Source organism: Pseudomonas sp. RGB (assembly GCF_007713445.1).
Lineage (GTDB): Bacteria > Pseudomonadota > Gammaproteobacteria > Pseudomonadales > Pseudomonadaceae > Aquipseudomonas.
The window spans coordinates 1-57,671 of record NZ_VMSH01000004.1 but is presented as its reverse complement, the minus strand read 5'-3'; the positions used below and the strand labels follow the sequence as shown (position 1 = coordinate 57,671).

The 57,671-nt window shown below is 61.5% G+C and carries 46 protein-coding genes (1 of these 46 running past the window's edge); 27 read left to right on the top strand and 19 right to left on the bottom strand.

Annotation, left to right across the window (positions count from 1 at the left end; all coding sequences use genetic code 11):
- The 6 genes from FPT15_RS10055 to FPT15_RS10030 form a co-directional block, all read left to right on the top strand.
- Positions 1 to 526, top strand: partial view of an HlyD family secretion protein gene (locus FPT15_RS10055; protein WP_145160489.1) — the final stretch only. Its footprint begins 542 nt before the window's first position; the window shows 526 of its 1,068 coding nt (coding positions 543-1,068); its start codon lies off the left edge, out of view; it ends in the stop codon at positions 524 to 526.
- Positions 523 to 2,040: a DHA2 family efflux MFS transporter permease subunit gene (locus FPT15_RS10050; protein WP_145160487.1), complete on the top strand. Its 1,518-nt coding sequence runs from the start codon at positions 523 to 525 to the stop codon at positions 2,038 to 2,040. The genes FPT15_RS10055 and FPT15_RS10050 overlap by 4 nt, the downstream gene beginning before the upstream one ends.
- Before the next feature lie 22 nt (positions 2,041 to 2,062).
- Positions 2,063 to 3,406, top strand: a complete 1,344-nt coding sequence (locus FPT15_RS10045; protein WP_145160485.1) for a TolC family outer membrane protein — start codon at positions 2,063 to 2,065, stop codon at positions 3,404 to 3,406.
- A 208-nt stretch (positions 3,407 to 3,614) separates the two neighbouring features.
- On the top strand, positions 3,615 to 4,856 hold the full coding sequence (gene mexE, locus FPT15_RS10040; RefSeq protein ID WP_145160484.1) for a multidrug efflux RND transporter periplasmic adaptor subunit MexE: 1,242 nt from the start codon (positions 3,615 to 3,617) through the stop codon (positions 4,854 to 4,856).
- Positions 4,857 to 4,871: 15 nt separating this feature from the next.
- Positions 4,872 to 8,051 (top strand): efflux RND transporter permease subunit, encoded by a 3,180-nt coding sequence (locus FPT15_RS10035; RefSeq protein WP_145160482.1) that lies wholly within the window; start codon positions 4,872 to 4,874, stop codon positions 8,049 to 8,051.
- Positions 8,048 to 9,463, top strand: coding sequence for an efflux transporter outer membrane subunit (locus tag FPT15_RS10030; protein WP_145160480.1), 1,416 nt, complete (start codon positions 8,048 to 8,050; stop codon positions 9,461 to 9,463). Before FPT15_RS10035 ends, FPT15_RS10030 begins: the two co-directional genes overlap by 4 nt.
- Positions 9,464 to 9,754: 291 nt before the next feature.
- On the opposite strand, the gene FPT15_RS10025 is transcribed toward FPT15_RS10030, so the two are convergent.
- The 3 genes from FPT15_RS10025 to FPT15_RS10015 all read right to left on the bottom strand — a co-directional run bounded on the left by FPT15_RS10025 (position 9,755) and on the right by FPT15_RS10015 (position 14,160).
- Positions 9,755 to 11,455, bottom strand: a complete 1,701-nt coding sequence (locus FPT15_RS10025; protein ID WP_145160478.1) for an aspartate:alanine exchanger family transporter — start codon at positions 11,453 to 11,455, stop codon at positions 9,755 to 9,757.
- A 69-nt stretch (positions 11,456 to 11,524) separates the two neighbouring features.
- Positions 11,525 to 12,955: a glutamate decarboxylase gene (locus tag FPT15_RS10020; RefSeq protein WP_145160476.1), complete on the bottom strand. Its 1,431-nt coding sequence runs from the start codon at positions 12,953 to 12,955 to the stop codon at positions 11,525 to 11,527.
- 188 nt (positions 12,956 to 13,143) lie between these two features.
- The gene (locus FPT15_RS10015) at positions 13,144 to 14,160 is read right to left on the bottom strand and encodes an AraC family transcriptional regulator (RefSeq protein WP_145160473.1); all 1,017 of its coding nucleotides are present in this window, start codon (positions 14,158 to 14,160) and stop codon (positions 13,144 to 13,146) included.
- A gap of 167 nt (positions 14,161 to 14,327) precedes the next feature.
- Here FPT15_RS10015 and efeU point away from each other — a divergent pair, with 167 nt between their 5' ends.
- From efeU to efeO (FPT15_RS09995), 4 genes are read left to right on the top strand one after another with little or no spacing between them, the layout of a single operon-like run.
- Positions 14,328 to 15,173: an iron uptake transporter permease EfeU gene (efeU, locus tag FPT15_RS10010; RefSeq protein WP_145160471.1), complete on the top strand. Its 846-nt coding sequence runs from the start codon at positions 14,328 to 14,330 to the stop codon at positions 15,171 to 15,173.
- Positions 15,174 to 15,183: 10 nt separating this feature from the next.
- Positions 15,184 to 16,386: an iron uptake system protein EfeO gene (efeO, locus tag FPT15_RS10005; protein ID WP_145160469.1), complete on the top strand. Its 1,203-nt coding sequence runs from the start codon at positions 15,184 to 15,186 to the stop codon at positions 16,384 to 16,386.
- A 14-nt stretch (positions 16,387 to 16,400) separates the two neighbouring features.
- Positions 16,401 to 17,708, top strand: a complete 1,308-nt coding sequence (gene efeB / locus FPT15_RS10000) for an iron uptake transporter deferrochelatase/peroxidase subunit (RefSeq protein ID WP_145160467.1) — start codon at positions 16,401 to 16,403, stop codon at positions 17,706 to 17,708.
- 26 nt (positions 17,709 to 17,734) lie between these two features.
- On the top strand, positions 17,735 to 18,553 hold the full coding sequence (gene efeO, locus FPT15_RS09995; protein ID WP_145160465.1) for an iron uptake system protein EfeO: 819 nt from the start codon (positions 17,735 to 17,737) through the stop codon (positions 18,551 to 18,553).
- Between the two features lie 765 nt (positions 18,554 to 19,318).
- Here efeO (FPT15_RS09995) and pssA read toward each other — a convergent pair.
- The gene (gene pssA, locus FPT15_RS09990; protein ID WP_145160463.1) at positions 19,319 to 20,662 is read right to left on the bottom strand and encodes a CDP-diacylglycerol--serine O-phosphatidyltransferase; all 1,344 of its coding nucleotides are present in this window, start codon (positions 20,660 to 20,662) and stop codon (positions 19,319 to 19,321) included.
- 125 nt (positions 20,663 to 20,787) lie between these two features.
- Between pssA and FPT15_RS09985 the strand changes: the two genes are divergently transcribed.
- Entirely contained in the window at positions 20,788 to 21,351 is a 564-nt protein-coding gene (locus tag FPT15_RS09985) for a TetR/AcrR family transcriptional regulator (protein ID WP_145160461.1), read from the top strand.
- A gap of 53 nt (positions 21,352 to 21,404) precedes the next feature.
- Positions 21,405 to 21,899, top strand: a complete 495-nt coding sequence (locus tag FPT15_RS09980; protein WP_145160459.1) for a nuclear transport factor 2 family protein — start codon at positions 21,405 to 21,407, stop codon at positions 21,897 to 21,899.
- 47 nt (positions 21,900 to 21,946) lie between these two features.
- Here FPT15_RS09980 and FPT15_RS09975 read toward each other — a convergent pair whose 3' ends face one another.
- On the bottom strand, positions 21,947 to 23,104 hold the full coding sequence (locus FPT15_RS09975; protein ID WP_145160457.1) for a PQQ-dependent sugar dehydrogenase: 1,158 nt from the start codon (positions 23,102 to 23,104) through the stop codon (positions 21,947 to 21,949).
- Between the two features lie 12 nt (positions 23,105 to 23,116).
- Positions 23,117 to 23,431 (bottom strand): hypothetical protein, encoded by a 315-nt coding sequence (locus FPT15_RS09970; protein ID WP_145160455.1) that lies wholly within the window; start codon positions 23,429 to 23,431, stop codon positions 23,117 to 23,119.
- Positions 23,432 to 23,614: 183 nt separating this feature from the next.
- Here FPT15_RS09970 and FPT15_RS09965 point away from each other — a divergent pair, with 183 nt between their 5' ends.
- Complete coding sequence (locus FPT15_RS09965; RefSeq protein WP_145160452.1) at positions 23,615 to 24,466, top strand: Ku protein; 852 nt, start codon at positions 23,615 to 23,617, stop codon at positions 24,464 to 24,466.
- 24 nt (positions 24,467 to 24,490) lie between these two features.
- On the top strand, positions 24,491 to 27,001 hold the full coding sequence (ligD, locus tag FPT15_RS09960) for a DNA ligase D (RefSeq protein ID WP_145160450.1): 2,511 nt from the start codon (positions 24,491 to 24,493) through the stop codon (positions 26,999 to 27,001).
- Between the two features lie 18 nt (positions 27,002 to 27,019).
- Here ligD and lpxO read toward each other — a convergent pair whose 3' ends face one another.
- A complete protein-coding gene (gene lpxO, locus FPT15_RS09955) occupies positions 27,020 to 27,919 on the bottom strand; it encodes a lipid A hydroxylase LpxO (protein WP_145160448.1) in 900 nt (299 codons plus the stop codon).
- A 255-nt stretch (positions 27,920 to 28,174) separates the two neighbouring features.
- Positions 28,175 to 29,518, bottom strand: a complete 1,344-nt coding sequence (locus tag FPT15_RS09950) for a Wzz/FepE/Etk N-terminal domain-containing protein (protein WP_256676434.1) — start codon at positions 29,516 to 29,518, stop codon at positions 28,175 to 28,177.
- 371 nt (positions 29,519 to 29,889) lie between these two features.
- On the opposite strand from FPT15_RS09950, the gene FPT15_RS09945 reads away from it, so the two are divergent.
- On the top strand, positions 29,890 to 30,276 hold the full coding sequence (locus FPT15_RS09945) for a TIGR03067 domain-containing protein (RefSeq protein ID WP_145160446.1): 387 nt from the start codon (positions 29,890 to 29,892) through the stop codon (positions 30,274 to 30,276).
- A 137-nt stretch (positions 30,277 to 30,413) separates the two neighbouring features.
- On the opposite strand, the gene FPT15_RS09940 is transcribed toward FPT15_RS09945, so the two are convergent.
- A complete protein-coding gene (locus FPT15_RS09940) occupies positions 30,414 to 31,226 on the bottom strand; it encodes a bifunctional 2-polyprenyl-6-hydroxyphenol methylase/3-demethylubiquinol 3-O-methyltransferase UbiG (RefSeq protein WP_145160444.1) in 813 nt (270 codons plus the stop codon).
- Between the two features lie 155 nt (positions 31,227 to 31,381).
- Between FPT15_RS09940 and FPT15_RS09935 the strand changes: the two genes are divergently transcribed.
- The 3 genes from FPT15_RS09935 (at position 31,382) to FPT15_RS09925 (ending at position 35,818) form a co-directional block, all read left to right on the top strand.
- A complete protein-coding gene (locus FPT15_RS09935) occupies positions 31,382 to 32,620 on the top strand; it encodes an MFS transporter (RefSeq protein WP_145161202.1) in 1,239 nt (412 codons plus the stop codon).
- Between the two features lie 142 nt (positions 32,621 to 32,762).
- On the top strand, positions 32,763 to 34,349 hold the full coding sequence (locus tag FPT15_RS09930) for an ABC-F family ATPase (protein WP_106577981.1): 1,587 nt from the start codon (positions 32,763 to 32,765) through the stop codon (positions 34,347 to 34,349).
- Between the two features lie 293 nt (positions 34,350 to 34,642).
- Complete coding sequence (locus FPT15_RS09925; protein ID WP_145160442.1) at positions 34,643 to 35,818, top strand: MFS transporter; 1,176 nt, start codon at positions 34,643 to 34,645, stop codon at positions 35,816 to 35,818.
- Here FPT15_RS09925 and FPT15_RS09920 read toward each other — a convergent pair.
- Entirely contained in the window at positions 35,812 to 36,849 is a 1,038-nt protein-coding gene (locus tag FPT15_RS09920) for a dienelactone hydrolase (RefSeq protein WP_145160441.1), read from the bottom strand. The genes FPT15_RS09925 and FPT15_RS09920 overlap by 7 nt on opposite strands.
- 240 nt (positions 36,850 to 37,089) lie before the next feature.
- A complete protein-coding gene (locus FPT15_RS09915) occupies positions 37,090 to 37,701 on the bottom strand; it encodes an FMN-dependent NADH-azoreductase (RefSeq protein WP_145160439.1) in 612 nt (203 codons plus the stop codon).
- A 233-nt stretch (positions 37,702 to 37,934) separates the two neighbouring features.
- Here FPT15_RS09915 and FPT15_RS09910 point away from each other — a divergent pair, with 233 nt between their 5' ends.
- Positions 37,935 to 39,125 carry an MFS transporter gene (locus tag FPT15_RS09910; RefSeq protein WP_145160436.1) on the top strand — a complete coding sequence of 397 codons (1,191 nt, stop codon included), beginning with the start codon at positions 37,935 to 37,937 and terminating at the stop codon, positions 39,123 to 39,125.
- Here FPT15_RS09910 and FPT15_RS09905 read toward each other — a convergent pair.
- Positions 39,091 to 40,017: an AraC family transcriptional regulator gene (locus FPT15_RS09905; RefSeq protein ID WP_145160434.1), complete on the bottom strand. Its 927-nt coding sequence runs from the start codon at positions 40,015 to 40,017 to the stop codon at positions 39,091 to 39,093. The genes FPT15_RS09910 and FPT15_RS09905 overlap by 35 nt on opposite strands.
- 158 nt (positions 40,018 to 40,175) lie before the next feature.
- Here FPT15_RS09905 and FPT15_RS09900 point away from each other — a divergent pair, with 158 nt between their 5' ends.
- The 3 genes from FPT15_RS09900 (at position 40,176) to FPT15_RS09890 (ending at position 42,929) form a co-directional block, all read left to right on the top strand.
- On the top strand, positions 40,176 to 41,555 hold the full coding sequence (locus FPT15_RS09900; protein WP_145160432.1) for an NAD-dependent succinate-semialdehyde dehydrogenase: 1,380 nt from the start codon (positions 40,176 to 40,178) through the stop codon (positions 41,553 to 41,555).
- A gap of 112 nt (positions 41,556 to 41,667) precedes the next feature.
- Positions 41,668 to 42,576: a LysR substrate-binding domain-containing protein gene (locus FPT15_RS09895; protein WP_145160430.1), complete on the top strand. Its 909-nt coding sequence runs from the start codon at positions 41,668 to 41,670 to the stop codon at positions 42,574 to 42,576.
- Positions 42,573 to 42,929, top strand: a complete 357-nt coding sequence (locus FPT15_RS09890; protein ID WP_145160428.1) for an MmcQ/YjbR family DNA-binding protein — start codon at positions 42,573 to 42,575, stop codon at positions 42,927 to 42,929. Before FPT15_RS09895 ends, FPT15_RS09890 begins: the two co-directional genes overlap by 4 nt.
- Here the strand turns inward: FPT15_RS09890 and FPT15_RS09885 are convergent.
- Together FPT15_RS09885 and FPT15_RS09880 are read right to left on the bottom strand one after the other, a co-directional pair.
- Positions 42,918 to 43,301 (bottom strand): DUF1294 domain-containing protein, encoded by a 384-nt coding sequence (locus FPT15_RS09885; RefSeq protein WP_145160426.1) that lies wholly within the window; start codon positions 43,299 to 43,301, stop codon positions 42,918 to 42,920. The two genes, FPT15_RS09890 and FPT15_RS09885, sit on opposite strands and share 12 nt — an antisense overlap.
- Complete coding sequence (locus FPT15_RS09880) at positions 43,298 to 44,128, bottom strand: undecaprenyl-diphosphate phosphatase (RefSeq protein ID WP_145160424.1); 831 nt, start codon at positions 44,126 to 44,128, stop codon at positions 43,298 to 43,300. The genes FPT15_RS09885 and FPT15_RS09880 overlap by 4 nt, the downstream gene beginning before the upstream one ends.
- A gap of 229 nt (positions 44,129 to 44,357) precedes the next feature.
- Between FPT15_RS09880 and FPT15_RS09875 the strand changes: the two genes are divergently transcribed.
- The 4 genes from FPT15_RS09875 to FPT15_RS09860 all read left to right on the top strand — a co-directional run bounded on the left by FPT15_RS09875 (position 44,358) and on the right by FPT15_RS09860 (position 49,505).
- Positions 44,358 to 45,992, top strand: a complete 1,635-nt coding sequence (locus FPT15_RS09875; RefSeq protein WP_145160422.1) for a methyl-accepting chemotaxis protein — start codon at positions 44,358 to 44,360, stop codon at positions 45,990 to 45,992.
- Between the two features lie 840 nt (positions 45,993 to 46,832).
- Entirely contained in the window at positions 46,833 to 47,396 is a 564-nt protein-coding gene (gene pnuC / locus FPT15_RS09870; RefSeq protein ID WP_145160420.1) for a nicotinamide riboside transporter PnuC, read from the top strand.
- The gene (locus FPT15_RS09865) at positions 47,393 to 47,914 is read left to right on the top strand and encodes an AAA family ATPase (RefSeq protein WP_145161200.1); all 522 of its coding nucleotides are present in this window, start codon (positions 47,393 to 47,395) and stop codon (positions 47,912 to 47,914) included. The genes pnuC and FPT15_RS09865 overlap by 4 nt, the downstream gene beginning before the upstream one ends.
- A gap of 82 nt (positions 47,915 to 47,996) precedes the next feature.
- Positions 47,997 to 49,505 (top strand): FAD-dependent oxidoreductase, encoded by a 1,509-nt coding sequence (locus FPT15_RS09860; protein ID WP_145160418.1) that lies wholly within the window; start codon positions 47,997 to 47,999, stop codon positions 49,503 to 49,505.
- On the opposite strand, the gene FPT15_RS09855 is transcribed toward FPT15_RS09860, so the two are convergent.
- From FPT15_RS09855 to ggt, 3 genes are all read right to left on the bottom strand, one after another.
- A complete protein-coding gene (locus FPT15_RS09855; RefSeq protein WP_145160416.1) occupies positions 49,502 to 50,296 on the bottom strand; it encodes an exodeoxyribonuclease III in 795 nt (264 codons plus the stop codon). The genes FPT15_RS09860 and FPT15_RS09855 overlap by 4 nt on opposite strands.
- Positions 50,297 to 50,349: 53 nt before the next feature.
- Positions 50,350 to 50,517 (bottom strand): hypothetical protein, encoded by a 168-nt coding sequence (locus FPT15_RS09850; RefSeq protein WP_178119678.1) that lies wholly within the window; start codon positions 50,515 to 50,517, stop codon positions 50,350 to 50,352.
- Between the two features lie 158 nt (positions 50,518 to 50,675).
- The gene (gene ggt / locus FPT15_RS09840) at positions 50,676 to 52,400 is read right to left on the bottom strand and encodes a gamma-glutamyltransferase (RefSeq protein ID WP_145160414.1); all 1,725 of its coding nucleotides are present in this window, start codon (positions 52,398 to 52,400) and stop codon (positions 50,676 to 50,678) included.
- A gap of 159 nt (positions 52,401 to 52,559) precedes the next feature.
- Between ggt and FPT15_RS09835 the strand changes: the two genes are divergently transcribed.
- The gene (locus tag FPT15_RS09835; protein ID WP_145160412.1) at positions 52,560 to 53,207 is read left to right on the top strand and encodes a TetR/AcrR family transcriptional regulator; all 648 of its coding nucleotides are present in this window, start codon (positions 52,560 to 52,562) and stop codon (positions 53,205 to 53,207) included.
- Between the two features lie 131 nt (positions 53,208 to 53,338).
- On the opposite strand, the gene FPT15_RS09830 is transcribed toward FPT15_RS09835, so the two are convergent.
- Together FPT15_RS09830 and FPT15_RS09825 are read right to left on the bottom strand one after the other, a co-directional pair.
- The gene (locus FPT15_RS09830) at positions 53,339 to 56,866 is read right to left on the bottom strand and encodes a molybdopterin cofactor-binding domain-containing protein (RefSeq protein WP_145160410.1); all 3,528 of its coding nucleotides are present in this window, start codon (positions 56,864 to 56,866) and stop codon (positions 53,339 to 53,341) included.
- Entirely contained in the window at positions 56,863 to 57,354 is a 492-nt protein-coding gene (locus tag FPT15_RS09825) for a (2Fe-2S)-binding protein (RefSeq protein ID WP_145160408.1), read from the bottom strand. Before FPT15_RS09825 ends, FPT15_RS09830 begins: the two co-directional genes overlap by 4 nt.
- Between the last annotated feature and the right edge of the window lie 317 nt (positions 57,355 to 57,671).

Genomic DNA, 57,671 nt, shown 5'->3' with positions numbered 1-57,671 from the left:
CGCGCAAAGCACGCTGGCCAACAAGGCCGAGCTCAAGGTGCAGGACTATCGGATCGCGGCGGCGCAAGCCGAACTCGAGCAAGCCCGCATCAAGTTGCATGACGCCCGCCAGACTGCGCCGGTGCGCAGTATTGTCTCGAAAAAAGAGGTCGAACCCGGCCAGTTCGTGGTCGCCGGCCAGAAGCTCTTGAGCCTGATTGCCACCGACCCGCTGTGGATCACCGCCAACTTCAAGGAAACCCAAGTTGGCCGCGTACGTGTCGGCCAACACGCCAAGGTCACGGTGGATGCGTTTCCCGGCCACGCCTTCGACGGCGTGGTCGAAAGCCTGGCACCGGCGACCGGGGCGAAGTTTTCCCTGCTGCCCCAGGAAAACGCCACGGGCAACTTCACCAAGGTGGTGCAGCGCGTCCAGGTGCGGATTGCGCTCAAAGACGTGCCGGATGACTACAAGGGCTTGTTGAGCCCCGGCATGAGCGCCTTCGTCGAAGTCGCCACGCCACACAACGCCAGCCAAACGCTATGAGGTCGCCGTACCTGATTGCGTTCACCGTGACGCTGGTGTCGATGATGGAGTTGCTGGACGTCACCATCGTCAACGTCGCGATTCCCAGCCTGATGGGCACCTATGGGGCGTCGGTCGATGAAATCTCGTGGGTCTCCACCGGCTACGTGGTGGCCAACGTGGTGATTCTGCCGGTCAGCGGCTGGTTGTCTGCCTGGTTCGGGCGGCGCCGGTATTACCTGGTCTCCACCGCCGTGTTTGTGCTGGCGTCGGTGGGCTGCGCGTTCTCCGCTGAGCTGTGGCAACTGGTGGCATTTCGCGTGCTGCAGGGGTTGGCGGGCGGCGGCTTGCTGGGAATTTCCCAGGCGATCATCTACGACGTGTTCCCCAAGGAAAAGGTCAGCAGCGGCATGGCGCTGTACGGCGTCGGCGTAATGATGGGGCCGACCCTTGGGCCGACGGTCGGTGGTTACCTGATCGACACCTTGTCATGGCACTGGATCTTCCTGATCAACGTGCCCATCGGCGCCGTGGCCCTGTTGCTGTGCTGGCTGTGTATCGGCGATTCGGCCAACGAGCAAAAACCCAGCAGTGTCGACTACAGCGGTTTCTGCCTGTTGGCGCTGGGGGTCGGCAGTTTGCAGATCCTGCTCGAGCGCGGCGAGCATTGGGACTGGCTGGAATCCAACTGGACGGTGGCCTGCCTGTTGCTCAGCAGCTTCAGCCTGGTGGGTTTTTTCTGGTGGGAACGGCGCGCGGTCAACCCGATCGTCAACGTCGCGCTGTTTCAGAACCGCGAGTTCCTGATGGGCTGCATCTGCGCATTTTGCGTGGGCTTCGGGCTGTACAGCACCTTGTTTATGGTGCCGCTGTTTCTGCAGACGTTGCTGGCGCAAAGCGCGTACCAGAGCGGGCTGGTGATTTTCCCCGGGGCGGTGGCCAGCGCCATCAGTACCTTGGTGATCGGCAAGCTGTCCCAGGAAAACAAGATCGACGAACGCGTGTTCGTGACCTTGGGCATCGTCATGTACTGCTACGCGATGTTCCTGCACACCCAGTTCACCCTCGACAGCAACCCGGACACGCTGTACTGGCCGCTGGTGATCCGCGGGCTGGGCCTGGGCATGATCTTCGTGCCGCTGACCAACCTGGCCATGCGACGCCTGCCGCTGACGTTGATCTCCGGCGCCTCGGGGGTATTGAACCTGATGCGCCAACTGGGCGGCAGCGTCGGCATCGCCATCGCTGCAACGCTGCTCACACGGTTTTCGTGGGAGCGCTATCGCCTGCTCTCCGAGCACGTGACCGAGTCCAGCCTGATCGCCAACGGCTGGGGCGGCGTGGAATCCAACCCGCTGTTCCTTTCGCTCAACCTTGCCAGCCATCAACAAGCCTTGGCCCTGATGCCTTACCTGCAAGCGCGTGAACAAGCGCAAATGCTGGCCTTCAGCATGCTGTTCGGCACCTTGGGCGCCGTTATGGCCATCGGCATTCCCATGGTGCTGATGATGCGCAGAAGCACCCTCAGCCGATAATTTTTTTGTGGAGCACCTACCCTTGCGTATTCCAGGGCTGCATCTAAAACACCTCACCCTGCTCACCTGCCTGGGCGGGCTTGCCCTCGCCTGCTGCCCGACCTCCGTGTCGGCAGAGGACTTGTACCAGCTGTATCAAAAAGCGCTGAGCCACGACATGAAGTTCGCCGCCGCGCAGGCCCAGCAACTGGCCACGGCGGAAAAAGAACCGCAAAGCCGCGCCAACCTGCTGCCGGACCTGTCCGTCACGGGCGGCGCCGCCTGGGTCGATGCCGAGGATTCCAACGATTACCACCGCAACCGCAACAACACCAATGCTTACGCCGTGGTGCTCACTCAGCCGCTGTTGCGCTGGCAGAACGTAATCGCCCACGACCAAAGCAAATTGCTGATCAGCGCCAGCGAAGTGCAGACCGAACAGGCGCGCCAGGACCTGATGCTGCGCGTGGCCCGCGCCTATTTTGATGTGTTGCTCAACCAGGAGCTGTTGAACACCCGCACACAACAACTGCAAACCTTGCAGGAGAGCCAGGACCGCACACGGCGCTTACTGGCCGACGGCGCCGCTACCGCCAATGCGCTCGAACAGGTGCAGGCCAAGTACGACCAGGCCTTCGCCGAGCAGATTGCCGCACGCGGCGCGCTGGACATCGCTACCGAAACGCTCACCCAGTTGACCGCCGCCCAGGCGCGACCGTGGTCGGGCAAGGAGCCGCCATTCAGCGCCCCGGTGCCTGCGGCCATCGGTGAATGGGCAACTACCGCGCAACAAGGCAACCTCGCCGTGCAGCGCGCGCAGATCACCCAGCGCCTGGCCGAAATGGACATCGACAAGGAACAGGCCGGCCACTTGCCGACCCTCGACCTGATCGCCGCCCACGGCCGCTTTGCCTCGGTGGGCGGCGATGTGTACGACGTCACGCTGCCGGAAAACCGCTATAACCAGACCGTGGTCGGGGTCAAGTTGAGCGTGCCGCTTTACGGCGGTGGCCGTACCAGCAGCCGCGTGCGCGAAGCCCATGCGCTGCAAAGCAAGGCTCTGGATGAGGTCGAAGACGCGCGCCGCAACGCCGGGTTGATGGCGCGCCAGGCATACCTGCAAGTTACCAGCGGCATGAGCCAATACCAGGCGCTCAAGCAGGCGCTCAAGTCCAGCCAGGTTAACCTGGCGTCGGTCACCCACGGTTTTGAAGCCGGCTCACGCATCAACACCGACGTGCTGGATGCGCAGCAGAAAGTCACCGACACCCAGCAGCGTCTGGCTCAGCAGCGCTACAGCATCTTGCTGGCCCAATTGAACCTGCTGGCCTCCACCGGCAACCTGAGCGAGGTGCGTTTGCGCGAAGTCAGCCGCCTGCTGGACTGAAAAACCGCGCGGGCGTTCCTTGCAGCCCGCGCAACAGTCTTTTGTCATCACTCCTATTGATAGCTTCCTAACGAAACCCGCATCCTAGAGGGCTAATCTCGCGCTTATATCATTCCGAATGATAGTTACCTTTGCTTCATTCGATTCGTGACATAGCACCTCGCCGCGCATGATCCGCCCATCTCAAATACATTGGCGGATGCACTTCATGGAACAGTCACTCAAACATTTGCGCTTCCCCTTGGCGATTTTGGCCGTGGTGGTGATGAGCGCGTGCGGCAAGACCCCAGAACAAGCGGCCGCCATGCCTCCTGCGAAAGTCAGTGTGGCCAAGGTGCTCGAACAACCGGTCAACGAGTGGGACGAATTCACCGGTCGCCTGGAAGCCCCGGAAACCGTGCAGATTCGTCCGCGCGTGTCCGGCCAGATCGACCAGGTGGCCTTCACCGAAGGCGCCCTGGTGAAAAAGGGCGACTTGCTGTTCCAGATCGACCCGCGTCCGTTCCAGGCTGAAGTGCGCCGCCTCGAAGCCCAGCTTGCCCAAACCAAAGCCGCCGCCACCCGTAGCGATAACGAAGCGCAACGTGGCGACCGCCTGCGTCAGAGCAATGCGATCTCCGCCGAACTGGCCGACTCGCGCACCACCGCCGCCCAGGAAGCCCGCGCCGCAGTGGCCGGGATTCAGGCGCAGCTGGACCTGGCCAAGTTGAACCTGAGCTTTACCCGCGTGACCGCACCGATCAGCGGGCGTGTCAGCCGTGCCGAAATCACCGCCGGCAACCTGGTGACCGCCGACGTCACCGCGCTGACCAGCGTGGTCTCCACCGACAAGGTCTACGCCTACTTCGACGCCGATGAGCGCGTGTACCTCAAGTACACCCAGCTGGCGCGCGAAGGCCGCCGTGGCGCCACCACTCCGGTGTACCTGGGCCTGTCCAACGAAACCGGCAACCCGCACCTGGGCCAGATGAACTTCGTCGACAACCAGGTCAACCCGGCCACCGGCACCATCCGTGGTCGCGCCGTGTTCGATAACAGCAAAGGCGAATACACCCCGGGCCTGTATGCACGCTTGAAGCTGGTCGGCAGCGGCACTTACTCCGCCGTGCTGATCAACGACGAAGCCGTCGGCACTGACCTTGGCAAGAAATTCGTGTTGGTGATGGACGGCGACAAGCCGGCGTATCGCTCGGTGGAACTGGGGCCGAAGATCGAAGGCCTGCGCATCGTGCGCAGCGGTTTGAACAAGGACGACACCATCGTCGTGAAGGGCCTGCAGCGCATTCGTCCGGGCTCACCTGTGCAACCTGAAACGATCCCGATGGCCAGCAAGGAAACCCTCGCCGCCTTGGCACAACAACGACAAGCGCTTGAAGCCAGCAACCTGGAACAAGTGGCGCCGGATAAAGCCGCGCCAAAAGTTGCCAGCGTCGCGACTCCACGCGGTTAAGGGATACAACTCAAGATGAATTTTTCCAAGTTCTTCATTTCGCGGCCGATCTTCGCAGCGGTGCTGTCGCTGTTGATCCTGATCGCCGGCGCGATCTCGCTGTTCCAGCTGCCGATCAGCGAATACCCGGAAGTGGTACCGCCGACCGTCGTGGTACGCGCCAACTTCCCGGGCGCCAACCCTAAAGTCATCGGTGAAACCGTGGCCGCTCCGCTGGAGCAAGCCATCACCGGCGTCGAGAACATGCTGTACATGTCCTCGCAGTCGACCGCCGACGGCAAACTGACCCTGACCATCACTTTCGCCCTGGGCACCGACCTGGACAACGCGCAGGTGCAGGTGCAGAACCGTGTGACACGCACTCAGCCAAAACTGCCTGAGGAAGTCACGCGCATCGGTATCACCGTAGACAAGGCGTCGCCCGACCTGACCATGGTGGTGCACATCACCTCCCCGGATCAGCGCTACAACATGCTCTACCTGTCCAACTACGCGATCCTGAACATCAAGGATGAGTTGGCGCGGCTGGGCGGCGTGGGCGATGTGCAGTTGTTCGGCATGGGCGACTACTCGCTGCGTGTATGGCTGGACCCGAACAAGACCGCCTCGCGCAACCTGACCGCCACCGATGTGGTCACGGCCATTCGCGAGCAGAACCGCCAGGTGGCGGCCGGTGCATTGGGCGCGCAACCCGCGCCCAATGACACCAGCTTCCAACTGTCGGTCAACACCCAGGGCCGCCTGGTCACTGAGGAAGAGTTCGAAAATATCGTGATTCGTGCCGGTGCCAACGGCGAAATCACGCGTTTGAAAGACATCGCGCGGGTTGAGCTGGGTTCCAGCCAGTACGCCCTGCGTTCGTTGATCGACAACCAACCGGCCGTGGCGATCCCGATCTTCCAGCGCCCGGGCTCCAACGCCATCGACATCTCCAATGAAGTGCGCGCCAAGATGGCGGAGCTCAAGCAGAGCTTCCCGGAAGGCATGGATTATCGCATCGCCTATGACCCGACGGTCTTCGTGCGCGGCTCTATCGAGGCGGTGGTTCATACCCTGTTTGAAGCACTGATCCTGGTGGTGCTGGTGGTGATCCTGTTCCTGCAAACCTGGCGCGCGTCGATCATTCCGTTGGTGGCAGTGCCGGTTTCGTTGATCGGTACCTTTGCGGTGATGCACCTGTTTGGCTTCTCGCTCAATGCGCTGTCGCTGTTCGGACTGGTGTTGGCGATTGGTATCGTGGTGGACGACGCCATCGTGGTGGTGGAAAACGTCGAGCGGAACATCGAGCTTGGACTGGAACCGTTCCCGGCCACTGAAAAAGCCATGAGCGAAGTGACCGGCCCGATCATCGCCACCGCGTTGGTGCTGTGTGCGGTGTTCATCCCGGCGGCGTTTATCAGCGGCTTGACCGGGCAGTTCTACAAGCAGTTCGCCTTGACCATTGCGATTTCGACGGTGATCTCGGCGTTCAACTCGCTGACCTTGTCCCCGGCCCTGGCTGCCGTCTTGCTCAAGGGTCATAACGCCCCCAAGGACCGTTTTTCCAAGGCGCTCGACAAGGTGTTCGGCGGCTGGTTGTTCCGTCCGTTCAACCGGTTCTTCGAGAAAGCCAGCCATGGCTACGTCGGCACCGTACGCCGGGTGATTCGCGGCAGCGGTATTGCACTGTTCCTGTACGCCGGGCTGATGGTGCTGACCTGGTTGGGTTTCGCCCATACGCCCACCGGTTTCGTACCGGCCCAGGACAAGCAGTACTTGGTGGCCTTCGCGCAATTGCCGGACGCCGCGAGCCTGGACCGCACCGAAGATGTGATCAAGCGCATGTCGGACATCGCCATGAAGCAGCCGGGCGTGGAAAGCGCCATCGCCTTCCCTGGCCTGTCGATCAACGGTTTTACCAACAGCCCGAACAACGGCATCGTGTTCGTGACCTTGAAGCCGTTCGATGAGCGTAAAGACCCGAGCCTGTCGGCCGGCGCGATTGCCGGTGCACTGAACGGCAAGTACAGCAGCATCGAAGAAGCCTACATGGCGATCTTCCCACCGCCGCCGGTACAGGGCTTGGGCACGATTGGCGGGTTCCGCCTGCAGATCGAGGACCGTGGCAACCTGGGTTACGACGAGCTGTACAAAGAAGTGCAGAACGTCATCACCAAAAGCCGTGGCGTGCCTGAGTTGTTCGGCCTGTTCACCAGCTACACGGTCAACGTGCCGCAGGTCGATGCCGCCATCGACCGCGAAAAGGCCAAGACCCACGGCGTGGCCGTCAGCGACATCTTCGACACCCTGCAGATCTACCTGGGTTCGCTGTATGCCAACGACTTCAACCGCTTCGGGCGTACGTACCAGGTCAACGTGCAGGCTGAGCAACAGTTCCGCCAGGATGAAGACCAGATCGGCCAGCTGAAAGTGCGTAACAACAAGGGCGAGATGATCCCGCTGGCGACCTTTATCAAGGTCAGCGACACCTCGGGCCCGGACCGCGTGATGCACTACAACGGCTTTATCACCGCGGAAATCAACGGCAACGCCGCACCTGGCTACAGCTCCGGCCAGGCCCAGGCCGCGATTGAAAAACTGTTGAAAGAGGAACTGCCCAACGGCATGACCTACGAGTGGACTGACCTGACGTATCAGCAAATCCTCTCGGGCAACACCGCGCTGTTCGTGTTCCCGCTCTGCGTACTGCTGGCGTTCCTGGTACTGGCCGCCCAATACGAAAGCTGGAGCCTGCCACTGGCGGTGATCCTGATCGTACCGATGACGCTGCTGTCGGCCATTACCGGGGTAATCATCTCGGGCGGCGACAACAACATCTTCACCCAGATTGGCTTGATCGTACTGGTGGGCCTGGCGTGTAAGAACGCGATTCTGATCGTCGAATTCGCCAAGGATAAACAGGCCGAGGGGCTCGACCCACTGGCTGCGGTACTGGAAGCCTGCCGCTTGCGTCTGCGGCCGATCCTGATGACCTCGTTCGCGTTCATCATGGGCGTGGTGCCCCTGGTGTTGTCCAGCGGTGCCGGTGCCGAGATGCGTCATGCCATGGGCGTGGCGGTGTTCTCCGGGATGATCGGCGTGACCTTCTTCGGTCTGTTGCTGACGCCAGTGTTCTACGTACTGATCCGTCGCTATGTGGAGCGCCAGGACGCGCGCAAAGCGGCCAAGGCCTTGAAGCTGGAGACACAGCAATGAGCGTGAAAGTCTTTCTACCGAGCTTGCTGGTGCTGGCGCTGAGCGCCTGTGCCGTGGGCCCGGACTACAAAACCGAGAAGCTGGAGGCGGCCAACATCACGGCCGCCGCCGACACCAAAAGTTATGACCACGCCAAGTACGAAGGTATCTGGTGGCAGCAGTTCGACGACCCGACCCTCGACCAACTGGTGACCCAGTCGTTGAGCGGTAACCGCGACTTGCGCGTAGCCTTTGCCCGTCTGCGCGCGGCCCGCGCCATTCGTGATGACGCGGCCAACGACATCATGCCGGTGGTCACCAGCCGTGCCAGCAGCGACGTGGGCAAAGGCCAGATCCCGGGCCAGACCACCAAGCGCGTCAACAGCGAGCGCTACGACCTGGGCCTGGACATGGCCTGGGAAGTGGATTTGTTCGGCCGCATCCGCCGTAACCTGGAAGCCAGCGATGCTGACCAGCAGGTTGCCGAAGCCGACCTGTACCAACTGCAAGTCACCATGATTGCCGAGCTGGTGGACGCCTACGGTCAACTGCGCGGTGCGCAATTGCGTGAACGCATCGCCCTGGACAACCTGAAGAACCAGCAGGAATCGCGCACCATTACCGTCAGCCTGCGCGATGCCGGCGTGGGTGATCAGCTCGACGTGGAGCGTGCCGACGCACGCCTGGCGGCCGTTGAAGCCAGCGTGCCGCAACTGCAGGCCGAGCAAGTGCGCGAGCGCAACCGCATCGCCACCCTCCTCGGCCAGCGCCCCGACAAGCTGAGCGTGGACCTGAGCCCCAAAGACCTGCCGGCGATTGCCAAGGCGCTGCCCATCGGCGACCCGGGGCAACTGCTGCAGCGTCGCCCGGACATCCTCAGTGCCGAACGCAAACTGGCGGCCGCCACCGCGCGTATCGGCGTGGCCAAGGCCGACCTGTTCCCACGGGTCAGCCTCAGCGGCTTCCTCGGCTTCACGGCCGGGCGCGGTTCGCAGATCGGGTCCGCCGCAGCGAATGCCTGGTCGCTTGGCCCAAGCATCACCTGGGCGGCGTTTGACCTGGGCAGCGTGCGAGCGCGGTTGCGCGGCGCGAACGCCGAGGCCGATGGCGCCCTGGCAACCTATGAGCAACAAGTGCTGCTGGCGTTGGAAGAATCGGAAAATGCTTTCAGTGATTACGGCAAACGCCAGCAGCGCCTGGTCTCGCTGATCCGTCAGAGTGAATCAAGTCGCGCGGCGGCCGACCTTGCGGCGATCCGCTACCGCGAAGGCACGGTGGATTTCCTGGTGCTGCTTGACGCGCAACGTGAGCGCCTGGCCGCTGAAGACTCCCAGGCCCAGGCCGAAGTGGACTTGTATCGCGGGATTGTCGCGATCTACAAGGCCCTCGGTGGTGGCTGGCAGCCGGACACGGTGGTCGCCAGCAGCAAATGATGTAAAGCGCTCCTTTGGTTGGTCGCATCCAGCCAATTTTTAGCCCCACGCCCCCTTCGGTCGTGGGGCTTTTTTTATGCCTGAGTCGCCAGGGTTAACGCCAAGGTTGTGCTTCAATTTTTCACAGTGATGACGTCACAAGGAAACAGAACCCTGCAGTTTCATGGCGTGTTTGCTACACGGCGCTGCTTGACCCTGTGGCCTGTAAGCAAGCAATGGCGGACAACGGCTGCACCGCCGACGATCAACGCTGCGCACAGTGTGTGGGGCCAGGCGCCTCTTGAGCCGGCGTCAGCGTGCGAGGACCATCGCGAAGTAGCCAAACACCGTCAGCAAAATGCCCGACACCGCATACGCCACAGGAAAACCGATCCAGGGCACGCTGCTGTCGATTTCCTTGGCGGCCTCACGCGCCGGTCCGGAGTGGCTACGCGCGCCCGCCACGCCGCCCATCAGGATCGCCGGGTTGATCTTGAACACATGAAACCCCACCGCCCAGACGATAAACGGCGGAACGGTGCAGGCGACAAAGCCGAGCACAACGACCTTCAACGCGATGATCGGGCTGATTTGTGAAACCAGGTTGGCGCCAGCGTTCACTCCCACGATCGCGACAAAGAAAATCAGCCCCATGTCTTCAAGAATGTTGCGGGCGGCGTTGGGTGTATTACCAAAAAAGCGCACGCGCGACACCAGTGACGAGACGATAATCCCCGACACCAGCAAGCCGCCCGCGTTGCCCAGGCCCACCGCTGCACCGAACGCCGGCACTTGGATCAGACCGATCAGCAACCCCAGCACCATGCCCAGTGACAGCATCAGCAGATCGGTCGCGGTACTCGGCCGCCCCGCCTTGCCGAGTAACGCCGTGGCTTTGTCGATGGCGGTACGCAAGCCGATCAGGTGCATCACATCCAGGCGTTGCAGGCGTGTTTCCAGCCCCAGAGGAATGGGCGCGCCGCCGCGTTCGATGCCCACCAGCTGCACCTGCCCGGCAATCGATGACTGGCTGAACTGCTTGAGCTGCTTGCCGATCGCATCACGGTGGGTCACCAGAATCACCGCCTCATCCAGCGGGATGTTGAGCGCCCGGGCGTCCGGCACTTCCGGCCCGATCAGGCCCATGTGATCGGTCAGCGCGTCGAGGCTGCCGCCCAGGGCAATGATATCGCCCAGTTGCAGCACCAGTGCGGGATCGGCGCCGAGCAACTGATCGCCGCGCTCGACATTCTCAATCTGGTACAGCGCAAATTGCTGGCGGAACTGCGCGATGGTCTGCCCCGCCCATTCACTGTTCACCAATCGGTACGCGCGCAAGTCGAAAGGCCGATAGCCACTGAGCCCGGCGTCATCGACATTGGGCACGCCGTGTTCGACTTCATACGCCTTGGCCGCTGCGCGTGCATCCACCCCCCACCAGCGCGGCAGGTATTTGCAGATCAGGATGATGCCGACCGTGCCCCAGATGTAGGTGATGCCATAGGACAACGCGATCATGGCCGTCGCCGCGGCGACCGTGGTGCCCGGCGGCAGCGGGACGACGCCGGAGGTAAGGGCTTGCTCCGCCGAGCCGATGGCCGCAGACATGGTTTGTGAACCGGCAAGAATACCGCCAGCGGCGCCCACCGGCAGCGACAAGAGCTTCACACCCAGCACCACGATGCCCAGGCCGAGGAACGACGACAGTATCGCCAGCAAGGTGAATTTCAGCCCATCGCCCTTGAGGCTATTGATAAACGAGGGCCCCACGCGCAGCCCGACGCCGTACATGAACAGGTAATAAAACAGGCTCTTGGTGAAGTTATCGAGCTCGAAATGCACACCGTAGTAAGACGCCCAGGTCGCAATGGCGCACCCAATGACGATGGCCCCGGCCACCGCCCCCAAGCCATACCCCTTGATGGTGCCGCGCCCGACCCAGACGGACAGGCCGACCACCAGAAACAGCAAAATATAGGGGTTGTCGTGCAAGAAACTGAAGATGGCAGTCACGATAATTCGCACCTGGCAAGGCAAACACTTAAGGCACCGAGCCTCAAGGCCCGGTGAGCGTGAGGTGTGTCAGGCCAGGTTGGGGGTGTCTGCCGGGATCACCGGATCGGCGATCGCGCCGTGGCTGAAACTCGGCCCGGCGTCGGAATTGGCCACCGGGTTTTTCTGCACATACTCGATAGCCTTGCGCAGGTCATCAAGCAACAGCGCCACCAGGTCGCGGCTCACGCCATGGCGGACCAGGATGCGTTGCACCACGATGTTCTGGCGGTCTGAAGGCAGTGGGTAGGACGCGATCTGCCACCCGCGCATGCGCACGCGCTCGGACAGGTCATACAGGCTGAAGCCATGGTCGATGCCGTCCTTGAGCTTGTAGCAGACCGCCGGCAGCCCGTCTTTGCCGTCATACACCAACTCCAGCGGGGCACACTTGGCGATTTGCGCGGCCAGCCACTGCGCCGTGTCGGAACAGGCTTGTTGAATACGCGTATAGCCATCGCGCCCCAGCCGCAGGAAGTTGTAGTACTGGGCAATGATCTCACCGCCTGGCCGGCTGAAATTCAGCGCGAAGGTCGCCATGTTGCCGCCCAGATAGTCGACGTAGAAGATCAATTCTTCCGGCAAATCTTCGGTAGAGCGCCAAATCACCCAGCCCACGCCAAGCGGCGCCAGCCCGTATTTGTGGCCCGAGGCGTTGATCGACTTGACCCGTTCGATCACAAAATCCCATTGCAGCGTTTGCTGGATGAACGGGGCGATAAACCCGCCACTCGCCGCATCAACATGTATCGGGATGTCCAGGCCGAGGTCGCGCTGCATCGCGTCCAGCTCGGCGGCCAGCGCGGCCACGGGTTCGTAGATACCGGTGAAGGTCACACCCAGGGTCGCGACCACGCCGATGGTGTTCTCGTCGCAATACTCCCGCAGGTCGGCCGGCAGCAGGCCCAAGGCGTCACCGCGCAAGGGCACTTCACGAATTTCCACGTCAAAATAGCGGGCGAATTTTTTCCAGCAGATCTGCACCGGCCCGCACACGAAGTTCGGTTTGTCAGTCGGCAGGCCCGCGGCTTCGCGACGTTTTTTCCAGCTCCACTTCAGGGCCAGGCCGCCAAGCATGGCCGCTTCGCTAGACCCTGTGGTCGAACAGCCCACGGTTTGCCAGGATTTGGGCGCGTGCCAGAGGTCGGCAATGATGTGCACGCAGCGATTTTCAATCTCGGCGGTTTGCGGGTACTCGTCCTTGTCGATCATGTTTTTGTCGAGGGCGTCGGCCATCAACTGCTTCACTTCGGGCTCGACCCACGTGGTGCAGAAGGTCGCCAGGTTCTGCCGCGAGTTACCGTCCAGCAGCAGTTCATCGCGCACCAGGTTGTAGGCCGCCGACGGCGTGGTCGAGTGATTCGGCAAACGGTACTTGGGCAAGGTGTGCTGGGACGAACCGCTCGAATACACGTCTTCGATGGCTTGGTCTTGGGTTTCTACGGTTTTGTGAAGTGCCATGAAATCCTGCTCTTGAATGAGGGAAATGGCGTAGACGTTGATCGCGACAAGTGCCGATCAGGCTGCGTCAGGAAACAAGCGATGGAACGATTGCGCCGACTATTACACGGACACGGGCGCCGGAGAGTGACCTGGATCATTGAAGCTGCGGGTAACTGCTCGCACAGGCCCGGCAGCGTTCCAATCACCTATTGGCTCAATGCTTCGTTCAATATCAAGCTGCGGTAATGCCCGGGGTTGGACCCGGACCACTTGCGAAACGCCTTGTAGAACGAACTGGTGTCGGCAAACCCCAGGCGCCCGGCGATTTCGGCGAAGCTGACCTGTGGCTCTGCCAGCCAGACGATCGCCAGTTCCTTGCGCACGCTATCCTTGAGCCCTTGATAAGTCTGGCCCTCATCTGCCAGACGGCGGCGCAGGGTCGAGGCGGAAATACACAGACTGGCCGCTAGGCCGTCGGTTTCCGGCCACAGATCGGGCGACATCTGGCGTAGATCGTGCTTGATGCGCGTGGCCAGGCTATCCGGGTCGCGGTACTTGACCAATATGTTGGCCGGCGCATGGGCAAGAAAGCGCTTGAGTTCTTCCGGGCTGCGCTTGATCGGCACGTCCAGGCAGTCTGCAGAAAAGATCATGCGCGTACGCGGCCGATCAAAACGCAGGTTCTCAGAAAACATCACCCGGTAATCGTCGTAAAAGTCCGGTTGTGGGCAGCGCAGCTCAATCGCAAGGATCGGGATGCGCCGGCCGGCCAGCCAACAGGCGACGCCGTGCACAATCATCCAATAGGTGAAGTAGGTAAACGCGCGTTTGGGCGCAGGCTCAGCCAACACGATTTCCGCCAGGCTTTGTTGGTGCACCAATTGCGCGGGCATCTGCTCAAGCATCAGCGACAGAAAGCCCAGCCCGGTTTGCAGGGCCGCGCCCAGATTGGGTTGCGCCATGGCGGCGCGGCACAGGAACGCCAGGCTGCCGGACTTGAGCTTGCGCGGGTCCATTCCAAAAAATTCATCATCCGTGCGCCGCGCCAGCAAGCGCCACAGGCGTGCATAGGCCGTGGCGGGCACGCGGGCGTCGGACTGGTCGAGCAACGCCGGGTCTATCCCAACCTTGCTCAACGCCTCCACCGTGGCCGCGCCGGGCGCGCAGCTTTGCAGCAAGGCTTCGCGCACAAGATGGATAGAGATGGTGTCTTTTTCCGCCATGGGAATCGGGCTATTCAATGCTGCAAAAGATGGGGTGCATCATAAGGGCGGTTGCGATTCGCCACCACCGTTCAGCCGCAGTTCAGCAAAGCGCAATATTCCCTGTTTAGTAATGAGTATCATTATGTTACAAATTAGCATCCTATCCAGTCATGATGCGGTGCCGAATGCTCGTTCCCTTTCTAATCATGCTGCGCGAAGGCATTGAAGCAGCATTGATCGTTGGCATCATCGCCAGTTACCTGCAACAGACCGGCCGCGGCCAGTGGATGCCCGCGGTATGGATCGGCGTGTTTCTCGCCGCTGCCCTGGCGCTGCTGGTCGGCGGCGGCCTGGAACTGGTCAGCGCCGAATTCCCGCAAAAACAACAGGAATTGTTCGAAGGTGTGGTCGGCCTGGTGGCCGTCGGCATTCTCAGCTCCATGGTGTTCTGGATGCGCAAAGTAGCGCGCTCCATCAAGCATTCCCTGCACGAATCCCTCGACCACGCCCTGGCCGGCTCCAAGCATCAGGTGATCGCGCTGATCGCCATGGTGTTTTTCGCCGTGGCCCGTGAAGGCCTGGAGACGGTGTTCTTCCTGCTCGCGGTGTTCCAGCAGAGCGAAGGCCCGGGCGCGCCGATTGGCGCCCTGCTCGGCCTGATCCTGGCGATCATCGTCGGTTTCCTGATCTACACCGGCAGCATGCGCTTGAACCTGGGTGCGTTCTTCCGCTGGACCGGCTTGTTCATCCTGGTGGTCGCCGCCGGCATTCTCGCCAACTCGGTACAAGCCCTGCACGAGGCCGGGGTGTGGAACCACTGGCAAACCGTCTTGTTCGATTTCAGCGCGACACTGCCGATGGATGGCCCATTGGGCTCGGTGCTGGCCGGGATGTTCGGCTATCAGGACGCACCGACCATCAGCACCCTGGGCGCGTATCTGATTTACCTGGTGGTGGCGCTGGTGATGTTCTTCCTGCCGTCCGCCCCACCCAGGCCTGTCGCTAACACCTCTTCCGTTTCCAGCCAGTAAGGACCGTCTCTTGTCCAACCCAACCCCTCAACCGGCTCTGCCTTCCCGCGCCCTGCGCTGGGCGGTGGCCGGCTCGGTGGTCGTGATGATCGGCGCTGGTGCGCTGTTCTATTACGCCTCGCAATTGGCCGCCGCCAAACGTCAGACCAACCACAATGAAATCGCGGTGACCATCCATGGCCACGCTTGCGAACCCAACGCGTTGACCGTGCCCGCCGGGCACGCGAGCTTTCGCATCATCAACCGCTCCGACCGTGCGGTGGAATGGGAAATCCTCGACGGCGTGCTGGTGATCGAGGAGCGCGAAAATATCGCCCCTGGCCTGAGCCAGGTGATCAACGCCAACCTGCTGCCCGGCGACTATGCAATCACCTGCGGGCTGTTGAGCAACCCGCGCGGCACGTTGCACGTGACGCCGACGGCTGAGTCCGACGCCCAGGCCAAGGCCAAGCCGTCGATGGTGGCGTTTATCGGCCCGCTGTCGGAGTTCCGCGTGTACCTGAGCGGCCAGGGCAGTGCGCTGGTCAAGGCCGTTACGGCGCTGCAACAGGCCATTGAAGCCGGTGACCTGGCTCAGGCGCAGGCCCTCTATGTGCCGGCCCGTGAGGCCTACCAGCGCCTGGCGCCGGCGTCGCAACGCCTGGCCGAGTTGGATAACGCCATCAACGCACGCGCCGACTACTTTGAAAAGCGCGAGCAAGACCCGGCGTTCAGCGGCTTCCATCGCCTCGAATACAGCCTGTTCCAGCAGCACAGCCTGGAGGGCCTGGCCCCGATTGCGCAACGCCTGGTCACCGACGTCACCACGCTCAAGCAACAACTGCTGGCCCAATCGCTGCCACCGGAACAACTGGTGAGCATTGTGGTGCGCAACCTCAACAGCCTGGCGGATGTACGCGCTGCCAGCGGTGAAGAGGAACGCTACAGCCATATCGACGTGAACGGATTTGCCGCCAACCTGGAAGCGGCCCACAAGGTGGTGGAGTTGATGCGCCCGTTGTTGACCAAATCCGCAGCGGACCTGCTGCCGAAAATCGACAGCGCCCTCGCCGCCTTCGATACCGAGCTCAATGGTTTGAAAGTCGACGGCCAGTACCGCCGCTACGACAGCGTCACCGCCGATCAGCGCAAGCAGATCGCCGACAAGGCCAAGGCTCTGGCCGCTGTACTCGATGGAATCGACCCCGCCCTTGGCCTTTCCGGCCTGCAGTGAAGACGAACTAACAGATGAGTGATTCAGAACAGTTTTGCCCGCAACGTCGCCGTGTCCTGCTGGGCATGGCGGCCACCGGCGCCGCGATTGCCGGCAGCAGCTTGAGCTGCCCGGCCATGGCGGCGGCTGCGGCCGAGCAAGTCACCACTGCACCGCGCAGTGACAAGACGCAGGACCACCACGATTTTTTCGGCAAGCACCAGAGCGGCATCGTCACCCCACGCCCGGCCTGCGGCATGCTGGTGGCGTTTGACGTACTGGCCAGTGACCGCGAAGACCTGGAGCGTCTGTTTCGCACATTGAACGAGCGCATCAGCTTCCTGATGACCGGCGGCACCGTGCCGCAAGTCGATCCGAAACTGCCACCTACCGATTCCGGCATTCTGGGCCCGGTGGTCACGCCGGATAACCTGACCATCACCGTGTCCGTCGGCGAGTCGCTGTTCGATGAGCGCTTCGGCCTCACCGCCGTCAAACCCAAGCGCCTGAGCCGCATGGTTGGTTTCCCCAACGACGCATTGGAGCCGGCGCAGTGCCACGGCGACCTGAGCCTGCAGTTCAGCTCAAACACCCCGGACACCAATATCCACGCCCTGCGCGACATCGTCAAAAACCTGCCGGACCTGCTGCTGGTGCGCTGGAAACAGGAAGGCAGCGTGCCGCCGCAAGCGCCGGCCAAACCCGGCGAGCCTGCGCAGAGCGCGCGTAATTTTCTCGGTTTCCGTGACGGTTCGGCCAACCCGAACTCCAACGACGACAAGGCCATGGACCAGATTGTCTGGGTGCAGCCCGGCAGCGACGAGCCCGCCTGGGCCGCCAACGGCAGCTACCAGGCCGTGCGCATCATCCGCAATTTCGTCGAGCGCTGGGACCGTACCCCGCTGCAAGAGCAGGAAAGCATTATCGGGCGCATCAAACCCACCGGCGCGCCCATGGATGGCGACAAGGAAAGCCAGGTTCCCGACTACAGCAAGGACCCGGAAGGCAAGCTGACCAAGCTCGATGCCCACATCCGCCTGGCCAACCCGCGCACCCCGCAGACTCAGGCCAACCTGATCCTGCGTCGGCCGTTCAACTACTCCAACGGCGTCAACAAAAACGGTCAGCTGGACATGGGGCTGTTGTTCATCTGCTACCAGGCTGACCTGGAGAAAGGCTTCATCAGCGTGCAAACCCGGCTCAACGGCGAGCCTCTGGAGGAATACCTCAAGCCGGTCGGCGGCGGGTACTTCTTCACCTTGCCGGGGGTCACAGGGCCCAAGGATTTCATCGGGCGCACGCTACTCGCTGCAACGCACCCTCAAACCACTGCCAACACCTAAAACAAACCAGAGCGGAAAAACGTCCCATGAAGAAGTCGACTATCGCGTTGTCGTTGTTAATGACCCTCTCACCGCTGGCAGCATTCGCCGCTACCGCGCCTCTGGACCTGGTAGGCCCGGTGTCGGACTACAAGATCTACGTCACCGAAGAAATCGGTGAGCTGGTCACCCAGACCAAGGCGTTCACCGACGCCATCAACAAGGGCGACCTGGCCACCGCCCAGAAGCTCTACGCCCCGACCCGTGTTCACTATGAGTCCATCGAGCCGATCGCCGAGCTGTTCAGCGACCTCGACGCCTCCATCGACTCGCGCGTTGACGACCACGAAAAAGGCGTGACCGCCGAAGACTTCACGGGCTTCCACCGCATCGAGTACGTGCTGTTCTCCGAGAAGACCACCAAAGGCCTCGAAGCGCTGACCGCCAAACTCAACACTGACGTCAACGACCTGAAAACCCGGGTTGACGGCCTGACCTTCCCACCTGAGAAAGTCGTCGGCGGTGCTGCTGCCCTGCTGGAAGAAGTGGCCGCCACCAAGATTTCCGGTGAGGAAGATCGTTACAGCCACACCGACCTGTATGACTTCCAGGGCAACATCGACGGCGCGAAGAAAATCGTCGACCTGTTCCGCGGCCAGATCGAGAAGCAAGACAAGGTCTTCCTGACCAAAGTCGACAAGAACTTCGCTGCCGTGGACAAGATTCTGGCGAAGTACAAAACCAAGGATGGCGGCTTCGAGACGTACGACAAAGTGAAGGAAAACGACCGCAAGGCGCTGGTGGGCCCGGTCAACACCTTGGCTGAAGACCTGTCGACCCTGCGCGGCAAGCTCGGCCTGAACTGATAAAAAGCCCCAGGCCCTGCACTCGTGCAAGTGCAGGGCCTGGGACTGCTTCAGCCTCGTGTCGGGTTTGACTGACTAGACGGCCATTGGGGTTGTCGATTTGAAGTCAGGCAATGGCGTGGCATCCGCCCTCCCCGTTTTTGGATTGATCGCATACCAGAAGCCATTGACTCTGGACGCGACCACCGCGATTCCCTGGCTGGTTCCAGCCACGCCCGTCGGCGCAGGCGCTGGGACGGGATCCCACCCTCCCGCGAACCAGTACGCCCTCAACTTCTCCTCAACGGTGAGCAAGTGTGGCGCTGTCTTGCCCAGCATCGAAGCATAGGCCCTTGATGGCGGCATTTACCAGTTGCGCATAGCCGTCCGCCGGATTCATCACCGCACTGGGCATGCAGCATTGCTGAGCGCGTCAATGAATGGCCGGATCGAGGCGTTACGAGGAATGGGCTGGTCGTTGATGTCGCCAGTCATCAACCAGTGAATGAGGGTTTGTTGCCGTTTTCCATCCGCTCTGCGCGCGTCGATGTGCTGCAGAAAGCCTCGGCCTGCGCGCTCAGCTTCGGCCGAGTGGCCAGCACTGGTCGATGAGCTTTCGCGTTTGTAGCGCAGTGCGGCCTGTTCAAACCTGGCTTGCGTCAGTTGCCCGTCCAGTCGGCGTGGCGTGCCTGCAAGTGCCGCATGTTCAGCGTTGCGGGACTGGCCTGAGGGGTGGGTGCGGCCGGGCCGGAATCAGGCCCGGCTGCTGCTCTACGCCATGAGGGTTCACAAGATGCGATAAAGCAACCGCTCGATGCGCACGCGGCTGACCCGTCGCAGGAACTTGCCAACAGCCGGCGGATAGTCCACCAGGGTCTGCAGCTGTTGATACCCTTCGATGCGCGTGGTGTGCTGGAAAATCTGCGCCAGTTCGGTACGCCGCGGCTCCAGCCACTGGCCGCGCGGGTCATCGATGAGCAAGGCGTTTTCAAGGTCGAGTCGGAACGCCCGTGGGTTCAGATTGTTGCCGGTGAGCAAGGTGTAGCGCTGGTCAACCCACATGCCCTTGAGGTGATAGGTATTGTCGCCGTCGCGCCACAGGTGCAGGTTCAACTGGCCGCTGTCGATCATCGGCTGATGACGTTTGGCGAAGCGGCGCAGGCTGATTTCATACAAGTAGGGCAACGCCGCGATCACCTTGAACGGCTCGCTGGGCGGGATGTAAAAGTCGTTGGCGGTTTTGTCGCCAACAATGATGTCGATTTTGACCCCGCGCGCCAGGGCGCGATTGATTTCCCGGGTCACCGGCAGTGGCAGGTTGAAATACGGCGTGCAGATAGTCAGCTGATGCTGGGCACTGGCGATCAACTCGAGGATCACGCGGTTTAGAGGGTTGTTCTTGCCGACGCCCAACAGAGGGCTTACCAGCATGTGGCCGTTGGGCAACAGCCCGGCAGTGGTGTCATACGCCGCATGCTTGAGGCGGCTGCGCAAGTCGCCGATATCGTTGCGCAGGCTGCGGGTGGTGGGCGGGTTCGGCAGGTCCAGGCGATGCACGGCCTTGGAGGCAATCAAGCCGTGCTCCAGCAAATGCTGCATCGAGTCGGCCAGCGCCTGGCTGTGGATCAGGTGGTAGCGGTCAAAACGGTACTTGTCGAACTTGTGCAGGTACACGTTATTCAAGCTGGCGCCGCTGTAGAGCACGCTGTCGTCGATCACAAAGCCCTTGAGGTGCAACACGCCGAACAGTTCACGGGTCTGCACCGGCACGCCGTACACCGGCACTTCACTGGCGTGGCGTTGGGTCATGGCCTGGTACCAGGCACTGTTGCCGGGTTGCTTGCCTGCGCCAATCAGGCCGCGCTGGGCGCGCAGCGAGTCCACCACCACCACGATGTCCAGCGCTGGCCGTGCAGCCTTGGCGGCGTGCAAGGCATCGTAGATCTCCTGGCCGGCTTCATCCTGCTGCAAGTAGAGCGCGACGATGTAGATGCGCCGCGTGGCCTGGGAGATTTTCTCCAGCAGGCAACGGCGAAACGCATCGGCGCCGGACAGCACGTCGATCGACTCGGGAGACAGTGGGAAACCACGCAGTTTTGGCAACAGGGAGCGTTTGAAGAACGACGGCATAAGGCTCGCAATGGGTCGAATCCGAAGAGGCCCCGAGCTTACACCATGGGGCAGCTCAGGTCTCGTCGCCCGAGATGGAAAAAAGTTAATTGACCATGGAGAACGATCGTTCTACTGTGCACGGCATGAATGAATCAATCAGCAATGACACCCGCGATATTATCCTCGATGTTACCGAGAAGTTGATCTATCGCCATGGCATCGCCGCCACCGGCATGGACTTACTGGTGAAAACCGCGGGCGTCTCGCGCAAAAGTATTTACCGGTACTTCGCCAATAAAGATGAGTTGGTGATTGCCGCCCTGCACCGCCGCGATGAGCGCTGGATGCAGTGGCTGCGCAGCGAAGTCGAACGCAGTGAAGGCAGTGGAGAACGCCTGCTGGCGCTGTTCGACGCGCTCAAGGCGTGGTTTGGCTCGGCAGACTTTCGCGGGTGCGCCTTCATCAACACCAGTGGTGAAACCGGCGACCCGCACGACCCGGTGCGCCTGCTGGCCAAGGCGCATAAACGCAAACTCTTCGATTACGCACTGCAACTGTGCAAAGCACATGGCACCCCCGACCCTGAACAGCAGGCTGCGCAACTGCTGATCTTGATCGACGGCGCCATTACCGTTGCCCTGGTGATGGGTGATTCAACAGCTGCTGATAATGCGCAATGCATGGCGCGAACGTTATTGCAACTTTGAACGCATCAACTGCGCAACTTTCGATAGACCTCATTGTTTTCAGGAGCTGCCCCATGTCATCCAAGGCACCGTCATCCGACACAGAAGTTCGCCCGCCGCTGCCACCGTTTACCCGCGAGTCGGCCATCGAAAAGGTTCGCCTGGCCGAAGACGGTTGGAATTCGCGCGACCCGCACCGCGTGTCGCTGGCCTACACACCGAACACGCAATGGCGCAATCGCGCTGAATTTGCGCACAACCGCGAAGAGGCCAAGGGTTTTCTGACCCGCAAGTGGGCCAAGGAGCTGGACTATCGGTTGATCAAGGAATTGTGGGCCTTCACCGGTAACCGTATCGCCGTGCGCTATGCCTACGAATGGCACGACGATTCCGGCAACTGGTTCCGCTCCTACGGCAATGAGAACTGGGAGTTCGACGAGAACGGTCTAATGGCCAACCGCTTTGCCTGCATCAATGACCTGCCGATCAAGGCCAGCGAACGCAAGTTTCACTGGCCGCTGGGCCGGCGCCCGGATGATCATCCGGGGCTGTCCGACCTCGGGCTTTAAGCCGGTTGCCATGCAAAATGTGGGAGCGGGCAACCCCGCTCCCGCATTCAGTCCTGGTTCAGGCCGACCCGATACAGCACACCGTTATCCTCATCAGTCAGCACATACAGAAACCCATCCGGCCCCTGCCGCACATCGCGGATGCGCGCTTTCAAACCTGCGAGCAAACGCTCTTCATGGATCACCTTGTCACCGTCGAACTGCAGGCGGATTAACTCCTGGCTGGCCAATGCGCCAATGAACAGGTTGTGCTGCCACGCCTTGAAGCGGTCGGCGTCATAAAACGCCATGCCACTGATCCCCGGTGATTTCTCCCAGACGTGATGAGGCGCCACGGTGCCTTCCACCGTCTTGCCCTTGGCCTCGGGAATCGGTGTCAGCGAATAATTGATGCCGTGGGTCGCCAATGGCCAACCGTAATTCTTGCCGCGCTCAATGATGTTGATTTCATCACCACCGCGTGGCCCGTGTTCGTTTTCCCAGATCGTGCCACTCCAGGGGTTCAATGCCAGCCCTTGCGGGTTGCGCTGGCCGTAGGACCAGATCTCGGGGCGTACGCCCTGCTGGCCTACGAAGGGGTTGTCCTCCGGCACGCGGCCGTCCGGGAAGATCCGCACCACCTTGCCTTGCAGTTTGTCCAGGTCCTGGGCGGTCGGGCGATCATTGTTTTCACCCAGGGTCACGAACAGGTAGCCATCGCGGTCGAAGGCCAACCGCGAGCCAAAGTGATTGCCGGTGGACAGCTTGGGCTCCTGGCGCAGGATCACGTTGAAATCCTTCAGGCCGCTCAGGTCATCAGCCAAGCGCCCGCGTCCGACGGCGGTGCCGGCCTTGCCACCCTCGCCGCCGCCTTCGGCGTACGACAGGTAGACCGTGCGGTCCTGCTTGAAGTCCGGCGACAGCACCACATCCAGCAAACCGCCCTGCCCTTTGGCCCACACTTGGGGCACGCCGGTCAACGGTGCAGAAAGCTTGCCGTCAGGGCTGACAAAACGCAGATGACCTGGGCGCTCGGTCACCAGAAAGCCTTGCTTGTCCGGCAGAAACGCCACTGCCCAGGGATGGTCGAGGCCTTTTACGATCGGGGTCGCGGTGATGCTGCCTTGTTCGCTCGGGAATTGCTGGGCATCGGCGGCGTGAACCGCAGCCAGTGGCAGCAGCGTGGTTGCGCAAATAGCGGCTAGAAGGGTTTTGCGTAGCAACATAAGACGGAGTCCTTACCGGCGATTGCCGTTGGCGTCATAGGTGGGGGCTTTGGTGTCGGTGGTGGGACGGCTCGGGGCGGCCTCACGCTTGGGATAGCGATTGCCAATGCCGCCGTTTTCCACGGTAGGTGCGGGGCTGGTCGGCCCGGTCTGAATCCCACGTATCGCCGGCGCATTGGGCTGGGTGCCCTGCATGCTGTTGGGGTTGGCCCGATGAATAGGGCTGTTGTTGGAGTCGTAGCTGCCAGGCAGGTTTTGCGCCTGGGCCAATGGCGTCAGCGCCAGGCCCAACGCCAGTACTGCAAGGTGACGCGCACAGCTGTTCATGACAAAGCCTCTCTGGGGCAGTGGTACGTGCTTTCGATAACACGCTACGCCTTGGGTTCGGCTTTCGACACTAAATAGTTTCTCATCAGGTGTAACACAATCTGTCCGCGCATCTGCTCGCCGAAACTTTTCCCGGCGCCTGTGAGTCACCAGAACACAGTCTCTTCTCAAGGAATTGCAGGCATGCCAAGGGCAATCTGGAAAGGCGCGATCAGCTTCGGCTTGGTCCATATCCCGGTATCACTGGTCTCAGCCACGTCTTCCCAAGGCGTTGATTTTGACTGGCTGGACAAACGCAGCATGGACCCGGTGGGCTACAAGCGCATCAACAAGACCACCGGCAAGGAAGTCACCAAAGAGAACATCGTCAAGGGCGTGGCGTTCGAGAAAGGCCGCTACGTGGTGCTCAGCGAGGACGAAATTCGCTCGGCGCACCCCAAGTCGACCCAGACCATCGAAATCATCGCCTTTGTCGCCAGCGACCAGATCCCGCTGCAAAACATCGACACGCCCTACTTCCTGGCCCCGGACAAACGCGGCGGCAAGGTCTACGCACTGTTGCGCGAAACCCTGAAAAAAACCGGCAAGGTGGCCCTGGCCAATGTGGTGCTGCACACCAAGCAGCACCTGGCGGCGTTAATGCCGCTGGAATCGGCGCTGGTGCTGGTGATGCTGCGGTGGCCTGCCGAGGTGCGCAGCCTGGACGAACTGGAATTGGGCAGCGACGTCACCAAGCCGAGCCTGGCCAAAGGCGAGCTGGACATGGCCAAACGCCTGGTGGAGGACATGAGCGCCGACTGGCAGCCCGACAAATACCGCGACAGTTTCCAGGACAAAATCATGGCGCTGGTGGCGAAGAAGGCCAAGGCCGGCAAGATCGAAGATGTGGAAAGCCAGGAAGGCAGCGAGGAGCGCAAATCGGCGGATGTCATCGACCTCACCGAACTGCTCAAGCGCAGCCTGGCCGGCAAGCCCGCCGCCAAGCCCACAACGAAAAAGCCTGCCGCGAAGAAATCCGCCAAAAAGGCCTCTTGAGCCCGCCCTTTGCTGGAGAACGACATGGCAAAGCCCCTGAGCGAATACAACCGCAAACGTGATTTCGGGATTACCGCCGAGCCAGCCGGCAGTGCGCCCGCGGGCAAACGCAAAGCCTCGGCGCTGTCGTTCGTGATTCAAAAACACGACGCGCGCAACCTGCACTATGACTTTCGCCTGGAGCTCGATGGCGTGCTCAAAAGCTGGGCGGTGCCCAAAGGCCCCAGCCTGGACCCCACCCAGAAACGCCTGGCGGTGCACGTTGAAGATCACCCGCTCAGCTATGGCAATTTCGAGGGAAACATTCCGGCGGGGCAATACGGCGCGGGCGATGTGATCGTGTGGGACCGCGGTGTCTGGCAGCCCCATGAAGACCCGCACAAGGCCTACGCGGCCGGCAAACTCAAGTTCACCTTGGTCGGCGAAAAACTCTCCGGCGACTGGGCCCTGGTGCGCACCCGTCTTAAAGGCAGCGGCGACAAGGAACAGTGGCTGCTGATCAAGGAAAAGGACCAGCAGGCGCGCCCCTCCAATGACTACGACATCGTCGAGGCCGAGCCCAAAAGCGTGCTCAGCGACGCCTCGGTCGGCAAATCCAGGCCGCCGGCAAAACGCCAGAAAGCCTCGGCCGCTAAAAAAGCCCCCGTCGCCAAACGCGCCGAGGCCTTGCCCGAGCAATTTGCCCCGCAGTTGGCGACCCTGGTCGATCGCGCGCCCGAAGGTGACTGGCAATACGAAATCAAGTTCGACGGCTACCGCATGCTGGCGCGCATTCGCGACGGTGAAGTGCGTCTGTTCACCCGCAACGGCAATGACTGGACCGACCGCCTGCCGCGTCAGGTCAAAGCGCTGCAAACCCTCAAGCTCAAGGACAGCTGGCTCGACGGTGAAGTGGTCAGCCTCAATGGCGAGGGGTTGCCGGACTTCCAGGCGCTGCAAAATGCCTTCGACATCGGCCGCAGCCTGGACATCGTGTATTACCTGTTCGACGCGCCCTTTCTCGACGGCCAGGATCAGCGCAGCGCACCGGTACAAGAGCGCCGCGCTGCGCTCAAAGCCGCGCTGTCCGCAAGCCGCAGCAAACTGCTGCGGTTCTCCGAAGCCTTCGCCGCCAACCAGCGCGACATTTTCGAGAGCGCCTGCGACCTGGCGCTGGAGGGCGTGATCGGCAAGCGCGTCGGCAGCCCATATGTGTCGAGCCGCAATGCCGACTGGATCAAACTCAAATGCCGTTTGCGCCAGGAGTTTGTGATCATCGGTTACACGCGGCCTCAGGGCTCGCGCAGTGGCTTTGGCGCGCTGTTGCTGGCTGTCAATGACGATTCCGGGCTGGTCTATGCCGGGCGCGTCGGTACCGGATTTGATCAGGCATCGTTGAAGGCTATCTATGCACAGCTCACGGCCCTGGAACGCAAGACCTCGCCGCTGCACAAGCCGCTGACCAGCGCCCAGGCGCGCGGCGTGCACTGGGTGGAACCTCAGTTGGTTGGTGAGGTGAATTTTGCCGAGTGGACCCGCGAAGGCGTCGTGCGCCAAGCATCATTTATTGCGTTGCGCACCGACAAGCCGGTGGCGCAGATCATTCACGAGTTACCGCGCAAAGCCACGTCCGTCACCAAAGCGGCCCCCAAGGCCAAAAAGGTCAGCAGCGGCGTGACCATCACGCACCCTGACCGCGTAATCGACAAGCAGAGCGGTACGCAAAAACAGCAATTGGCCGACTTCTATCAAGGCATCAGCGCGTGGATTCTGCCGTTTCTGCAGCACCGCCCGGTGTCGCTGCTGCGCGCTCCCGAAGGAATTGAGGGCGAGCAGTTCTTCCAAAAGCATTCCGAGCGCCTGGCTATTCCGAATATCAAACAGTTGGACCCGGCACTGGACCCCGGTCATGCGCGCCTGCTGGAGATCGACACCGCCGACGCCCTGATCGGCGCCGTGCAAATGGGCACCGTCGAATTGCACACCTGGGGCGCGACTGTCGACAAAATCGAAACGCCTGACCTGTTCGTGCTCGACCTTGACCCGGACCCGGCGCTGCCGTGGAAAGCCATGCTGGAAGCGGCGCAACTCACGTTGTCGGTTCTGGATGAGATTGGGCTGCAAGCGTTTGTCAAAACCAGCGGCGGTAAAGGCTTGCACCTGGTGGTGCCGCTGGCGCGCCGGGATGGCTGGGACAGCGTCAAAGCCTTCGCCAAGGCCATCGCGCAGTTCATGGCAGCGCAGTTGCCGGAACGGTTTACCGCGACGTCGGGCCCAAAAAACCGCATCGGCAAGATCTTTATCGACTACCTGCGTAATGCACGCGGCGCGAGCACGGTGGCCGCTTATTCGGTGCGCGCACGGCCCGGCCTGCCGGTATCGGTACCGGTGAGTCGAGAGGAGTTGAATGGTTTGCGCGGCGCCCAGCAGTGGACCGTCGCCAACCTGCCTGAACGCTTGGATAAACTCAAAGCCGACCCGTGGGCCGGCTACGCCAATCGGCAGAAGATTACGAAGAAGATGTGGGACAAACTGGGCGCGAAACCACCCGCGTGATTCGCGCCCGGGCGGGTTTCAGATAAGGATAAAGATCAACGCCAGGCCGGCGAAGATCGCCCACTTTTCCAGGTAATAGCGCGCACGATTGCGCTTTTTCAGCTCTTTACCGCGCAGGCGAATCTTGTACAGGCGGGTGAACGCGCGGTTCAGGCCGCCGGTCTTGTCGCCATCATCATTGGGCGAACCGGCGGCCGCCATCACGTTACGGCTGAACCAACGGTTGAACGCCGCGGCCCAGCGGTATTTCATCGGCCGCTCAATGTCGCAGAACAAGATGATGCGGTTCTGCTGCGTGGTGTTTTCCGCGTAATGAATGTAGGTCTCATCAAACATTACTGGCTCGCCGTCGCGCCAGTAATAGCTTTCGCCGTCCACGTTGATGTAGCAGCCAGGATCGTTAGGCGTGTCCAGACCCAGGTGATAGCGGTAGGAGCCGGCGTACGGGTCGCGGTGGCGCACCAGCTTGGAGCCAGGCGGCAACTCGGCGAACATCGCTGCCTTGATCGAGCCAATGCTCTGCACCAGCTCGGTGGTGCGCGGGCACAGCTTCATCGCCGACGGGTGGCTGTCGCCGTACCACTTGAGGTAGAAACGCTTCCAGCCCGACTTGAAGAACGAATTGAAACCCACATCGTTGTACTGCTCGGAACGCTTGATCTCGCCCATGCGCATCAGGTTCTGGCCTTCCTGGCGGATTTCTTGCCAGTGCTCTTGCAACGGGCTCAGGTCGGGAAAATCGCCGGGCGACAAAAAGGGACGGCTTGGCTGCTTGGAAAACAGGTAAAGGAAGCAGTTGATCGGCGCAAGGAACGTCGAGTGATCGCTAAGCTGGCGGCCCAACTTGTGTCGCACCCGGCCACGCAGATGGACATACGCAATGGAGGCAACGTAGAGAGCAACAATGATGAGTTTCAAGGGATTCGTCACACGTCAGAAGAGAACAGGCTGCTCCTGCGTGCCCACAACGGCCGAGGATGGATAAGCAGCACCTGAAATCACGATTACACATAGGCGACTGGACGGGTTGGTTACAATCCGGACCAAGGCCATTGGCCGTTATTTAGCCACAGTTTGTAACCAAAGGTTAACTAAGAATTGTGAAAAGCTGTCCACAGACAGGCTCAAAGCCAGCGTGGGCCAGCATTGACGCTGGCCCATTGACAGTCGCGCTTATGGCAGCGGCTGATCGTCCGTAGGCTCACGGCGTGGGCGGCGGTCGGTCTCTTGGGTCACGTACGGTTCAGCCTTGCGATGCGTCAGCACGAAGTGACGGATCAATGCAGCCAGCACGCCTAGGAATAACCCCACGACCAGGCTCACCGCGACAATCAGCGATTTTTTCGGCTTGATCGAGGTCAGCGGCTCCTGAGCGCGACGGTCGATGGAAACCAGCTTCAGGTTGCTCATGTCGATGTTGAGGCCTTTCAAGCGGGCGATTTCGGCCCGCAGCGGCTCAACGTCTTGCAGGAAGATGTCCTCATTCCCACGCTTTCGCAGGACTTCAACTTCACGGTTGGTCTCAAGTAATTGCAGCTCTTTGCCAATTTCCGCGATTCGGCTATTGGTGAAGTCATCGCTGGTACGCTGTAGCAATGCGGTTCGCTCGGCTTCCAGAGCCTCGGTGCCGAGGAAATACAACGGAATCTTCTGGTTGTTGATCTCGGTGCGTACCACCTGGCTGGAACCAGCTCCTACGGTGTCGGCCATGGACGACGGCGTTGTAGGCTTTTTGATGCCCATGGATTTGGCGATCGAGATCGCTTCAGCCAATTCCGCCAAGCGATTGGTGCGCTCCATTTTCATCTGCAGGCGCAGCCCGCTGAGCTCATCCTGCAAGCGGGCGCGCTTGACCCGGTCAACTTCAAGCAGCGTGGCGATCTTCGATTCCTTTCCGGTATCATAGTTGGCGCGCGCCGCGTCAATCTTGCCTTTGAGCTCGGTCAAACGGTTATTGACGATGACCTTGAGGTCGGCGCCGACCTGCTCACGCTCCGCTGCAACGGCATAGTCGACAAACCCGTTGAGGATCGCGACTCCGTCTACACCCGCTGGGTATTGCATCTCCAGACGCACATAACTGCTCAACGAATCGGACTTCTTCGGGTCTGGCAGGATCAGGTTGATCGAGTTGCGGTTGAAGTCTTCAAAGCTCTGCTCAAGGCTTTGCCCTGGCTTCTGAAAGGCCCTGAACAGTTCTTCGTGGCTTTTGAAGAAACCCAGGCGGGCCCCATAGGAATCCATTTGGGCGCCGACCTTTTCCAGCGCATCGGCGGGTGGCAGCTTATAGATTTCGGAGCGGTTCAACGCGTCTAGTTCATTGATGGCTGCCGGGCGCAGCACACTGCTGACCTCATATGTCTTGGAAGCGAGCATTGCATAACCCGTCCCCAGTATTCCCGCCAGAATCGCACAACCCACTACCAGTTTTTTTTGCCGCCAAATGACTTGAAACAATTCAAACAAATCAATTTCATCTGGCGTTGCAGGCGAATTGAGCGGAGAAGTTCGATTCAAAATAAAAACACCTAAAAAAGACATCAAAAAGCCATCACCCCATTCAATCCGAACATAGGTTCGAATGACGGAGAGACCAGAGACAACGCCATGGCACAGTGACCAATGACACTCAGACCACACACTAATGCGAAAAATCCTACGCAATTATAGATTGTTTCTATTTCATGTCGATGACTATGCAGGGCCCTTGTGAATGTATGTCAGAGAATGTCACAAGCGTAGTCAATAGTTCAGTAAATCTGTGCCCGCTAGCGAGCAAACCCTTTTAGGTACATTTAGGTCACCACGCGGTTACAATTCGCGCCGTTAAAACGTTCGGCACTTAAGGTGCTCACCCCTCAATCCAGCCCCTGCAACAAGGAATGTGCATGCACTCTTTCTCAGATCCGGACTATCAAACTCTTCAAGGCGCTTGGGAGCAGACCGCCCTCGAAGACAGTGGCGTGCTCAACCCTGCCGACGCGCATAGCGCGCCGGGAGCAATCACGACGATTGCCGGGGACACGTTCGAAGTGAAGACGACCGAGGGCGAGGTATTGCTTGCGGGCCGGTTTACGCTGGACAGCAGCACTTCGCCCAAAAGCATCACCTGGGTGGATGCCATCGGCGAAGATGCCGGCAAGCCACTGCCCGCCAGCTATCGCCTGGACGGTGATGATTTTGTGTTTATCGCCGCCGATGCGGGCATGCCAAGGCCAAGGGTATTCAGCACGGAACCAGGGCAAACCATGCGCACTTTTGTGCGCAAAGGCTGATCGGCCGCCATCCGAACTTGCGACATGGTTTTCACACGGCCTTCACTTTCCGGCCTATAGGGTGAGGCCTACCTACTCCAGTGAATCACTTGGCCCGCCTCTCCTCGCGGGCTTTTTTTTGCGCGTGGGAAAACCGCTCAGGCGCAGCGCTTGGTGGCGGTCAAGGTGAAACACAGCGGCAATTGGGCCGGCTGATGGGCGTACTGCTCGTAGAGTTCTTCGCGGTTGCAGTGCGGGTATTCCTGCAGGTGCTCGATTTGCAGCTGCGCCGCAATTGCGCCACTCACCACGCTCCCCAGGGTATGCACGTACCAATAGGACGTCGGACCGGCAACCTCGCCCTGCCCTTCGTAGACAATCGACTGCTGCAGCACGAACGGATCGCGCTGAAAATATGAACTCACCGGCAGCAAGGGATTGGCAGCCCTCGGGTCAAACACCTCCAGAAACGGATGAGTTTCGTAGACCACCAGCGTGCCGCCGGGCTTGAGTGCACTCGCCACATGGCGCATGAACAGCGCCACATCGGGCATCCAGTTGAGTACGCCAATGGTCACCAGGGCGATGTCGAAACGCCCCAGCAGAGGTTCGGGCAGGTGATGGATATCGGCTTCAATGAACTCGGGGTCATGCGGCGACACCTCGGCCAATTCCCACGCCTGTTGCAGAAACGCCCGTGATTGGTCGACGCCCACCACACGGCGGGCGCCCAGGCCGAACAGTGACAGGCTTTCACGCCCGTTGTTACAGCCCAACTGCACCACGTCTTTACCGGCAACGCCGACGTCTTGCAGCAACGCCGTGATCGTTGGATCCAGGCACGAAAAGTCCGCCCGGGCGACCGACTCCAGCAGCGTCTTCCAAGTGGCGGTGTCTTTGTGCAGCCTGGCGGAGGCGTCCCAGGCGTCCTTGTTACGAGCAATCGCCTGTTGGGCTGAGGGCATCTCCATTTGCGTCTCCAGATCGTCATGACAGCGGGCTTCGGAAAATAAGCCAATTGCCCATCAGATAAAACCCTTTCGGGCGACGAAACTTCTATTTGAGCCCGTAGGTCTTTAGCCCAATGAGTGTCCATCCCCTGAACACCCTTAGCGAAGACAGCGCCGTGGCCAATCACTCCGACCTGCGTAATACCCTGTCCCTGGACGGCCTGAATTTCTTTCTGGCCGATGTACGTGACGGGCTCGGGCCCTACCTGGCGATTTACTTGCTGGCAGTGCACAAATGGGAGCCCGCCAACATCGGCGTGGTCATGACCCTGGCGGGTATCGCGGCCTTGATCACTCAGGGCCCGGCGGGCGCACTGATCGACCGCACGCGCAGCAAGCGCGCAGTGATCGCAGTGGCCGCCATCCTTGTCACCGTCAGTTGCCTGCTGCTGCCGTTTGTCAGCGCGTTCAGCTGGGTGGCATTGACTCAGGCGGCCAGTGCCGTAGCCGCCTCCGTATTCGCGCCGGCGATTTCGGCAATTTCCTTGGGGATTACCGGGCCGCGTGCCTTCACCCGCCGCACCGGGCGCAATGAAACCTTCAACCACGCCGGCAACGCCGTGGCGGCCTTGCTGGCGGGTGGCCTGGCTTATTGGTTCGGCCCGGTGGTGGTGTTTTACTTGATGGCCTTTATGGCCGTGGCCAGTGTCGTGGCGGTCAGTTGTGTCTCGGCGTCGGCGATTGACCACGAAGTCGCCCGGGGCTTTGATCCCGCGCACAGCAGCGATCATGAGCAACCCTCCGGCGTGAAGGTGCTGCTGAGCAATCGCCCGCTGCTGCTGTTCGCCATCTGCTGCGCGCTGTTTCACCTGGCGAACGCCGCGATGCTGCCGCTGGTCAGCCAGAAACTCTCGCAGATCAACCTGCAAATGGCCACGCCGCTGACCTCGGCCTGCATCGTCGCCGCGCAGCTGGTCATGGTGCCGATGGCCTGGCTGGTGGGCATTAAAGCTGACGTGTGGGGGCGTAAACCGTTGTTGCTGGCCGGCTTCCTGATTTTGCCGCTACGTGGCGTGCTGTATACCCTGTCCAGCGACCCGTATTGGCTGGTGGGCGTGCAGATGCTCGACGGCATCGGCGCAGGGATTTTCGGCGCGCTGTTCCCGGTGATCGTCAAGGACCTGACCCAGGGCACGGGTCGGTTCAACGTCAGCCTTGGCGCGCTGTCCACGGTGTTTGGCCTGGGCGCGGCACTGAGCAGCAGCCTGGCCGGTTTCGTGGTGCAACAGGCCGGCTACAACGCGGCCTTCCTGACGCTGGCGGGCGTTGCGGCCGCCGCCCTGGCTTTGTTATGGCTGGCAATGCCGGAGACATTGACGAAACCATCGCTCGCGCGCATTACAACTGTCGCCTGACATATGCGACAATGCGCGCCAAATTCCAACACACATCCAAAATTTTCTGCTCAGCGACCGGGTTTCGCGCCTTGATGTCGCTGTTGACGCATGCCTGAAGGCTCCTGCCGCCACGCTCGCAACCCATTGATAGGTAAAGTAATTGATCTCCACAGCTAACATCACCATGCAGTTCGGCGCCAAGCCGCTCTTCGAGAATGTCTCGGTCAAATTCGGCGCCGGCAACCGTTATGGTTTGATCGGTGCCAACGGTTGCGGCAAGTCGACCTTCATGAAAATCCTTGGTGGCGACCTGGATCCGTCCGGCGGCCAGGTCATGCTCGAGCCGAACGTACGCCTGGGTAAACTGCGCCAGGACCAGTTCGCCTACGAAGAATTCACCGTGCTCGACACCGTGATCATGGGTCACGAAGAGCTGTGGAAGGTCAAGGCTGAGCGCGACCGCATCTACTCGCTGCCGGAAATGAGCGAAGACGACGGCATGGCCGTGGCCGAGCTGGAAACCGAATTCGCCGAAATGGACGGCTACACCGCCGAATCCCGCGCCGGCGAGCTGCTGCTGGGCCTGGGCATTCCATTGGAGCAACACTTCGGCCCGATGAGCGAAGTGTCGCCAGGCTGGAAACTGCGCGTATTGCTGGCCCAGGCGCTGTTCTCCGACCCTGAAGTGCTGTTGCTCGACGAACCGACCAACCACTTGGACATCAACACCATCCGCTGGCTGGAAAACATCCTGACCCAGCGCTCCAGCCTGATGATCATCATCTCTCACGACCGTCACTTCCTGAACAGCGTGTGCACCCACATGGCTGACCTGGACTACGGCGAGCTGCGCCTGTTCCCGGGCAACTACGACGAGTACATGACCGTGGCGACCCAGTCCCGCGAGCAACTGCTGTCGGACAACGCCAAGAAGAAAGCCCAGATTTCCGAGCTGCAATCGTTCGTCAGCCGCTTCTCGGCCAACGCCTCGAAAGCCAAGCAGGCCACTTCCCGTGCCAAGGCGATCGACAAGATCCAGCTGGCCGAGGTCAAGCCTTCGAGCCGCGTGAGCCCGTTCATCCGTTTCGATCAGAACAAGAAGCTGCACCGCCAGGCGGTAATGGTCGAAAAAATGGCCAAGGGTTTCGACGGCAAGCCGCTGTTCAAAGACTTCAGCTTCCAGGTTGAAGCGGGCGAGCGTGTTGCGATCATCGGCCCGAACGGTATCGGCAAGACCACCCTGCTGCGCACCCTGGTCAATGAATTGACCCCGGACGCCGGCAGCATCAAGTGGACCGACGCCGCCGAGCTGGGCTACTACGCTCAGGATCACGCGCACGACTTCGAAGACGACGTCACCCTGTTCGACTGGATGGGTCAGTGGACGCAGGGCGAACAAATGATTCGCGGCACTTTGGGCCGCATGCTGTTCTCCAACGACGAGATTCTCAAGTCGGTCAAGGTGATTTCCGGTGGTGAGCAAGGCCGCATGTTGTTCGGCAAGCTGATCCTGCAAAAGCCGAACGTGCTGATCATGGACGAACCGACCAACCACTTGGACATGGAATCCATCGAAGCGCTGAACCTGGCGCTGGAAAACTACCCGGGCACGCTGATCTTCGTCAGCCACGACCGTGAGTTCGTATCGTCCCTGGCCACCCGCATCATCGAGCTGAGCGCCAACGGCGTGATCGACTTCAGCGGCACCTACGACGACTACCTGCGCAGCCAAGGCGTGGTGTTCTAAGTAACGTCACTGTAGTGAGCTGGCTTGCCCTGTGAGCTGGCTTGTTGTGGCGAGCAGGCTTGCCCTGCGTTGGGCTGCGAAGCGGCCCTAAAATCAAACACCGCGTTCTGCCTGGCAGAACGCGGTGTTTTTTATTGGGGCTGCTGCGCAGCCCAACGCAGGGCAAGCCTGCTCGCCACAAGCAGCCCGCTCACCACAATAAACCCAGCCATCAAACAAACTAGTTAGCCTGCTTCCTTTTCCCCCACGCCCTTGCCATCATGCCGTCACCGCCCGCCCGCGAACGAGTGACCATGCCTGCCACCGCCCCCAGTTCACTGTCGATCACCCTGCAGATCGTCTCCATCGTCTTCTACACCTTCATCGCCTTTATCTGCATCGGCCTGCCGATCGCGGTGATCCCGGGTTATGTGCATGAAAACCTGGGTTTTAGCGCGGTGGTGGCCGGGGTCACCATCGGTTCGCAGTACCTGGCCACCCTGCTCAGCCGGCCGATGGCTGGACGCATGTCCGACAATGTCGGCACCAAGCGGGCGATTGTGCTGGGCCTGGCCGGTATTCTGGTCAGCGGTGTGCTGACGTTTTTTGCGACGCTGGTCGAGAGCCTGCCCGCGCTGAGCCTGGGCATCCTGATCGTCGGCCGGCTGTTGCTTGGCGTGGCTCAAGGGCTGATAGGCGTGGGCACCATCAGCTGGTGCATGGGCGCGGTGGGCGTTGAACACACGGCGCGCTCGATTTCGTGGAATGGCATTGCCTCCTACGGCGCCATTGCGATTGGCGCGCCGCTGGGGGTGGTGATGGTGGCGGATTACGGCTACACCAGCCTTGGCATCGCTTTGACGGTGCTGGCGGCGCTGGGTCTGGTGCTGATCCGCAATAAGCCTTCGGTCCCCGTGGTACGCGGCGAACGACTGCCCTTTTGGGCGGTGTTCGGGCGCATTGCGCCATTCGGCACCAGCCTGTGCCTGGCGTCGATTGGCTACGGCACGCTGACCACCTTTATTACCCTGTATTACCTCAATCGCGGCTGGGCCGGGGCAGCGTATTGCCTGACGGTATTTGGCGCGTGTTTTATCCTGTCGCGCCTGGTGTTTATCTCCGCCATCAGCCGTTTTGGCGGGTTTAGTGCAGCGATTGCCTGCATGACCATCGAAACCCTGGGCCTTACGCTGCTGTGGCTGGCGCCCTCAACCGGGGTTGCGTTGATCGGTGCCGGGCTGACGGGTTTTGGCTTGTCGCTGGTGTACCCGGCGTTGGGCGTCGAAGCCATCAAGCAGGTGCCCAATAGCAGCCGTGGCGCCGGCTTGAGTGCTTATGCGGTGTTTTTTGATCTGGCCCTGGCGATTGCCGGGCCATTGATGGGCGCCGTGGCCCTGAACCTCGGCTACGGCTGGATCTTCTTTTGCGCCGCGCTGTTATCGGTCACGGCGCTGGGGCTGACCGTGTTGCTCAAGCGCCGCGCTTACTGATCGGCGGTCTGCATACCGGCGCGGGTCGCTTGGCCCAGCGTGTGGGAGAAGAAGCGCCCCGCTTCTGAAATCAGGTCGCGGTGGATGCCTTCGCGGTCGACGCCATCGGCATCCGTGCAGATCGCCGGCATCGCCACCAATTGGTCGCTGTCACACGGCGCCATGAACACGAAATGCCCGGCGCCCGCCAACAGTTTGAAATCCGGCGGCTCCGGCAGTTTGCGCGCCAGGGCAGCGGCGTTCTTGTCCACCGCCACCAGTTTGTCGCCGTCGCCGCTGTAGAGCAGCACGGGCACATGCACATCCGCCAGGGTATGGCGGCCAAACATCAGGCTCAACGGCGCCATCAGCATCAAGGCATGAATGCGCGGGTCGGCCTGTGGCTGCAAGTCGTCGCGATCCACCACCAGTTCGCCTTTGGTGGTGCACGCGTCGCGGTCCTCCGGGCGCTCCTGGCAATAACGGCGCAGGCGGTCGAAGTCCGGCTTGGCGCCGGCCAGGATCAACGCCGTTTCGCCGCCGGCGGAGTAACCGATCACGCCCACCTGATCGACGTTGACGAACGGCGACAGCATCGGGTCGCTGAGGGTGGCGGTGATCGCTTCGGAGATCTGAATAGGCCGGCCATACAGGTTGCTCACGGTGCCCAGGCGGCTGTGATCCTTGTAGTTGTCGCCGGGGTGCAATACGGCCACCACCACAAAGCCCTTGCGCGCCAAAGACGTGGCCAGGTCGTGCAGGGCCAGTGGCGTACCGGTGTTGCCGTGGGACAGCATCAGCATCGGGAAGCGGCCGATGGCGACCTTGGAGTCTTCGGTGGCGGCGACGTGATAGGCGCCCAACGCAGTGCTGTGTTCATCGTCGGTCGACGGATAAAACGCGATGGCCTTCATCGGCTGCTGGTCCAGCGGGTCGAGAAAGGTCATGCGATGGAAGCCCACACTCCAATGCGGGTGCGGCGCTGGGGCGGCGTGCACTGAAATCAGGCCACCGAGCAGGGAGAGAACCAAAACAGCACAAAGACGCATCATGGGGATGTCCACCTTTGCTGCGCGACCACGTCAACACCCGCGGCAGATCTATATGAAAAGTCCATGGTTCAAGGCGCTCACGGCGGGTGATAAACCCATGCGTGCATAACCTGGGCCAAAGTAGTGACAGCGGGTAAACGAAAAAACTCCGTACTCCGGTCGTTTTGAGGCGATCAGAATACAGAGTTTAGGCGCCCGACTTCAGATTGGAACCGAGCAGACGCGAAATTTACACAAGCCTTACGCGGCGGCGAACAATTGTTCGTTGATCATGGCGTTGGCGTCGCTCAGGGCTTTGCTGCGCACTTCTTCACCGTAGGCCAGGCCTTGGGCGCGGACGAACTCGATGTCGGTGATGCCAAGGAAGCCAAACACCAGCTTCAAATAGTCTTCGTGGCCGACGTTGCTTGCCTGACCGGCGTGCAGACCGCCCGCAGTCGAGACGATGATCAGCTTCTTGCCACCGCACAGGCCTTCAGGGCCGGCTTCGGTGTAACGGAAGGTCTGGCCGGCGACGGCGATGCGGTCGATCCAGGCCTTGAGCTGGGAAGGCACCGAGAAGTTGTACATCGGCGCACCGATCACCACCGCGTCGGCGGCGATGAATTCAGCCAGCGACGACGCGCTCAGTTCAGCCTCGTGCTGTTGTACCGCGTCGCGCAATTCAGCCGCAGTGCCCAGGGCGGCCAGGGTCAGGCCCGAAAAGTGGCTGATGCCTTCGCTTGCCAGGTCACGGTAAGTCACTTCCACACCCGGCTCAGCCGCTTGCCAGGCCTTGACCACACCAGCGCTGAGCTGACGCGAAGCCGAGTTGTCGCCGAGGATGCTGGAATCGATATGCAACAGTTTCATGCGGGATCTCCAAGTGAGGATCGCGGCTAGGCGATCGAATGAGGTTGATCCTACACATGAACCCAATAAACGATTAGCCAGCTTAAATGCGATTGTTCGTCCTGCCAGCAGGACAATCCTTTCACCGCCAACATTCAATCCAACAAGGTTCTTGCCTGAAGCGCTGACGCACTGGATTTCGCCCGCGCTTCGCTTCATTCTCGCCGGCAGATCCGACAGCCACCGGCCACGCCATGCACCCACCCTCTCCCGTCCTGACCAAGAGCCTGACCCTGATCCTCGCCATCTGCTGCGGGTTTTCGGTCGCCACGATTTACTACAACCAGGCCATGCTGCCGCTGATCGCCAATACCTTTGCGGTGTCCACCGCGCACGTCGGGCAGATCGCGATGCTCACGCAACTGGGCTATGCCTGCGGCCTGCTGCTGTTCGTACCGCTGGGCGACCGGATCAGCCGACGCACCCTGATCCTGGTCGTGCTGTGCCTGAACTTCATCAGCCTGCTGGCCTCGGCCACGGCGCCGTCTTATACCTGGCTGCTGGTGGCGAGCGGGCTGCTGGGGCTGTCGGGGATCAGCGCGCAGGTGATCATTCCCGCCGCTTCCGACCTCAGTACCCTCGAACAGAAAGGCGCGGTGCTGGGCCTGATGGTCAGCGGCTTGTCGGCCGGTGGCTTGCTGGCCAGGACGGTCAGCGGCGTGGTCAGCGGCTGGCTGGGCTGGCGCGGCATGTTTGCGGTGGCCGCGGCGCTGGATGTGCTGCTGTTTATGGCAATCCTGACGCGCATGCCAGTGTCGATCTCCACCAGCAAACTCGCGTATGGCGCCTTGCTCAAATCCCTCTGGGGCCTGGCCAGGCAATACCCGACCCTGCGCCAATCGGCGCTCAAGGGCGCCCTGGTATTCGGTGCATTGAATGTGTTCTGGGGCTCGATGGCCGCCTTGCTGGCCTTGCCGCCGTATGGCTTTACGAGTGCCCAGGCAGGCCTTGTGGGGCTGTCGGCCATCGTCGGCATCCTCTGCGCCTCGACCATTGGCCAGCAAACCCGGCGCCATGGGCGCTTGCTCGAACGCGCCGGCATCACCACGGTGCTGGTGGCGTTTATCCTGATCTACAGCCTTGGGCTGAGCGGTTGGTGGTGGCCCATCCTGATCGCGGCAACCTTCCTTGACCTGGGTAACCGGACCAACCAACTGGCCAACCAGACCCGCGTATTGGCGCTGGAACCCTCAGCCACCAGCCGCCTGAACACCGTGTTCATGGTGGTCTATTTTATCGGCGGCGCCCTGGGCTCGGCGGCGGGCGCTTTCGCCTCGCAGCACTACGGCTGGCAGGGGCAAGCCCTCACCGGCGCGGCCTTTGCCGGGCTGGCCTTGCTGATGACCCTGTTCAGTGGGACGACACATAAATCGACGCCGACGTAGGCGCCGGCAGTGCATAGGTGCGCTTCATCCACTGGATCTCTGCCTGCGGCGTGCGCCCGAAAAAGCGTTTGAACTCACGGCTGAACTGCGAGGCGCTTTCATAGCCGACCCTGGCACACGCCGTGGCGGCGGTGATGTCGTTGCGCAACATCAATAAGCGCGCCTGGTGCAGGCGCGTGGACTTGAGGTATTGCATCGGTGAGGTGTCCGTGACCGTGCGAAAGTGCGCGTGAAAACTCGGCACACTCATCCTGGCTTCCGCCGCCAGGGTCTCCACGTCCAGGTGCTGGTGGTAGCAGCCGTGAATCTTGCGGATCGCCCGCGCGACCTTGCCGAACTGGCCCTGCTGGTTGAGCGCGGCGCGCATCGAGCCGCCCTGCGCGCCCGTGAGGATGCGGTAGTAGATTTCGCGCACCAGCGACGGGCCGAGGAGCTGCGCGTCCATCGGCACACGCATCACTTCGAGAAAACGCAGCAACGACTCGCTGAGCGGCTCATCCATGGGCGATGAATACATGCCGCGGGGCTTGGCCTCAACCAGGTCAGGGAAGTCATCCAGCGCCACCATCCATTGGGCGGCGAGGGTAAAATCCAGCCGCAGGTACACCGCCAGCATGGGCTCTTCTTCACTGGCCTCGGTTTCCATGGTGAACGGCACAGGCACCGAGACCACCAGGTAATGCTGCGCGTCATACAGGTAAATGTCTTCCCCCAGAAAGCCGCGCTTGCACCCCTGGCAGACAATCACAATGCCGGGATCGTAGAGCACCGGAACCCGATGCAAGGGCCGGTTGGAACGCAAAAAGCGCACGTCATCCAACGCGGTCAGGTTATAGCCTTCGACAGGCGCCAGGGCGCTCATCAGCTCGATGATTCGTTGAGTGCGGCCCATGGTGCAAGGCTCCTGGCGAAAACCGCACGTTACTGCGCAATCGTCGCCGTGGCTATGCACTCATAGGAATAGGCAATCAGCAGATTGGTTTGGATATTCGCTCAAGCCGCCCGTTTCCGTAGCCTGAAACAACACGTTCAGCCCTCGGAGATGCCCTCATGCTTATCGTCTACAACCCCGCTACCGGTGAAGAAATCGGCCGCGTTGCCAAGAACACCTCGGCTGAGGTCAAAGCGGCGGTCGAGCGCACCTGCGCGGCCTTCCCGGAATGGTCTTCCAAGCTCGCCAAGGAGCGCAGCGAGATCCTGCGCCGCTGGCACGACGCCGTTAAGGCCGACAAGGAAGCCTTCGCCGAACTGCTGTGCCGCGAAAACGGCAAGTGCCTCACCGAAGCCCGTGGCGAAATCGACTACGGCCTGGGTTTTATCGAGTGGTACGCCGAAGAAGCCAAGCGCGTGTATGGCGACACCCTGCCCACCCACGACCGCAACGCCAACGTGGTGGTGACCAAGGAAGCGGTCGGCCCTGTTGCGGCGATCACCCCGTGGAACTTCCCGTTCATGATGATCACGCGCAAAGTCGCCACCGCCTTGGCGGCGGGTTGCACCATGGTCATCAAGCCTGCCGAAGACACGCCGCTTACCGCCTTCAAGCTGCTGGAATACGCGCGCAAGGCCGGTATCGAACCCGGCGTGCTGGAAGTGGTGGTCGGCGATCCCAAGGAGATCGGCCTGATCTTCACCGCCGACCCGCGCATTCGCAAAATCACCTTTACCGGCTCCACCGCTGTCGGCAAATTGCTTGCGGCGCAATGCGCGGCCACCCTCAAGAAAATGACCCTGGAACTGGGCGGCAACGCGCCGTTTATCGTGTTCCAGGACGCCAACCTGGATGAGGCCGTCAAGGGCCTGGTCAGCGCCAAACTGCGCAACAGCGGCCAGGTGTGTATCTCGCCAAACCGGATTTTTGTGCAGCACAGCATCTTCGAGGACTTCGTCCAACGGGTGCAGGCGGCCGTTGCCAAAATCGATGTCGATCAAGGCCTGCGCGAAGACTTTGTGGTCGGGCCGCTGGTCAATCAACTGGGTTTTGACAAAGTCGTGCGCCTGGTGGAAGACGCCAAAGCTGCCGGCGCCAACGTGCTGATGGGCGGCAAGCCCCACGCCAGGGGCGGGTTGTTCTACGAACCCACCGTGGTGACCGGTTTGCGCGACGACTCACCGCTGGCCACCCAGGAAATTTTCGGGCCGGTGTTCGCCATCTACTCATTCAAGGATGAAGAGGAAGTCATCGCGCGCGCCAACCAGACCGAGTTTGGCCTGGTGGCGTATGCCTACACCAGCGCGCTGGGGCGTTCGTTGCGGCTGTCGCGCCAGCTGGAGGCGGGAATGGTCATCCTCAATTCGGGTTCGGTCGGCACCGCGTCGGTTCCCTTTGGCGGCATCAAGCAATCCGGCTATGGCCGTGAGGGCAGCTACTACGGAATCGAAGAGTACGTGCATGTGAAATATGTGCTGATGGCGGGCGCGCAGTTCTAAGCGCTTAATCACGTCCAACGCGAGCAGCCACACGGCGCTCGCTTTTTTTGTAGTGGATTTGCCCTCTCCAGACGCGGATAGTTCGTCCCACTGACAGGACAATAGGTTGACCATGCAAGACCTCAACGACCTCTACTATTTCGCCAAAGTCGTCGAGGCCGGCGGCTTTGCGGCGGCCGGCCGGCTACTGGGGATTCCCAAGTCACGGCTGTCACGGCGTATTGCCGAGCTGGAAGAACGCCTCGGCGCGCGCCTGTTGCAGCGCACCACCCGCCAATTGACCCTCACTGCGGTCGGCGAGCGTTATTTGCGCCATTGCCAGGCCATGCTGCTGGAAGCGGAAATGGCCGACGAGGCCGTGGCCAGTATGTCCAGCGAACCGCGCGGGCGCCTACGGGTAAGCTGCCCGGTGGGCATGGCCCAGCACATGATGCCGGGCATGGTTGCCGGTTTTCTCGCCGCCCACCCGCTGGTACAGCTGGAGATGACGCTGGTGAACCGCCGTGTCGACCTGGTGGCTGAGGGCATCGACGTGGCCCTGCGCGTGCGCGAGTCGGGCGATGAAGACCCGCTGCTGGTGACCAAGCGCCTGCGCCAGGCCCAGACCCTGCTGGTGGCCAGCCCTGAATTCATCCAGGGTCGGCACATCGACAGCCTCGAAGACCTCAAGCAACTGCCGGTACTCGGCGCCCTGGAGGCCGACCGCCTGGTCCACCTGCGCCTGATCGACCCGCAAGGCAATGCCCAGGACCTCGCGCTGGAAGCCCGCCTGGGCATCGACGACTTCATCGTGCGCAAGGCCTGTGCCCTTAAGGGCCTGGGCTTCACGGTCTTGCCGATGATGTACTGCGAAGAGGAATTGGCCAGCGGCCAATTGGTGCAGCTGCTGCCGCATTGGTCGTCACCGGGCGGCTGGTTGCAGGCGGTGTACCCGCATCGCCGTGGCGTACTGCCGGCCATTCGTGCCTGGATCGACTACCTGGAAGAAGCCTTCAAGGACTGCGGAGACCGCTTGCTATGAAAATGACTGAAGCACACGTCGCCGCCTTCTGTCTGAGCCTGCCCGGCGCGCGGGAAGACTACAAATGGGGCGGCGTGCGGGTGTTCTCGATCGCCGGCAACAAGATGTTCGCCGTGCAGAACCTGCGGGGCGAATCGCTGGCGTTCAAGGTCGACAAGGACCTGTTCCTCGGCCATGTCGACCGCCCCGGCATTCATCCGGCGCCTTATCTGGCGCGGGCCCAGTGGATCATCATGAACACGCCCTACCCGCTGGGCGCCGAGGAACTGCGTGGCCTGTTGCAGCGTTCTCACCAATTGGTGGTGAGCAAACTGCCCAAGCGCACGCAGATCGGGCTGTTGCTAGAAGATTGAAAGCAGCGTGCCGCCCAGGAATAACTGGTCGAGCCAGAACACCTCGTGCAGCAACACGATGACCCAGAACAGCACCTGGTACGACACTTTGCGCGTCTTGTGCCGGAACACCTGCTGGGCGATCAACGCCCCGGGCCATCCGCCGGCCAGTTCCACGGCGTGCAAGATGTTTTCGCGAACGCGCGGGCCTGCTGTCTGAGCCTTGCGCTTGTCACCCCAGTAGAGAAAAAACGCTACCACGCTGACCACGCCATAAGCGGCCAGCGGAATCACGGTCTCACCGCGATGCCACACCAGCGCCGCCCCCAGCAGCGGCGCGGCGCACAGCAGCACAAAGAGCAGCGCCTTGAGGCGCGGATGCTGAATGTTCATGGCTTGACCGCCGACCAGTCGATCCAGCCGAACTGCCAGGTCGCCAGAATCAGCACGCCGAACGCGATGCGATACCAGGCAAAGGCCGCATAGCTGTGGCTGGCGATGAACTTGAGCAAGGCCTTGACCGCGATCATCGCAAAGATGAATGAGGTGACGAACCCGATGGCAAACACCGGCAGGTCATCGGGCTGGAACAAGTGACGGTACTTGTAGCCCGAATACAGGGCCGCGCCGACCATGGTTGGCATCGCCAGGAAAAACGAAAACTCGGTGGCGGTCTTGCGTGACAGGCCGAACAACAGGCCGCCAATGATGGTGGCGCCGGAGCGTGAGGTGCCCGGAATCATCGCCAGGCACTGCGCCAGGCCGACCTTGAGCGCGTCTTTCCAGGTGATCTGGTCCACGGTGTCAGCATGCACCGCATGGTCGCGGCGCTCAGCCCACAACATGATCACGCCACCCACGACCAGGGCGGTGGCCACGGTGATCGGGTTGAACAGGTAATGCTTGATCAGGTCGGCAAAAATCACCCCCAGCACGATGGCCGGCACCACCGCGATGATCAGGTTAGCCGTGAAACGCCGGGCACTGGGCTGGGTCGGCAAGCCGATGACCACGTCGAGGATCTTGCGCCGAAACTCCCAGACCACCGCCAGGATCGCGCCCAATTGAATAATGATGTTGAACGCATCAAAGCGTTCGCCGCCGAAGCCGATCAAGTCGGCGACGATGATCTGGTGCCCGGTGCTGGATATGGGCAGGAACTCTGTCAGCCCCTCCACCACGCCAAGAATCAATGCCTGTATGGCGGTCCAAAAATCCATGTATCCCCCAAAGGTCATGCCTGTCGGCATGCCTTGACTGTCTTTTTAATAGTTCACTGACGACAAGCGCACTCAAGTTCCGCTGCTGATTTTCAACATCGCCCTGCAAAAATTTCGTGAAAAATCAGGGAGTACTCAGGTTTTTCAATTACAGGCCGAAAGCCTATCAGACAAGCCGGAAATGTCGATGCGGCGCCCACAATTATAAAAAGCATGGAGTGACAGGACGATGAACAGTTTGCGCAGCATGTCGATCAGCCGCCGCCTCTGGCTGATCCTGATAGTCGCCGTGTTGATGCTGCTGACGTTGGGGCTGTTGATGCTCAAGCAGATCCACGGCGACCTTTACCAGGCCAAACGCCAGCAGACCCAGCACGTGGTGCAGACCGCCAGCGGGGTGCTGGCCTATTACCAGAACCTTGAGAAAACCGGCGTGCTCAGCCGTGAAGCCGCGCAGCAACAGGCCCTGAGCGCGGTGCGTGGCCTGCGCTACGACCACGACGATTACTTCTGGATCAACGACCTGACGCCCGTGATGATCATGCACGCGGCCAACCCCAAGCTGGATGGCCAGAACCTCTCGGCGATCCGCGACCCGGACGGCTTTGCGGTGTTCAACGAATTCGTGACCCTGGCCAAGGCCAAGGGCGCTGGCATCGTCAACTATCGCTGGCCCAAACCCGGCGCCGAAGCGCCCGTGGAAAAAACCTCGTACATCCAGCTGTTCGAACCCTGGGGCTGGATTATCGGCTCCGGCGTGTACGTGGATGATGTGCAGGCCGAGTTCACAGGCCAGGTGTGGAAGGCCTCGCTGATTGGCCTGGGCATCGCCCTGCTGATGGCCGTGTTGGTCACCCTGATTGCGCGCAGCATCGTGACGCCGTTGCAGGCGGCGGTAAACGCCATGGCCAATATCGCCAGTGGCGAAAGCGACCTGACGCGCAGCCTCGACACCCACGGGCGCGACGAAGTCACCCAGCTGTCTCGGCACTTCAACAGCTTTACCGCCAAGCTGCGCCAGGTGGTCGGCCAGCTGCAGGTGTGCGCCAATGCGTTGGGCCAGTCGTCCACGGAACTGGGCAACAACGCCAGCCAGGCGCATGACCGCAGCCAGCAGCAGTCGCAGCAGATGGAATTGGTGGCGACGGCGATCAATGAAGTGACTTATGGCGTGCAGGACGTGGCAAAAAACGCCGAACATGCGGCCAGTGAGATGCGCGATGCCCAGGCCCAGGCGCAGCAGGGCCAGGTGAATATCGACGGTAGCTTGCAGCAGATCGACCAGCTCTCCGGCACCATCAGCCAGGCCGTGGAGGTGATTCGCACCTTGTCCAGCGAGAGCACGCAGATTGGTGGTGTGCTGGAAGTGATCCGCTCCATCGCTGACCAGACCAACCTGCTGGCACTTAACGCGGCCATTGAGGCCGCGCGTGCCGGGGAACAGGGCCGTGGGTTTGCGGTGGTCGCCGATGAAGTGCGCTTGCTGGCTCAGCGTACGCAAAAATCCACTGCTGAAATCCAAGTGATGATTGAGCGTCTGCAGGGTCACTCGGAAGCGGCGGTCAAGGTGATCAGTGACAGCCATAGCGCTTCGCAGCTGACGATTGAACAGGCTGGGCAGGCCGGTGCCAGTCTTACCGCCATTGGCCAGGCGTTGCGTAACCTCAACGGGCTGAATGCCTCGATTGCCAGCGCGACCTTGCAACAGGCGCATGTGGTGGAGGATATCAATCAGAACGTCACGCAGGCGGCCGGGTTGTCGCACAGCACTGCGCTGGCGGCGGAGCAATCCAGCGTGGCGAGTGCGCATTTGCGTGGGTTGAGTGAGGAGTTGGACGGGTTGCTGCGGCAGTTCAAGGTTTAGCTTTTTTTGGGGGGGGTTAGAGCGGGGTGTACATATCCGTTGTTTGGGTGATGGCGGCTTTTGGTTCCGCCCTTACGGCGGGTCACTTTTGAAAAGCGCAAAAGTAACCAAAACGCTCTTGCCCCACCACTCGGCACCTCGCCTAGGCTCGGTGTGCCCTCACGCAGGCATTACTCCGCGGGCCGCCGCGACGGGCCGTCCCTGCCCCGTCGCGGCTAAACCGGCGTCCTGCCGGTTTACCCGCTCCGTACTACCTGCGTTCGGCCAGCGTGGTTTAACGGGGCGCCTAAGATCAAAATCAAAAGCAAAGCACGGCGGCCTAGTAGCCGACCTGAGTGGTTAGATCAAAAGCGGAAGCGAGGCGGCCTGACAGCCGACCTGGTCCTTGAAGCTGAATCCATTCAAATGTGGGAGCTGGCTTGCCTGCGATGGCATCAACCCGGTGTACCTGCTGGACCGAGGTGTCTGCATCGCAGGCAAGCCAGCTCCCACAGAAAAGCCAAGCAGTGCGGGACTGGCGGCTGAACTCGGTCAACTTGTGGGAGCGGGCTTGCTCGCGAAGGCGGTGGGTCAGTCAGCTCATGTGTCACTGACACACCGCCTTCGCGAGCAAGCCCGCTCCCACAGTTGGTTCTCGGTGCATCAGGTTGAAGGGGTGTTACTCAGCTTTTACCTCTGCCACTCACGCCATGCTCTGCCTTTAACGCTGATCTCACACGCCCCGTTACACCACGCCAGCCGTCATGACCGCAGCGATGTGTATGTCTCCACATCCACGTTTAAACATTCCTCACCTCTGGTTACAATTGCCGCCCTCTCCCACTCTCCCAAGGAACCGCCATGTCCGGGCTTGAATTGTTCGCCGCCGCCCTGGGGGTGATCGCTGTCTGGCTGACGGTCAAACAAAACCCATGGTGCTGGCCCATCGGGCTGGTCATGGTGTTGCTCTACACCTGGGTGTTCTTCGACGTAAAACTCTATTCCGACATGCTCCTGCAAGTGGTCTACGCCGCCCTGCAACTTTACGGCTGGTGGCAATGGACCCGCGCCGGCGAGGTCAAGCAAGGCCGCCAGGTCAGCAGCCTCGGCGCACCCGCGATCATGAGCAGCCTGGCCGTCGGCGCCGTCTTCAGCTTGCTGCTCGGCGCGGCCATGGCCCACTGGACCGACGCCGCCCAGCCGTGGCTGGACGCCGCTCTCACCGGTTTCAGCCTGGTGGCGCAAATGTGGATGGCGCAAAAACGCGTGCAATGCTGGCCGCTGTGGATCGCCGTGGACGTGATCTTCGTCGGCCTGTTCCTCTACAAAGGCCTGTACCTCACCGCCGCGCTTTACGCCCTGTTCACCGCGATCGCCGTGCAAGGCTGGCGTGAATGGCGCAGCGATCCGGCGTTGCACGCATGAAAGTGGTGGTACTGGCAGGCCCCGAATCCAGCGGTAAAAGCTGGCTGGCGGCTGAACTGCATGCACACTTTGGCGGGCTGATGGTTGGCGAATACGTGCGGTATTTCATCGACCATCATCAGCGCGACACCACCCTGGCGGACATTCCGGCGATTGCCCGCGGCCAACTGGCCTGGGAAGACGCGGCCCGCGCCGAACAGCCCAACTTGCTGGTGCTCGATACTCACCTGTTGACCAACAAACTGTGGAGCCAGACGCTGTTCGGCGACTACCCCGCCTGGCTGGACGACGAACTCCTGGCCCGGCATTACGACCTGCACCTGTTGTTGTCCCCCGAGGACGTGGAATGGACCGCCGACGGCCAGCGCTGCCAACCGGAACTGGCTGATCGTCGGGCGTTTTTCCAGGCCAGCCTGGCGTGGATCGAACAGCACCAGCAGCCCGCCGTAATCATTGGCGGCCATTGGCAAGCGCGGCGCGCCAAGGCATTTGAAGCGGTGGCGCAGCTGCTGGCGTAAGGCCCAGTCCTGAGTACCGACCATCGGGTCAACGCAGTCCATTTCCTTCGGCGCCAGTCAATCTTCTAAAGGAGATTGGCCTATGAACATGCGCATTGTTGCCCGCCTGATTAACTTGCCGGAAAACCGTGGCGTTCGCGTCACCGCGGCAAAGCATCCTGTCCTGCTGGTGCGTGTCGGCGACCGGGTGCGCGCCTTCCAGGCCGAGTGCCCGCACGCCGGCGCACCGCTGGAGGAAGGTGTGATCTGTAACGGGCGGATCATTTGCCCCTGGCACAAAGCCGCGTTTGCCGTGGACAGCGGCGCCGTGATCGAACCTCCGGCGCTGGTCGGGCTCAAGCAATACCCGGTGCAGGTGCACGATGGTGTGGTCAGTGTTGGCGACGAGCCCATGGCAGCCGACGCCGCGCCGGCGCGGGATGAACAACGCTGTTTTGCGGTCATCGGCGCTGGCGCGGCAGGCACTGCCGCCGTGGCGACGTTGCACCAGCAAGGCTTCAGCGGACGATTGCTGTGGATCGACCGTGAACAGGCTCCCGCCTACGACCGCACCGCCCTGAGCAAATTCGTGATCGCAGGCCAGATGACGCCCGAAGACACGCCGCCACTGCTGGATAAGCAGCCCATCGGCATTCACGGCGAAGTTCAGCGCCTGGACGCCAACGCCAAGCGCATCGAACTCGCCGACGGTCGTCACTTTGACTATGACGCGGCACTGGTCGCCACCGGGGGCGAAGCGCAACCGCTGGACATCCCCGGCGCGGTATTGAGCCAAGTGTTTGTGCTGCGCAGCCGCGAGGATGCGGCGCGTATCGACGAAGCAGCGCAGTCGGCAGCGTGCGCGGTGATTGTCGGCGACAGCTTTATCGGCCTGGAAGCCGCGTCCGCCTTGCGCCAACGTGGCCTGGTGGTGCAGGTGGTCAGCCGCCATGACATTCCTCTCGCTGCGCAATTGGGCAAGCGCATCGGTGCGGCCATTCGCCAATTGCACGAAGACAATGGCGTGATCTTCCACTGCAACACCGAGCCCGAACGCTTCGACGGTCACGGCGCAGTGAGTACCGTGCTGCTTAAAAACGGCAAGCGCCTGGCGGCAGACCTGGTCGTGATCGGCGTTGGCGTCACACCCGCCACCGGCTTTATCCACGGCGTCGACAAAGCCGAGGACCAGTCGCTGAACGCAGACACTCATTTACAGGTGGCGCCCGGGTTATGGGCGGCCGGCGACAACGTGACCTTTGAATGGCGTCAGCAGCCAACACGCATCGAGCACTGGCGCGTGGCCCAGCAGCTGGCCGTGCTGGCCGCGCGCAATATGCTCGGCGATACGCAGGTCTACGCCGACGCGCCCTTCTTCTGGACCTACCACTTCGGCAAAACCTTTGAAGTGCTCGGCCACCCGCAGCACTGGAATCGCCTGCACGTGGAGGGTGAGGTGAATCGTCACGACTTCATTGCCTTGCTGTGCCGGGATGATCAAGTGGAAGCCGTGATTGCCTGCGAACATCAGCAGGCCATGGCGCGCCTGTCACAACGCATGCAGCACCCCTTGGGCAAAGCCGAGGCCTTGGCCATTATTCGCGCCGGTTAGCGCTTTTTGCGGGTGCTCAATTGAATCCACGTCGGCGCATGGTCGCTGGCGTGCGGCTCGTTGCGTACCCAGGCGTCCACGCCGGCGTCTTTGAGGTAAGGCTTGAGCGCGGGATTGAGCAGCAGGTGATCGATACGCAGCCCGGAGTTGGTCTGCCAGTGCTGACGGAAGTAATCCCAGAAGGTGTAGACGCGCTCTTCGGGGTATAGATGGCGCAGCGAATCGGTCCAACCCTGCTCCAGCAGGCGCTGATAACACGCGCGGCTTTCAGGTTGCAGCAAAGCGTCCTTGAGCCAGGAGCGCGGGTTGTAGATGTCGATGTCGGTGGGCACCACGTTGAAATCCCCGGCCAGCAGCACCGGATGTTCGCTGGCTTGCAGCGCCTGGGCATAGGCGATCAGCCGTTCGAACCAGGCCAGCTTGTAGTCGAATTTAGGCCCTGGCTGCGGGTTGCCATTGGGCAGATACAGGCAGCCAACCAACACGCCATGCACCGCAGCCTCCAGGTAACGGCTTTGCGTGTCGCTGTCATCGCCCGGCAAACCGCGCCGGCTCTCCAGCGGCTGGGCATCGCGCGCCAATATTGCTACGCCGTTCCACGAGGCCTGGCCCAGGCAAATCGCACCGTAGCCGGCCGCTTCGAAGTCGGTATAGGGAAACAGGCTTTCCGGCGCCTTGAGCTCTTGCAGGCAGACGATATCCGGCTGCTCGCGCTCAAGCCATTGCAGCAGGTTGGGCAGACGGGCACGGATGCCGTTGATATTGAAGGTGGCGATTTTCAGCGCTTTCATCAGTCCGGTCCTTTCAGGGCTCTTGGGATAGAGCCTGAAAGCCGCGCGGATGTTCAATCCAAACCACGCTCCAGGTTGGCATTCACGCGCAGCAATAACGCCAGCAGCGTCGCCTCTTCTTCAGCGCTGAAGCCCTGCAGCGCCTGCGCCGTGCCCTGCACCATCACGGCGTAGGCGGCAGGCATGCGTTCACGCACCGCATCGGTCAGGGCGATCAGCATCTGCTCCAGACGCCTGACTGCTCGGCAGCAGTGCAGGCCTATGAAAACCACATGTTCGAGCGTGTGATGCCGGCCGCCAGAGACAGCGCCGAAGGCGCCGCCACCCAGTTATCCCATGACAGCCTGGCGCTGTCCCACCTGCATCACCACCTCACGCCTCAGTAGCCCAGGGACAGGCCGGTATTGCGGCGCGGGTCGTTGGCCCCGTAGAAACGGTTGTTGCCCACCGGCTTGCCACCCAGGGACGGCGCGCCCACCAGGATTGCGGCCAGGTGGTTGGCATCCTGAGGCCCGGCAAACTTGTGGCCCCAACTCTCGAGGATTTTCTGCGTGTCGAGGCTCACCGCGAAGGTCTCCAGGTTGGTGGTCTCAGGCATCCACTGTTGATGGAAACGCGGCGCATCGACGGCTTCCTGGATGTTCATCTTGTAGTCGATGACATTCAGGATGGTCAGCAAGGTCGCGGTGATAATCCGGCTGCCGCCTGGCGTACCGACCACCATCACGGCCTTGCCGTCCTTGGTCACGATGGTCGGGCTCATCGACGACAGCGGCGCCTTGCCAGGTGCGATGGCGTTGGCTTCGCCCTGGACCAGGCCGTACATGTTCGGCACGCCGACCTTGACGGTGAAGTCGTCCATTTCATCGTTGAGGATCACCCCGGTCTTGCTCGCCATCACACCGGCACCGAACCAGTCGTTGAGGGTGTAGGTCACCGACACCGCGTTGCCCCACTTGTCGACGATGGAATAGTGCGTGGTGTTGTTGCCTTCATGCGGCGACACGCCCGGCTTGATCGCCTGGGAATCCCCGGCCTTCTGCGGTTCGATGGCAGCGCGCAGCTTGGCGGCGTAGTCCTTGTCCAGCAGGTGGGCAATCGGGTTCTTCACGAAGTCCGGGTCGCCTAGGTAGCTGTTACGGTCCACGTAGGCGTGGCGCATCGCTTCGATCTGGTAGTGGAGGCCTTGGGCCGAGTGATAGCCAAGGTCGGCCATCGGGTAGCCTTCGAGAATGTTCATGATCTGGCAGATCACCACGCCGCCCGAGCTCGGTGGCGGTGCCGAGACCACGTGGTAGCCACGGTAATCGCACTCGATGGGCGCCAGTTCGCGGGTCTTGTACTTGTCGAGGTCGGCCTGGGTGATGATGCCCTTGCCGGCCTGGCTGGAATCCACCAGGGCCTTGGCGACCCAACCTTTATAGAAGCCGTCGGTGCCCTTGGCGGAGATTTCCTTGAGGGTCCTGGCCAGGTCTTTCTGCACCAGTTTCTGGCCGACCTGCAGCGGTTGGCCGTTGTGCAGGAAGATCCCGCGCAGGTCTTTGTCTTTCTCGAACTCGCCGGTGGCGGTGTGCAGCAAGTCGACATCGCCCTGCTCCAGTTCGAAGCCGTTTTCCGCCAGCTTGATCGCCGGGGCAATCACTTGGGCGCGCTTTAGAGTGCCGTACTTGCTCAGCGCAGTTTCCATGCCGGACACGGTGCCAGGCACGCCGACCGCCAAGTGGCCCTTGGCGCTGAGGCCTTCGACGACCTTGCCGTCTTTGTCCAGGTACATGTCGGCGGTGGCCGCCAGGGGGGCTTTTTCGCGGAAGTCGAGGAAGGTCTTGCGCCCATCCGCCAGTTGCACGGTCATGAAGCCGCCGCCACCGAGGTTACCCGCCGCCGGGTACACCACCGCCAGCGCATAGCCCACGGCCACGGCCGCATCGACTGCGTTGCCGCCAGCCTTGAGCACATCCACCCCTACATGAGTGGCCAAATGCTGGGCGGTGACTACCATGCCGTTTTCACCGCCCACCGGGGCCTGGGAAGCGGCGTGCACACCGCTGACCGTCAGCACCAGAGCGGTGGCGATTAAGGTGCGGCTGAAGGGTTGGTATTTCATCCATGGCTACTCTAGTTATTGGGACGCACCAAAATAGCCCGACTCGGATCCAATCCCCAGTGCAATGGCGTTTTTATTACAGAACTTGTCGGTCACAGAACGGCTGCAAAAAAGCCCATGCTATATTTCGCGCCCAGACTGGCTGCAAGGCGCGTTGAGATGGTGATCAAGAAGACCGGTATTCGGGCTCAGCAGGCCGACCAGACACGCGCGCGCATCTTGCAGGCGGCGGTCAAGGTGTTCACACGCGACGGTTATTCCGGCGGGCGTGTCGACACCATTTCCAAGGAGGCCGACTCCAACGACCGCATGCTTTATTACTATTTCGGCAGCAAAGAACACCTGTTCATCTGCGTGCTGGAACACATCTACGAGCAGTTCAACCAGGCCGAAAGCAAACTCAAGCTCAACCTGGAGGCGCCCGTGCAGGCGCTGCAGGACCTGGTGGCGTTTATCTGGAATTACTACGTCAAGCACCCCGAGTTTGTCGCGATCCTGAGCATCGAGAACCTGCACCAGGGCAAGCATGCCCAGCAGTCCGGCGAAATGCGGCGGCTGTCGGGCGAAGCGGTAGGCGTGTTGCGCCCGATCATTGAAGCGGGCCAGGCAAAGGGCGTGTTTCGCCAGGACATCGACCTCAAGCACGTGTACTTGATGATCGCTTCGCTGTGCTACTTCTATAACTCCAACCGCCATACCCTTAGTTCGTTTCTGGGTGAAGACCTGGCGGATAAGGGGCAGCAGCAGGATTGGCTGGGGTTTATCACTGATTTGGTGCTGAGGGGCGTCTCCCCAAGCTCACTGTAGAAACCGGCTCTAATCCCTTTGGGAGCTGGCTTGCCTGCGATGGCGATGTGTCAGGTAGTATTTTCGGTGCAGACCCACCGCTATCGCAGGCAAGCCAGCTCCCACATTTGATCTGCACCGGCTTTGGAATATCAGTGGGTGCCCGGGTTGGCCCGCAGGTGCGCGACCTTCTGTTCCAGCCCGGTCCACTGTTCTGCATTCGGCGCAAATTGCCCACGCAAATAGGCGACCAAATCCGCCACCTGCGTATTCGACAAACTGTCCTTGAACCCCGGCATGTACCCCAGATCCTGGGTCGCCGGGTTGCTGATCCCTTGCAGAATCACCTTGATCAAATTGTCCGGCTGATCACTGTGCACATTGGTATTGGTCGCCAATGATGGGCTGACCCCAAACAGTTTCGGCCCCAGGCCGTCGGCGTGACAGGCCTTGCACGAGCCTTCGAATACGCGTCGGCCATTTGGATTGGGCACCGTCGCTGCCGCCACGGTTTGCGCCTCAGCCGTCGCCTCGCCATTAAGCGACGCCAGGTACACCGCCATCGCGCGGATATCCGCCTTGGGCAACTTCGCCAGTTCACTCACCACCGGCCCCATCGGGCCCGCCGCCACGCCATGGGCGTCGGAATAGCCGGTGCTGAGGTAGGTGAACAATTGATCTTCGGTCCATGGCGTCGGTGCTTTGGACACACCGTTCAGTGCCGGCGCCTCCCAGCCATCGACGCTGCCGCCGGCCAGGAAGGCCTTGCCGCCCTTCTCGGCCCCCATCAGGTTGCGCGGCGAATGGCACGCCGCACAGTGCCCCAGACCATTGACCAGATAATTGCCGCGATTCCACTGCTCGCCGCGCTCCGGTTGCAGCGTGATTTCACCGCGCCGTAGATTCAGCGCATTCCACCCCGCCATCAGCGGCCGGATGTTGAACGGAAAGCGCATGGCATTCGTCGTCGGCGCCTGGCTCACTGGCGCTTGCGACATCAGGTAGGCATACAGCGCCTGCATGTCCGCCTCATTGATATTGCGAAACGCCGTATAGGGAAACGCCGGGTACAAATTGCGCCCGTCACGGCCAATGCCCTCACGCATCGCCCGCTCGAATGCCGGGTACGACCAGGCACCGATGCCGGTGTTCACATCCGGAGTGATATTGCTGCTGTACAGGGTGCCGAAGGGCGTTTCCATCGCCAACCCACCGGCATTGGTCGCGCCGCCCGGCGCCGTATGGCACACCGCGCAATCGCCCACCGCCGCCAGCAAACGCCCGCGCTCCAGGGTGGCCTCGGACCACGTGCCGGCGCTGGGCGGGGCGATCGGTGCGATCGCGCCGTGAAACGGCCAAGCCGTGGCCATCACGGCGCCCAGCGTCGCAAACAGCGCGCCGAACCACCATTTTTTGCGTTTCTGTGGCGACGTGGCAGGCTCGCCGAGGGTGCCGGCATTCAGCGCTGCCAACACCCGCTCGGGGGTGATCGGCAACTCACGAAAACGAATCCCGGTGGCGTCATAGATCGCATTGGCAATCGCCGCCGCGCTGGGCACCGAGGCCGACTCACCGGCGCCCATCGGCGGCTGGTCCTGGCGCGGCATCATCAGCACGTCGATCTGCGGCACTTCAGGGAAGGTCAGGATCGGGTATCCGCCCCACTCCTTGCTGGCCACCGTCGATTCCTCAAAGGTCACCCGCTCCTTCAACACGCGGCTGGTGGACTGGATCACATTGCCGTGGATCTGATGCTGCACACCCGCCGGGTTGATCATCATCCCCGAGTCATGGCCGATCACCACCCGCGTCACCGACACGTCGCCGGTGTGCTTGTCGATGGCCACATCCGCTACCCAGGCGGCCCACGCCGCGCCAAAGCCGGGGAATTTACTGTGGATGTAGCGCGCGTACGCAAAGCCACGGCCCCGCAACAGATGGTCTTCATTGGCGGTTTGCATGGGCGCGGTGCGCGGTGACCAGTTGGCGCGTTCGGCGGTGGATTTGACCAGGTCGATGGCGCGCTCGTCCTTGAGGTAGCGCAGGCGGTACTCCACCGGATCGACGCCGGCGGCAAATGCCAGCTCGTCAATATAGGATTCGTGGGCAAAGGTATTGGGCAATGCCGACACGCCGCGCATCCACGAGGCGCGCACGATGGGCGCCATGTCGTTGATAGTCACCCGCATGTTGTCGATGTCATACGGCGGGATCGAGGTGCGGTCGCCCATTTCGAACATCGCCGCCACGGGCTCGACGCGGCCGGTCAGCAACAGCGCCAGGGTCGGCGCGCCATTGGAGGGGTAGCTGGTTTCAAAATCGTACGCGGCAATGCTGCCGTCGGCGTTGAGGCCGCCGTCCACGTCCATCAACTGCGCCGTGCCCTTGGGCTCCCACAGGTGTTCCTGTTCGCGGGTCAGTTGCACGCGCACCGGCTTGCCCACCGCGCGCGACAACAGCAACGCATCGGCGCAGACGTCATCCGCGCAATTGCGCCCGTAACAGCCGGCGGCTTCCATACGGATCACGTCGATCAGCGTTTCATCGCATTCGAGCAACCACGCCAGATCGGCGCGCAGCAGGTGCGGGTTCTGGCTGCCCGACCACACGCGACTGCCCGCGGCCTGATAGTCGGCCACGGCGCAGGACGGGCCGATTGAGCCGTGCATTTGATAGGGCCACAGGTAACTGCGCTGCATCCGCTGGCTGGCGCCCGCCAGGGCTGCATCGACATCGCCCTGATCGAGCACCGTGCGGCGTACCCGCGGGTTGTCACGGATCGCCTGCTCGACATCGCTCATGTCCGGCAAGGCCTTATTCCAGGGCTTCCACTGCACCTGCAACTCATGGGCGGCCTTGATCGCCTGCTCTTCGCGCAACGCGACCACGCCCACAAAATCGCGGATCACCACCACCGCAACAATGCCGGGGATATGTGCGATGGACGCCTCATCCACACTCAGCAGGCTATTGCCGACAAAATCCCCGCAGTCCAGACCGGCATACGGCGGGCGCACGACGCGGCCGTGCAGCATGCCCGGCACGCGCATGTCGTGCACGTAGGTCAGCTCGCCCGTGGCCTTGCCGGGAATATCCACACGCGCGGCGCCCTTGCCCACCAAGCGGTAATTCTCGATGGCTTTCAAGGGCGCATCGCCGCTGATGCGTAACTGGTCATGCTGGCCGCTGACCAACTCGCCGTAAGTGGTGGCGCGCCCGTCTGCCGCCTGGATGACGCCCGCTTCGACCTTGAGGCTGGCGGTGCTCACGCCCCAGCGCCCCGCCGCCCGCGCCAGCAAAAAACGTCGTGCTTCGGCGGCAGCGTTGCGCAGCGGGATCGCCGAAATCTGCAAGGTCGCGCTGGCAATCGTCGCGCCCTGGTTCGGCACGCGCTCGGTGTCGCCCAGCACCATGGTGACCTGGTCCATCGTCAGGTCGAGTTCTTCGGCGACGATCTGCGCCAGCGAGGTGCGAATGCCGGTGCCCAGGTCCACATGGCCGTTGAACGCATAAACCAGGCCGTCATCGTTGACCGCGATAAACAGCCCCAGCTCTTTGGGTTTCACGGTCGGCGTGCCGCCCTTGGCCACCGGGCCGGAGGGCGGCAGCACATCATCGACGATCAACAAGACGCCCGTCTTGGCCAGCCACTGGTCACGGGAAAGGGGGCTATCGGTCATGGTCGGCCATCCACGGTCAAGAGGTGAGCAGCACGCAATACGGCGCGCAGGATTTCGATATGGGTGCCGCAGCGGCAGAGGTTGCCCGAGAGCTCGTTGCGGATCTGGGCTTCGCTGGGGTTGGGATTGCGGTCGAGCAAGGCCTTGGCCGTCATGATCATGCCGTTGAGGCAGTAGCCGCATTGCGCGGCTTGCTCGTCGATAAACGCTTGCTGCACCGGGTGCGGCGCCTGGCGTGTGCCGAGGCCTTCGAGGGTGACGATCTCACGCCCTGCCGCGCCCGCCAGCGGGAACACACATGAGCGTGCCGCAACACCGTCGATGATCACCGTGCAGGCGCCGCACTCGCCCAGGCCGCAGCCGTACTTGGGGCCGTTGAGTGCCAGGTCATTGCGCAGCACCAGCAACAGCGGCGTGTCCGCCATGGCGCTGACTTCGCGGATGTGGCCATTGACCTCAAGGGCAACCGTGATGGAGGGACTGATCATTCGCTTCGCCTGTGTCAGTTGGTGAAGTGGCTACTACACGAAACAGTCAAAAAAAAGCATCGCGGACCTGGGGTCTCGCGACACACTTGAATCGTGAAGTGGCTACTACATCAACACCAAGCAAAAACGATGCCAAGGGGTTGGGCTTATCCTGACTTACGCAGGTTTGTGATGGTTGTGGCGAGCGGGCTTGCCCCGCGTTGGGGCGCGAAGCGGCCCCTCGTCCAGGCGATGGGGTTATTCAGGTAAAGCTCATGGCGGGTTTGGGGGCTGCTTCGCAGCCCAACGCGGGGCAAGCCCGCTCGCCACAACAAGCC

Excerpts from the sequence above, each read along its gene's own strand:
- FPT15_RS09915 (WP_145160439.1), bottom strand. The coding sequence starts at position 37,701 with ATGAAACTGTTGCATATCGATTCCAGCATCCTCGGCGACAACTCGGCT.
- FPT15_RS09895 (WP_145160430.1), top strand. The coding sequence starts at position 41,668 with ATGCAAGACCTCAACGACCTCTACTATTTCGCCAAAGTCGTCGAGGCC.
- FPT15_RS09865 (WP_145161200.1), top strand. The coding sequence starts at position 47,393 with ATGAAAGTGGTGGTACTGGCAGGCCCCGAATCCAGCGGTAAAAGCTGG.
- efeU (WP_145160471.1), top strand. The coding sequence starts at position 14,328 with ATGCTCGTTCCCTTTCTAATCATGCTGCGCGAAGGCATTGAAGCAGCA.
- FPT15_RS10035 (WP_145160482.1), top strand. The coding sequence starts at position 4,872 with ATGAATTTTTCCAAGTTCTTCATTTCGCGGCCGATCTTCGCAGCGGTG.
- FPT15_RS09885 (WP_145160426.1), bottom strand. The coding sequence starts at position 43,301 with ATGAACATTCAGCATCCGCGCCTCAAGGCGCTGCTCTTTGTGCTGCTG.
- FPT15_RS09825 (WP_145160408.1), bottom strand. The coding sequence starts at position 57,354 with ATGATCAGTCCCTCCATCACGGTTGCCCTTGAGGTCAATGGCCACATC.
- FPT15_RS09925 (WP_145160442.1), top strand. The coding sequence starts at position 34,643 with ATGCCTGCCACCGCCCCCAGTTCACTGTCGATCACCCTGCAGATCGTC.
- ggt (WP_145160414.1), bottom strand. The coding sequence starts at position 52,400 with ATGAAATACCAACCCTTCAGCCGCACCTTAATCGCCACCGCTCTGGTG.
- ligD (WP_145160450.1), top strand. The coding sequence starts at position 24,491 with ATGGCAAAGCCCCTGAGCGAATACAACCGCAAACGTGATTTCGGGATT.
- FPT15_RS09975 (WP_145160457.1), bottom strand. The coding sequence starts at position 23,104 with ATGTTGCTACGCAAAACCCTTCTAGCCGCTATTTGCGCAACCACGCTG.
- FPT15_RS09855 (WP_145160416.1), bottom strand. The coding sequence starts at position 50,296 with ATGAAAGCGCTGAAAATCGCCACCTTCAATATCAACGGCATCCGTGCC.
- FPT15_RS10050 (WP_145160487.1), top strand. The coding sequence starts at position 523 with ATGAGGTCGCCGTACCTGATTGCGTTCACCGTGACGCTGGTGTCGATG.
- FPT15_RS09970 (WP_145160455.1), bottom strand. The coding sequence starts at position 23,431 with ATGAACAGCTGTGCGCGTCACCTTGCAGTACTGGCGTTGGGCCTGGCG.
- FPT15_RS09890 (WP_145160428.1), top strand. The coding sequence starts at position 42,573 with ATGAAAATGACTGAAGCACACGTCGCCGCCTTCTGTCTGAGCCTGCCC.
- pnuC (WP_145160420.1), top strand. The coding sequence starts at position 46,833 with ATGTCCGGGCTTGAATTGTTCGCCGCCGCCCTGGGGGTGATCGCTGTC.
- FPT15_RS09980 (WP_145160459.1), top strand. The coding sequence starts at position 21,405 with ATGTCATCCAAGGCACCGTCATCCGACACAGAAGTTCGCCCGCCGCTG.
- FPT15_RS09830 (WP_145160410.1), bottom strand. The coding sequence starts at position 56,866 with ATGACCGATAGCCCCCTTTCCCGTGACCAGTGGCTGGCCAAGACGGGC.
- FPT15_RS09850 (WP_178119678.1), bottom strand. The coding sequence starts at position 50,517 with ATGCTGATCGCCCTGACCGATGCGGTGCGTGAACGCATGCCTGCCGCC.
- FPT15_RS09910 (WP_145160436.1), top strand. The coding sequence starts at position 37,935 with ATGCACCCACCCTCTCCCGTCCTGACCAAGAGCCTGACCCTGATCCTC.
- FPT15_RS09835 (WP_145160412.1), top strand. The coding sequence starts at position 52,560 with ATGGTGATCAAGAAGACCGGTATTCGGGCTCAGCAGGCCGACCAGACA.
- FPT15_RS09880 (WP_145160424.1), bottom strand. The coding sequence starts at position 44,128 with ATGGATTTTTGGACCGCCATACAGGCATTGATTCTTGGCGTGGTGGAG.
- FPT15_RS09985 (WP_145160461.1), top strand. The coding sequence starts at position 20,788 with ATGAATGAATCAATCAGCAATGACACCCGCGATATTATCCTCGATGTT.
- FPT15_RS10030 (WP_145160480.1), top strand. The coding sequence starts at position 8,048 with ATGAGCGTGAAAGTCTTTCTACCGAGCTTGCTGGTGCTGGCGCTGAGC.
- pssA (WP_145160463.1), bottom strand. The coding sequence starts at position 20,662 with ATGCCGTCGTTCTTCAAACGCTCCCTGTTGCCAAAACTGCGTGGTTTC.
- FPT15_RS09905 (WP_145160434.1), bottom strand. The coding sequence starts at position 40,017 with ATGGGCCGCACTCAACGAATCATCGAGCTGATGAGCGCCCTGGCGCCT.
- FPT15_RS09875 (WP_145160422.1), top strand. The coding sequence starts at position 44,358 with ATGAACAGTTTGCGCAGCATGTCGATCAGCCGCCGCCTCTGGCTGATC.
- FPT15_RS10020 (WP_145160476.1), bottom strand. The coding sequence starts at position 12,955 with ATGGCACTTCACAAAACCGTAGAAACCCAAGACCAAGCCATCGAAGAC.
- FPT15_RS09900 (WP_145160432.1), top strand. The coding sequence starts at position 40,176 with ATGCTTATCGTCTACAACCCCGCTACCGGTGAAGAAATCGGCCGCGTT.
- FPT15_RS09945 (WP_145160446.1), top strand. The coding sequence starts at position 29,890 with ATGCACTCTTTCTCAGATCCGGACTATCAAACTCTTCAAGGCGCTTGG.
- FPT15_RS10015 (WP_145160473.1), bottom strand. The coding sequence starts at position 14,160 with ATGGCGGAAAAAGACACCATCTCTATCCATCTTGTGCGCGAAGCCTTG.
- mexE (WP_145160484.1), top strand. The coding sequence starts at position 3,615 with ATGGAACAGTCACTCAAACATTTGCGCTTCCCCTTGGCGATTTTGGCC.
- FPT15_RS09940 (WP_145160444.1), bottom strand. The coding sequence starts at position 31,226 with ATGGAGATGCCCTCAGCCCAACAGGCGATTGCTCGTAACAAGGACGCC.
- efeB (WP_145160467.1), top strand. The coding sequence starts at position 16,401 with ATGAGTGATTCAGAACAGTTTTGCCCGCAACGTCGCCGTGTCCTGCTG.
- FPT15_RS09920 (WP_145160441.1), bottom strand. The coding sequence starts at position 36,849 with ATGATGCGTCTTTGTGCTGTTTTGGTTCTCTCCCTGCTCGGTGGCCTG.
- FPT15_RS09965 (WP_145160452.1), top strand. The coding sequence starts at position 23,615 with ATGCCAAGGGCAATCTGGAAAGGCGCGATCAGCTTCGGCTTGGTCCAT.
- efeO (WP_145160465.1), top strand. The coding sequence starts at position 17,735 with ATGAAGAAGTCGACTATCGCGTTGTCGTTGTTAATGACCCTCTCACCG.
- FPT15_RS09860 (WP_145160418.1), top strand. The coding sequence starts at position 47,997 with ATGAACATGCGCATTGTTGCCCGCCTGATTAACTTGCCGGAAAACCGT.